Below are 57,671 nucleotides of genomic sequence, written 5' to 3'. Positions count from 1 at the left end.
TCTGGTTGGACAGCTCGGTGCTGAAGTTGCCCAGCATGCAGCCAAAGTTGTATTCATTGGCGGCGTTGCCCGCGATCATGCCTTCGAAATACTGTTGCAGCCTTTGCAGCGGCGCCAGCTTGCGGTCGCGCAGCACGCCAGCCAGCACGCCCACGCCATCGACGTAACGTTGCAATACTTCCAATCCCAGCGCTTCCTTGCTGGAGAAGTGGTTGTAGAACGAGCCTTTCGGCACCCCCGCAGCGTCGGTGATGTCCTGGACGCTGGTGGCGTTGAACCCCTTGCTGTGCAGCAGGTTCGCGCTGGTGGTGAGGATTTGCTCTTTAACGTTTGCTTTAGCCATGGGTTCAATATGACCGGTCGTCTTGAATAAGTCAAGGAGTTTTTTAAACTCCTTGAAAAATTAGCGCAATTCGCGGTACACCGGATACAGCCAGCGGGCGCGCGGGGCGTAGTCGGAACGGGCTTCCCACCATGCCAGCCGGGCTGCCGGATTGGCGGCCAGCGCGGCATCTTTGCCGACGGCGTCCAGGAACTCGGCGCGCAGCGTCGGATTGCTTGCCATCATCTGGTCAGCCAGCGGCGCCAGCAGGTGCTTCGGCATGCGCCATTCGGACGCCAGCGCCTGGTCGAACAAGCCGTGCGCCAGGAAGGAGTCGTCGCTTTCCGCTTCCAGCAGCGCGGCCGCCAGCAGGTGATACGGTTGCGCGGCCGGAATGCGCACCGAGCCGGCCGGCAGGGTGATCTGCTGCAATGAGCGGGCGCCGCCGCGTTCCTTGCCGGACGCCATGCGCGTGGTTTCCAGCGCCACCGTGCGCGGCGTTTGCGTGGTTTCCATCGCGATGCCGTGCGCGCGCAGCGCGGCGATCAGCGACTGCTGCCCGGCGCTGATCCACCAGGCTTGCGGCAAGCTCACGTCCAGCGTGGAGCGCACGCCGTATACCGGCAGGCTGACATCCTGTGGCTCGCCGGCCCAGCGCAGTTCGCGCGCGCCGGATGCCAGCGACTGGTAGGCCTCGTAGCGATAGCCTTTGAAGGTGCTGGTGCGCAGCGGCAGCGGGTCGCGCTCCCAGCGCACCATCAATTGCGCCGGCCGCGCAGCGCGGTCCTCGGCCTTGGCGGCGGCGATGCGCGCCCGCTCGCGGCCCACGGTGAGGATGGATTGCTCCAGCAGCACATAAGTACCAAGCACGCGCCGCTTGTACGGCTTCATGGTGTGGTTCTCCACAAGCACCGTGGGCACGCCGATAAAGTCGCCGTAGCCGGTCGAGTAGCGCGGCCCTTCGGCGCTGATGCGCAAGCCCTGGTCCGGCGCGCTTTCGTTGATCCAGCTCGGATAGATCGCCGGCAGGTGGCCCTGCTGGCTGAGCGCCGCGCTGACCTCGTCGCTGTAGGTGCCCATCAGCCACTGCGCGGTGGCTTGCGAGCGCGCATATGTGCCCCAGCCGGCGAAGGTGTAGGTCACGTCGTATTGGTAGTCGGTGCCATCGCTGACGTGCACGTCGATGTACAGCGCTGGATCGTAGCGTTGCAGCAGCTTCACCACGGCGGCGATCTCCGGCGATTGCAGACGCGCGTAATCGCGGTTCAGGTCCAGCCCCTGCGCGTTGGTGCGGCTGCCTTTGATCTGCGGGCCGCGCTGGCTGGGCCGGCCCAGCGGGCTGGCGTCCTCGTGGCCGTCCACATTCAGGATCGGGATGAACACCAGGTCGACCTGATCGAGCAAGTCATCGCGGCCGCCGAAGGCGATATCGCGCAGCAGCATCAGTCCGGCATCCTTGCCGTCGATTTCGCCGGAATGGATGCCGGCCTGGATCATCACCACCGGCTTGTTGCCGCCGGGCTTGCGCACCAGTGCGTAGACCAGGTCACGCCCTTGGTAGGACTTGCCGAAGATATGCACGGAAATCTTGTCGCTGGCGCCTGCCAGTGCCCGCAAGTATTGCAGCGTGGCCGCGTAGTCTGGCGAGGTGGTGAAGCCGGAGCGCTCGGCGGGCGTGATCCAGCGGGAGCCGGCTTCCGCCACCAGCTTCTCGCTGGCGCCGTGCCAGGCGGCTGGCGGAGGCAGGACTTCAAGCGCGGCGACGCTGGCGCTCAACAGCGTTAAACACAAGGCAGGGATAATCTTCATACGCAACAGTGTTGCATTAATAGGGCGGTTTGCGCAAGCCTAAAGTAGCGTAAAGTAACAATTTCCTGCCAACATGCCGCTGCGCCTCGCGCTCTTGGTATGATCTGCGATGCCCGGCCACAAGCCGGTATATTTCTTATAAATCGGAGAGATCGAATGAGATTCCCCTTGCTGCTGCTGAGTACCGCGATTGCGGCCAGCGCAACGGCCGCGCCGCGCGGCTTTACCGTAGAAGACCTGGTCAAGATGGAGCGCGTGGGCAACCCGGTGCTGTCGCCGGACGCAAGCCGCGTGGTGTACACCGTGCGCACCACCGACATGGACAAAAACCGTGGCAACGTTCAGCTGTATCTGCTGGATTTGCGCCATCCGCAAGCCGCGCCGGTACGCCTGACCCAGGCCGCTGCCAGCAGCAGCGATCCGGCCTGGTCGCCGAATGGCGATGCGGTGTATTTCCTGTCGGGCCGTTCCGGCTCATCGCAGGTATGGCGCCTGCCGCTGAGCGGCGGCGAGGCCAGCAAGGTGACCGATCTGCCGCTGGACGTGGACAACTTCCGCCTGTCGCCGCAGGGCGACCGCCTGCTGTTCAGCATGTCCGTCTACCGCGATTGCGCCGATCTGGCGTGCAGCAAGCAGCGCCTCGATGAGCAGGCCAAGGTCAAGGCCAGCGGCAAGGTGTACGACAAGCTGTTCGTGCGTCACTGGGATACCTGGGCCGATGGCCGCAACAATGTGCTGTACTCGGCGCCGATCGACGCCAGCGGCAAGGTCAGCGCGCAGCCGGTCAGCCTGAGCGGCGCGCTGGATGGCGATGCGCCGTCCAAGCCGTTTGGCGACAACGGCGAGTACCAGTTCAGCCCGGACGGCAAGACCGTGGCCTTCTCGCTGCGCGTTGCCGGCCGCACCGAGGCATGGTCGACCAACTTCGATGTCTACACCGTGCCCGCCACCGGCGGCACGCCCAAAAACCTGACCGCCGACAACCAGGCGTGGGACACCAAGGCCACTTATTCGCCGGACGGCAAAACGCTGGCCTATGTGGCCATGGACAAGCCGACCTTTGAGGCCGACCGCTTCCACCTGGTGCTGATCGATGTCGCCAGCGGCAAAAAGCGCACTGTCGCCGATAGCTGGGACCGCTCGATCGCCGATTTCCGCTGGACGCCTGACAGCAAGGCCATCCTGGCTGTCGCCGACGACATCGGCCAGCACCGCCTGTTCTCGATCGATGCTGCCAGCGGCAAGGTCAATGCGCTGACCGGCAAGGGCTATGTGGGCGGCTTCGACGTGGCCAAGGACACCATCGTCATGGCGCAAGCCAGCCTGACCTCGGGCGCGCAGCTGTTCAAGTTCAAGCTGGGTACGCCGGGCGAGAAGGCTGAGCAACTGACCAAGCTGAATGAGGCAGCGCTGGCCGACGTCAAGTTCGGCGAGTATGAACAGTTCTCCTTCACCGGCGCCAATGGCGACACCGTCTATGGCCACGTCATGAAGCCATGGAACGCGCAGCCTGGCCAGAAATATCCGGTGGCCTTCCTGGTACATGGCGGCCCGCAGGGCAGCTTCGGCAATTCCTGGAGCTATCGCTGGAATCCGCAGGTGTACGCCGGCGCTGGCTATGCGACCGTGTTCATCGACTTCCATGGTTCGACCGGCTATGGCCAGAAGTTCACTGATTCGATCAGCGGCGACTGGGGTGGCAAGCCACTGGAAGACTTGCAGAAAGGCCTGGCGGCTGCGGTGCAGAAGTTCCCATGGCTGGACCGTGAGAACAGCTGCGCGCTGGGCGCCTCGTACGGCGGCTTCATGATGAACTGGATACAGGGTAACTGGTCCGACGGCTTCAAATGCATCGTCAATCACGACGGCGTATTCGACACGCGCGGCATGGCTTACTCGACCGAAGAAATCTGGTTCACCGAGTGGGAAAGCGGTGGCCCTTATTACGACGTTCCGCAGCAGCACGAGAAGTTCAATCCGGCGCTGACCGTCAAGAACTGGAAGACGCCGATGCTGGTGGTGCAGGGTGACCTGGACTTCCGTATCCCAACCGCGCAAGGCCTGGGCACGTTTACTGCGTTGCAGCGTCGCGGCATTCCAAGCAAATTCCTGTTCTTCCCCGACGAGAACCACTGGGTGCTGAAGCCTGCCAACTCGGTGCTGTGGCATCACACCGTGATCGATTGGCTGGACACCTATACCAAGAAAAAATAACCCCGTCATTCCCGCCTGCGCGGGAATGACGATGAATTCAGGAGAGAACATGAAAAAATACATTATCGCCACTGCCGTCACGCTGGCCTTTGCCGGCGCCCATGCCGCCGCTGCCACGCCTGCGCCGCGCGCTGAAAACGCCTTCCTGTCGCAAACCGACGCCGCCGCCCGTTCGGAGCGCGTCAGCAATGTCGACTACACGCTGGAATTCACGCTGACCGGCAAGGAAAGCTTTAGCGGCGCCACCACGCTCAGCTTCGACCTGAAAGACGCGTCGCAGCCGCTGACCATCGATCTGGACAAGGCCACCATCGCCAGCCTGACCGTCAACGGCAAAAACGTCACGCCGCAGTACAACAACTGGTTCATCACGCTGGCTGCCGCCGACCTGAAGGCCGGCCGCAACACCGTCACCATCGCCTACAGCCGCCTGCACAGCACCAACGGCGAAGGCCTGCACCGCATGGTCGATCCGGTCGATGGCCGCGTCTACACCTATTCGCACTTCGAACCGGCCGCCGCGCACCAGATGTTCCCGGTGTTTGATCAACCCGACCTGAAGGGCACTTACCAGGTCACCGTCACCACGCCGGCTGACTGGGTGGCGGTGTCCACCATGCGCGAGAGCGGTGTGCAGGATGTCGAAGGCGGCAAGAAGTGGACCTTCCCACGTTCGAAGAAACTGAGCCCGTACAACTTCTCGATGCACGCCGGCCCGTACAAGGTATGGGAAGACAATAGCGGAAAATATCCGATGCGCCTGTTCGCGCGCCAATCGGTGGCGTCGCAAGTGTCGCCGCAAGACTGGTTCCGCTACACCAAGCAGGGCCTGACCTTCTTCGATGAATACTTCGGCATCCCTTATCAGTTCGAGAAGTATGACCAGCTGCTGGTGCCGGACTTCCTGTACGGCGCGATGGAAAACGCCGCCGCCATCACCTTTGGCGAAGGCAGCTTCCTGCACAAGGAAGAGATGACCACGGCGCAGAAGCAGTCGCTGGCTGGCGTCATCATGCACGAGATGGCGCACCAGTGGTTTGGCGACCTGGTCACCATGAAGTGGTGGAATGGCCTGTGGCTGAACGAGAGCTTCGCGTCCTTCATGGGCACGCTGGCGACTGCCGAGGCAACCGAGTTCACCAACACCTGGCAGAGCTTCTACTCGGGCGGCAAGCAAGCTGCCTACACCCAGGACCAGCGCGTGACCACGCACGCGATTGAAACGCCGGTGCCATCGACCGCCAACGCCTTCGATAACATCGACGCCATCACCTACTCGAAAGGCGCATCGACGCTGAAACAGCTGCGCCACCTGCTGGGCGAAGAAGTGTTCCGCAAGGGCGTGCACAACTACCTGGTCAAATACCAGTACCAGAACGCCACGCTGGACAACTTCATCGGCAGCCTGGGCGAAGCCGCCAACCGCGACCTGAGCGGCTGGACCAAGGAGTGGCTGTATGAAGCCGGCGTCAACACCATCGCCGCCGATTACAGCTGCTCCGCCGGCAAGGTGAATAGCTTCACGCTGCGCCAGACCGCGCAAAGCCAGGAACTGCCGACGCTGCGCGAACAGCGCGTGCAGATCGGCCTGTTCCAGCTGGGCGCACAAGGCCTGACGCTGAGCAAAAACGTCGCCGTCACCTACAAGGGCGCGGCAACGGTGGTGCCGGAACTGAAGGGCGCGGCTTGCCCGGACCTGGTGTATCCAAACTATCAGGACTGGGGTTTTGTGCAGGTGCAGCTGGATAAGAAATCCTTCGCCACCGCGCAGTCCAGTCTGAGCAAGGTGGACGATCCGCTGCTGCGTTCGATGCTGTGGCAAAGCCTGTGGGATGGCGTGCGCAACGCCAAGCTGCCGCTGAACGAGTACCTGAAAACTGCGCTGGCCAACGCGCCGTCCGAGAAGAACTACACGCTGCTCGGCGATATCCTTGAGAAGGTGCACGCGTCGGACAACTACCTGCGCCTGATGGGCCCATCGGCCTACCGCAGCAAGGTCGGCGCGCAGCTTGAGAAAATGGCGTTTGACGCCGCCAATGCCGCCACCGACAAGAACTTCCAGCGCCGCTGGTTCTCGTCCTTTGTGGGACTGGCCAGCAGCCCGGCAGCGCTCAAGCAACTGGCCGATATCCTCGATGGCAAGCTGGTGGTGCCGGGCCTGAACGTCAGCCAGGACGTGCGCTGGGACATCATCCGCCGCCTGAACCGCTTTGCCTATCCGGGCAGCGAAGCCTTGCTGGCGGCGGAACAGGAGCGCGACAAGTCGGACAGCGGCCAGCAGGCAGCCATCGCCGCCACGGTGATCCGTCCGGACGCCAAGGTCAAAGCTGAGTGGGCGGCCACCATTGCCGACCTGAAGACCAAGCTGCCGTTCTCCAAAGTGCGCACCGCGATGGGCAGCATGTTCCCGGCCGAGCAGGGCGCGCTGAACGAGAAAACCGCAGCGCAGCGCCTGGCGACCTTGGGTGAGGTCGACAAGGCCGCAGGTCCGGTGTACATGCGTGCTTATGGCGCGTCGCACATTCCGGCCGCCTGCACGCCTGCCAGCGTGAAGCGCCTGGACGATGCTGTCGCCAAGCTGACTGATTTGTCGACCAATACGCGCCGTTGGCTGCTGGTCGCCAAGCAGGAAGATGAACGCTGCGTCGCTATCAAGAAGGCCATGACCGCGCACTGATCCACGCGCCGGTCAGCTTGCGAAAGCCAGTCCGTCAGGGCTGGCTTTTTTTATGCGCCGGCGGCGGTTCGCGTAAGCGGGCCTTGCGCGCCAAGCCGTCCGGGCCGAACAGGATGGTGAATTCGGCTGGCGGCGCATCGCTGCGGCTAGCGGGATAAGTGTAGCGCCACATCTGGTAGCCGCTGTCGAACTTGACCTCATCTGCGGTGCCCAGCCTGGCCTGCATGTGCGCGGTGCTGGCGTAGCCGGCGGCGATGGGGCTGTCGTTTGCGCCGGGAGGACTGTCCATGTCCTCGAAAGAAAGCAGCGTATCGTCGGACCAGCTGCGGTCCCAGATCGGCGCATAGTAGCTGCGGTCGAGCAGCACCTGGCAATCGCAATAGGGCAGGGTGGACGGCGTTTGCGTGCCACCCGCGTATAGCGCCTTGAACGGCAGCGTCGCCTGGCGTGCACCGTCGCGCAGCGTGATCGCGTACACCGGGCGCTCGGCAAAGAACAGGTAGTTCCCATCGGCGTGATTGCAGACCCGCTCCGGACTGGTGAACAGCTCGCCCAGCCAGGCAAACATCTGCGCGTTATTGGACAGCAGGCCGGCTTCCACGCCGACCATGCATTCAAGGCGCAGATCGCCTAGCCGCCGCATGCCCTCGGGCACACCGGGGCTGCGCACCTGCGCGCGCCAGGTCAGTGTGCTGGTCTTGCTGCTGGCGATCAGCGCGGCGTCCTCTTTGGCGGCTTGCTGATTGCGCTCCAGCGTGAAGCTATGGTCCGGCGCCACCGTGACCGGCAGCGAGACAGTGTCGCCCGCCACCCTCAGCGTCAGGCCTGCCAGTTGCGTGGTGGGCAGGCGTGGCAGCAGCTGGAAGCGTAGCGTCGCCTGCGGCGCCAGCGCTTGCCGGCGTGCGAAGGTATCCATCCCCGCCAGCATCTTGCGGTAGGATTTATCAACCGGATCGCGGGTCGCCGCCACCGTGATGCTGGGTGCGTCCTGGGCTGCCGCGCTGGCCGCCACCATCAGCGAGAATATCAATGTGCGCATGACGCGCTAGCGTAACGCAATGCCGCATCAGGCGGCGCACTGGTGCGCGATCCAGCGCAGCAGCTCGCGGCCGAACACCCGCGTGCGCGCGGTGTCGACCTGGCGCTGCTTGTAGGCTTCGTGGCTGGCCGGGCCACTCAGGCTGCGCTGGTAGCTGGCCTCGTCCATCAGCTGGATTTCGTATTCAAAGAAAAAGCCGACGTCGTAATCCTGCTCAGGCGCCGCATCCAGCTGCTGTACGTGGATCATTTTTCGTACCGTTACCTGCAGGCTGTTGAAGCCATTGCCGCTGTGCGGATTGTCGCAGCGTGTCTGCGGCTGCGAGATCTCGGCCAGCTCGCTGTCCATCTGCCGCAGCAGGTCCAGCGGATAGGCTGCGCTGTGCTCCAGCTGCGCGCGGTACTTGTCGAATACCTGTTGCGCCGCGTCGAGGTCCAGCAGGGTGTTGCGGGTACGTGCGGCATCCACATTGGTGACCGACAGCAGATGCACGCGCTGCAGGGCGCGCAAGGCCAGCACGCATTCGCAGCGGGTGGCGAATACCAGCCGCACGCCCAGGTGGTCGAAGATATCGGCCGCCAGGTAGGCAGCTTTTTGCAGCAGCTTGAGCAGAATGCTGTTGCGGCCTTTGTTGTCCTTGCGGTCGTAGCGCAGCAGCGGCAGGCAGCTTGTGCCGTCGGTCAGGAAGTAGTGCTCGCCGTCGCGGCGTATCACCTCATCCAGCGTGCCGAACACCTGCGCGCGGATGGCGTGGAAGTGGCGCAGCTTCAGGTTGTTGTCGATGTAGAAGATGCCGTGCATGACCTTCAGCACCGCGCACGCCCACATGCGCCGCGCGTCGTCGTGCTGGCTGCTATCCGACGCGTATAGCAGGAGCTGGAGCGGATCGTCCGGCTCCGCCACCTCGGCCGGAATCAGCCCGGCCTGTGCCGGCGTCAGGAAGGTCGCGCGGATGAACGCCACCGCCTCCCGGTGCGCGTTGCGGATCAGCGCCGGGGCGGCCGGCTGGTCCAGGTCGAAGCCATATTCGCGTACGAATTGCTGGGCGTCGTCCAGATTGCGCAGCGCCAGCGCATCCAGGTCGATCGCCGAAACGCCGTTGGCGATCGCGTTCAGATAAGTCCAGTTCAGTGACAGCTTGTCTCCACCCTTGAGGGAGGCGTGCAGTTGAGCCATGCGCAGGGTCTCCTGGTCAGTTGGAACTATAATAACGCCTTTGCCTGCCGACATCAGCATTATGACCATCCCAAGCAATACGCGCATTGCCATTTTGGTGCCTTGCTACAACGAAGCACTGACCATCGCCGCCATCGTGCGCGATTTCCAGGTTTGCCTGCCGCAGGCGCAGGTTTATGTATTCGATAACAATTCCACCGATGGCACGGCCGATGTGGCGCGTGCCGCCGGTGCCATCGTGCGCAATGTGCCGGCCCAGGGCAAGGGCAGCGTGGTACGCCGCATGTTTGCCGACATCGAGGCGGACGCGTATGTCATGGTCGACGGCGACGATACTTACGACGCCAGCGTGGCGCCGCAGCTGGTCGAGCGCATGCTGGACGAAGGCCTGGACATGGTGGTCGGCAACCGCGTCAGCACCGAGCAGGCAGCCTACCGGCCCGGCCATCGCTTCGGCAACGCCATGCTGACCGGTTGCGTGTCGTTCATCTTCGGCCGCACCTTCACCGACATTTTGTCGGGCTACCGCGTGTTCTCGCGCCGCTACGTCAAATCGTTTGCCGCCCACTCGGCCGGCTTCGAGATCGAAACCGAACTGACGGTGCACTCGCTGGCGCTACGCATGCCGGTGGCGGAAGTGGCCACCGTGTACAAATCGCGTCCGGAGGGTTCGGTCAGCAAGCTGAATACCTACCGCGACGGCTTCCGCATCCTCGGCACCATCTTCCGGCTGTTCAAGTCGGAGCGTCCGCTGGCCTTCTTCACCATCTTTGCCGCGCTGAGCGCGATGCTGTCGGTGATCCTGGCCGAACCAGTGGTTGCCACCTACCTGCAAACCGGCCTGGTGCCGCGCCTGCCAACCGCCGTCCTATGTGCCTCGCTGATGCTGTTTGGCGTGATCCTGCTGGTATGTGGCATCGTGCTGGACGCGGTCACCAAGGGCCGCATCGAGCAGAAGCGGTTTACCTACCTCGCTCATCCAGGTCCGGCTACGCATGATCACGCTGCCTGACGCCTGGTTGGCGCGGCGCAGCGCTTTTCTCAACCATCCGCGCGCCGGACGCTGGGCGCTGCTGCTGGTGCCTGTCCTGCTTGGCCTGCTTTCCGTGCTGGCTGGCCAGGACGATGGCTGGGACATGCGCAACTACCATCTGTACAACGTCCATGCGCTGCTGGGCAACCGCATCGGCTTCGACCTGGCGCCGGCTGGCTTCCAAAGCTATTTCAATCCAACGCTGGACCTGCCTTACTATTATCTGAACCAGTGGCTGCCGCCGCGCGCGGTTGGCTTCGTGCTGGGCGCGCTGCACGGCCTGAGCTTTGTGCTGCTGTTCGGCATCGCCCGCCAGTTGCTGGGACCTGGGCAGCCGCGCCGGCTGGCGCTGTTGCTGGCGTTCGCTGGCGTGGCCGCACCCGGTTTCCTCAGTGAGCTGGGCAACACCATGGGCGACAATCTCAGCGCGCTGCCGGTGCTGCTGTCGCTGTATCTGGTATTGCGCCGCTGGGACACGCTGCTGCACTGGAGCGGCCGCGCCGCGCTGGCCGGCCTGGGCGCCGGTGTGGCAATGGGCGTGGCGGCCGGTCTCAAACTGACCAATGCGATTTACGCGGTGGCGCTGTGCGCAGCCTTGCTGACGGTACCGCTGGCCTGGTGGGAACGGCTGCGGCTGTCCTTCGTGTTCGGTGTGGGCGTGCTGGCTGGCGTGGCTGCCAGCGGCGGCTGGTGGATGGCACGCATGTGGCAGACCTTCGGTAATCCGCTGTTCCCGCAATTTAACAACTTCTTCCACAGCCCGCTGGCGCCGGACCAGGGCGTGATCGATGTCTTCTTCCGTCCGCAGGGCTGGATGGAAAACCTGCTGTGGCCATTCATCTTCACTTTCCATACCCGGCGCGTATCGGAGATTCCGCTCAAGCTGGCGGTGTGGCCGCTGCTGTACGTGACGCTGATCGTGCTGGCTGCCGTGTGGCTGTGGCGCCGCCGCAGCGCGGTCCAATCGGCGCTGACGCTGGCCCCGCGCAGCGTACTGTTGCTGGCGTTTGTGGCGGTGGGCTATCTGGTGTGGATGCGCATGTTCAGCATCTACCGCTACCTGGTGCCGCTGGAGCTGTTGGCGCCACTGGCGATCTGGCTGGCGTGGCAGTATGTGTCGCCGCGTGCCTTGCGGCTGGCCGGCTGGGCGCTGGCGCTGCTGGTGATTACCGCACTGCCGGCTGCCAACTGGGGCCATGCCGACTGGGCCGACAGCGCCTTCAGTGCCCGTATGCCGGTGATCGAGCGTCCAGCCGATAGCATCGTCTTCTTCGTTCAGCCGGATCCGCCGTCGGGCTGGATGGCTACCTTCCTGCCACCAGCCACCCAGGTCATCGCGCTGGATACCGGCATGCTGGAAACGCCGGCCTGGCGGGCGCGCCAGCAGGCCGCCATCGCTGCCCGTCCTGGTCCGCACTATCTGCTGCTGAGCGCTGCCCGCAATGACCGCGACGGTACCCGCCTGCGCAAGCTGGCGGCGGCGCGCGCGCTGGGCCTGACCGATGACGCTGCCGGCTGCGACAAGCTGGAACGCCTGATGGGCAAGGTGCGGCTACAGGTTGAGCTGCGCCGCCTGCCAGCAGGCGGCTGCACTTTCGACCTGCTGCCGCAGCATCGCATCGACCTTGCGGCGCAGGATCGTGCCGCCATCGCACTGGCCGGCGAACGGGTAGGCCGTTACGGCCTGACGCTGGAAGCTGCCAGCTGCGCCAGCCATCCGGCGGCGGTGGGTGGCGAGCCGCGTCCCTTCCTGTGGTGCCGAGTCGCTGCGCACGATTGAAATGTCATAAAACGGTCATATTGGGCGCGTATGCTGGTGCGCTTGCGCGCCCCGTGCGCGTCCCGCCATTTTCAGGATCTGCCCAATATGACCATTGCATACACCGACGTCAACGACACCCTGCGCCGCGTCTCCCTATCGGGCCGCCTTGATATCGCCGGCACTGACGCGATCTCGCTGCAATTCACCGCGCTCACCGCTTCGGCCAAGCAGCGCGCCGTGGTCGATCTGAGCGCGGTCGATTTCCTGGCGTCGATCGGCATCCGCGCCATCGTCGCCAATGCGCGTGCGATGCAACAGCGCGGTTCGCGCATGGTGCTGTTCGTCGGCGAGAACGGTCCGGTGGCCAAAACCCTGTCGACCACCGGCATCGACGCCGTAATCCCGATGTTCAACGACCTGGCCAAGGCGGAAGAGGCGGCGCAGGCTTGAGCACGACCCCGCACAGCGCCGGCTTGACGGTGACGGCGCAGGCGTCCGAGCTGCGCCGCGCCGCCGCCTGGCTGCACGCCGAAGCCGGCGCACGCGCCGTGCCGGACAGTGACATCGCCCGGCTCGACATGTGCCTGCACGAAGCGCTGGCCAATATCATCGACCACGGCGACCTGGCCGCCGCCGCACCGGTGCAACTGCGCTTGCAGGTGCAGCCGGGCAGCGCCACGCTGACGCTGGAAGACGGCGGCGTGGCGTACGACCCGACGCAGGCGGTAGCGCCGCCACGTCCGCTGATGCTGGAAGACACGCTGCCCGGTGGCCTTGGCGTGGTCATGCTGCGCAGCCATTCGGACCAGCTGGATTACGCCTGGCGCGATGGCCGCAACCAGCTGACCGTCACCGTGCGCTGGAGCGCCGCATGAATAATTCCGCCATCACGCGGCGGCCGTTCCGCCGCAGCGGCGAACGCCGTCATGGCCTCGATCACTTGCTGGGCCATCGTCACGATCACCGCCATGAGGAGCGTGACGTGGAGCGGCGCCGTCAGGGCATGGACTGGATCGGCCTGTTCCGCCAGGCCAGCGCCGACGCGGTGGACGCCGCGCTGGCGGAAGCTGAAGTGCTCAATCTGCCGGCCGGCGCGCCGCTGCTGAACTACGGCGAAGTCAATCACAGTGTGTATATTCTGCTCTCCGGCCTGCTGCATGTGCACCTGGACGGCAAGGCCGGTTCGTCCGGCGCGATTGCGGTTTCGCCGGGAGAGTTGATCGGCGAACTGTCGGCCATCGATGGCGAGCCGGTATCGGCGCTGGTGGTGGCGCACGAGCCGTCGCAAGTGCTGCAATTGTCGCGCGACCTGTTCTGGCAGAAGCTGATGGCGCTGCCCGGCGTCGCCAGTAACTTGATGACCACGCTGACCGGCCGCATGCGCCGTTCCAATGAGGCGGCGCTGAAAGCACAACGCTCGGCGCTGGAGCTGGAGCATCTGCGCAAGGAGCTGGACATCGCGCGCCAGCTGCAAGTCAGCATGCTGCCGCTGCAACGCCCATTGTTCCCGGAGCGCAGCGACTTGCATGCCTGCGGCCTGATGGAGCCGGCCTCGCACGTCGGCGGCGATTTGTTCGACGCCTTTTTCATCGACGACCATCTGCTGTTTATTTGCATAGGCGACGTGTCCGGCCACGGTGTGGCGGCAGCGCTGTTCATGGCGCGGGCGATAGGCCTGCTGCGCGTGCTGGCGATGAGCATCACCGAGCCGGATCAGCTGCTGGCCACGCTCAACGACCGCCTGTGCGCCGGCAACGACACCAATCTGTTCGTCACGCTGTTCTGCGGTTTTCTGGAGGTCGACACCGGCCTGCTGCGCTACTCGAACGGCGGCCATTGCCCGCCAATGCTGCTGTCGGGCGGTATCGCCAGCCTGCTGCCGATACCGAAAGGCGTGCTGGTCGGTGCCTTCCCTGGCCTGATTTTCGGCGCGATGCAAACCGTGCTGGCGCCCGGCGATACGCTGCTGTGCTACACCGATGGCGTGACCGAGGCGGCCAATGAGGACGGCGTCGAATTCTCCGAGGAGCGCTGCCTGGAACTGCTGGCGCAGTGGGATCATCCATCGCTGCCGGAAGCGCTGGACCTGCTGCGGCTGGCGGTCAGCACCTACACCGGCCAGCCGGTGCTGGACGACGACTGTACCATGCTGGCGATTCGCCGTCCTCTTGCTTCCGGCTTGATCTAACGCCGCAGCACAAGGTTGCAATAAGTTCTACAATGTCCGGAAGAATAACCATCTTCCGGAGTCCGCATGTCGTTCCTGATCGTTCTTGCCGCACTGGTGTTCCTGATGCTGGCCGCGTATCGCGGCTACAGCGTGATTCTGTTCGCGCCGATTGCCGCGCTGGGTGCGGTACTGCTGACCGATCCGGGCGCGGTGGCGCCGGTCTTCAGCGGCATCTTCATGGACAAGATGGTGGGCTTCATCAAGCTGTACTTCCCGGTTTTCCTGCTCGGTGCGGTGTTCGGCAAGCTGATCGAGCTGTCCGGCTTTTCCGAATCGATTGTGGTGGCGGCGATCAAGTACATCGGCCGCACGCGCGCCAACGCGGTCATTGTGCTGGTGTGTGCGCTGCTGACCTATGGCGGGGTGTCGCTGTTTGTGGTGGTGTTTGCCGTGTATCCGTTTGCGGCTGAGCTTTACCGCCAGAGTAATATCCCCAAGCGGCTGATGCCGGGCGCGATTGCGCTGGGTGCGTTTTCCTTCACCATGGATACGCTGCCGGGCACGCCGCAGATCCAGAACATTATCCCGACCACCTTCTTCAAGACCACCGGCTGGGCCGCGCCTTACCTCGGCGTGATCGGTTCCATTGCCACACTGGCGGCCGGCCTGGCTTTTCTCGAATGGCGCCGCCGAAGCGTGATGGCGACCGGCGAGGGCTATGAGGCTGTACCAGCCGCTGCCACCGCCACCGCCCCTGCCGCGCAAACGCCGGTGGCTGCGCCTGTCCGCGCCGGCTTGCCGCATCCGCTGCTGTCGCTGGCGCCGCTGGTCATGGTCGGCGTGGCCAACTTCGCGCTGACCAAGCTGATTCCCGGCTGGTACGGCGACAGCTACGCGCTGACCGCCGACGCCTTGCCCGGCCTGCACGCACCGGTCAGCCTGACCATCAAGCCGGTGATCGGCATCTGGGCGGTGGAAGGCGCGCTGTTGCTGGGCATCCTGCTGACCATCGTCACCGCCTTCACGCGCATCAAAAACGCTTTTGCCGACGGCACCAAGGCGGCAGTGGGCGGTGCACTGCTGGCCGCGATGAACACCGCCTCCGAGTACGGCTTCGGTGGCGTGATCGCCGCGCTGCCTGGCTTCCTGTCGGTCAGCAACGCGCTGCGCAGCGTGCCCGATCCGCTGGTGAACGCAGCGGTGTCGGTCACCTCGCTGGCTGGTATTACCGGCTCGGCATCGGGCGGCATGAGTATCGCGCTGGCGGCCATGTCGGATCAGTTCATCAAGGCGGCCGAAGCGGCACACATCCCGCTGGAAGTGATGCACCGGGTAGTGGCCATGGCCAGCGGTGGCATGGACACGCTGCCGCACAATGGCGCCGTCATCACGCTGCTGGCGGTTACCGGGCTGACGCACCGCCAGTCGTATCGCGACATCTTCGGCGTCACGGTGATCAAGACGCTGGCGGTGTTCTTTGTGATCGCGGTCTACTATCTGACCGGACTGGTGTAAGCGCAGGTGGATACTGCTTCTGGCAGTTGACGCAGAAGAAGCTGCGCCGCTTGGTCTTGCCCAGGTGCGCCTTGTGGAAGGGGATATCGCAGCGCGGGCAGATGCGTTTGGTGTGCGCCAGCCAGTGCTGCTTCAGTACGAAGGCTTTTTTCCAGCGCAGGAAATCGAAGGCGTACGCGCGCATCTGCTCAACCAGCTCGCGCTGCTTGGCGGCCGATAGCGCGCCAATCCTGGACAGCGGATGCACGCGGATGCGGAACAGCACCTCGTTCTTGAAGATATTGCCGGCGCCGGAGAAAATTTCCTGATCCAGCGTGGCGTCGCAGACCAGCATTTCCGGCTGGGCGCGCAGCTTCTTCAGCGCCAGCCTGGCGTCCCACTGATCCGACATGACATCGGAGCGCCAGTCGTATTGCGCATCCAGATCGGGCGGCAGGGTCTTGACCGAGCAGGTGTAGAAGTTGAATTCCTCGCCATCGTCAAAACCGAGGCTCAGGCGCGGTTCGGCGTCCGGCTTGCGCTCGTTGATGCGGTAGCTGCCGAACATCAGCAAATGAATGCGCAGTGCGCGGTCCGGCAGCTGTATCAGGAAATGCTTGCCCCAGCTGCGCAGGGCCAGCACCTTCTGCTCCACCAGGCCGTCGAAATCCACCGCCTTGGCGTTGCCGCTGGCCCGCTTGATGGTGCGGCCGGCAAAGCCCTCCGCCTGTTCGCGCAAGATAACGATGGATGGTCCTTCCGGCATGGCGCTGCTCCGCTGAGATACAGACTCTCAGTGTGGGCGCGCGGCACCGGCCGGACTGTACGCTGGCTCACCGAGACGGCAGCATCTCGTGGATGCTGTAGCTCATCATGGCGAGGAAGGCCACCAGTACCAGATACATCACGCCGTAATTGATACGCGCTTCACGCGACACCACGTAGTAGTCGGCGGGCTTGGCAGGATCGCCCCAGATTGCTTCCTTGATCTGCGGATAGGCCAGTACCGCCACCAGGATCAGCATCGGGCTGGGGTGATAGAAGAACAGTGCTGCCAGCAACGGTACACCTGCCAGCCATACCTTGGGCGAAATGATGGCGGTGATGCGGCCACCGTCCAGTGGCGACACCGGGATCAGGTTGAACAGATTGATCATGCAACCGGAGTAGGCCACCGCCAGCATCAGGTTGCTGTCGTTATTCCGTGCAAAATAGTAGCAGGCAAGCGATGCCAGGGTGCCCGCCAGTGGTCCCGCGAAGCCGATGTAGGCCTCGGTCTCGACATCGTGCGGCAGCTCCTTCAGCGCGATCCAGGCGCCAACGAAGGGGATAAAGGTCGGCGCGCCGACATTCAGCCCGCGCTGGCGCGCCGCCACGTAGTGCCCCAGTTCGTGCACCAGGATCAGCGCCACGAAACCTAGCGCATAGCGCCAACCATACACCCAGCTGTAGACCACAATGGATAGCAGCATGGTGCCGCAGGTCAGCAGCAGCTTGCCCATTTTTCCGGCCGCCAGCAGCCATATGATCAGCTTGGCCACGTTTATTCCGGTTTGCTCAGGTCAACGCCGGCGGCTTGCTGCTGTTTTTTGCGGCCCATCAGTTTCCACACCCAGCCACCCAGCGCGGCCACGCCCAGCAGGATGAATTTCTTGAGTGCCAGCAGCACGGCAAAGAGCTTGCCGAAGAAGCCCAGCTTGGCGGCGACGCCGCCGGCGACCAGTGCTGCAATGCCATATTCAGCCACCTTGTCGGTGCTGGCGTTGAAATCAGCGTAGCGGTTGCCTGGCGTGAAGTCGGTGAAGGCGGTGACCTTTTTCATCTCCTGTTTGACCTGGGCGATCTGGTCCATGCCTGCTACGGCGTTCAGTACCAATACGCCCTCGCGGCCCAGCACGCGGATGTTGTAGTTGAGGCCGTTACCGTTGCTGCCGTCGGTATGCAGCTCCTTCGCCCAGTACAGCTTGTGCTGCGCCTTGTCGTAGCTTGGCTGCTCGGCCCAGCCGACCAGCGACATTGCAGAATAACCTTGCTCCTTGCGCGCTTTATTATTTTCTGCCATCCCCTCCTGCATGTCCTTCAGCAGATCGGCATAGTTGATGTGGTCGGCGTCATCGTCCTTGACGTGGCCGTCCTTGTCGTAGGTGACCACCACGCCCCAGCCAGCCTGGCTGAGCGGGTTGACGCCGGCGGGCACGATCATGCCCAGGGTCTTTGCGCCGGGTGGATTGCCCCAGCCGTCGGTGATGAGTTTCTCGGCGTCGGCCGGATCGAGGTAGCGGAAGCTGGCCGGCAGGTCGAGCGTGGCGATATCTCCCGGCAGTTTGACTTTGCCTTCGTGGAAGGTCAGCGACGCGAGGAATTGCTGTGCGGTCATCTGCGGCGCGGGATCGGCGGCAACGGCCGGCAGCGTGGCGGTCAGGCTCAGGCAAAGCAGGGCGGTAAGAAGATGGCGCATACGGACTCCTTGTAAGAAAGGCTATATCCTACAGGAAACTATTGCGCATTTGGTAATCATTTATGACATTGTCGTCAAGATTGATTCGTGGCAGTATGGTTTTTTCACGTATTTGTTGAGGGAGATCAGATTGAAAAAAACCATGCTCGCGCTTTCGCTGATGGCCGCTTTTGCCACGCACGGCGCTCATGCCGCCGCTCCGGAATTTGACGCCAAGCGTTTGTCGCAGGACGTCAAAGTGCTGTCCTCGGACGAGTTTGAAGGCCGCGGCCCGAATACTGCCGGTGAAACCAAGACCGTCAACTACCTGATCGAACAATTCAAGGCTGCCGGCCTGCAACCGGGCGGCGATGTGGTCAAGGGCCAGCGCAGCTGGACCCAGGATGTGCCGCTGGGCCGTTTTGAAATCAAGGGGCCGGTGACGCTGAGCGTCAGCGACGGCAAGACCGTGCAGCCGCTCAAGCAGGGCGATGACCTGGCGGTGCGCGCCGCCATGACCGGCGCCAAGCTGATCGATTTCAAGAACGCGCCGCTGGTGTTCGTCGGCTACGGCGTGACCGCGCCGGAACGCAACTGGGACGATTTCAAGGGCCAGGATCTGAAGGGCAAGCTGGCGGTGGTGCTGATCAACGACCCGGACTTCGAGACTGGCGAGGGCGAGTTCGGCGGCAAGGCCATGACTTATTACGGCCGCTGGACCTACAAATATGAAGAGATGGCGCGCCGTGGCGCGCTGGGCACCATCATCGTGCATGAAACCGCGCCGGCGTCGTACGGCTGGAACACGGTGAAGAACTCCAACACCAACGTCATGTACGACATCGTGCGCAAAAAACCAGCGGAAGCGCACGCGCCGATGGAAGCCTGGATACAGCGCGACCTGGCGGTAGACCTGTTCAAGCGCGGCGGCCTGGATTTCGAGGCACTGAAGAAGCAGGCGCAAACGCGTGACTTCAAACCGGCCGAACTGAAAGGCATTACGCTGTCGGCCAACTACGCGGTGGACGCGCAGGTGATCGTGTCGAAGAACGTGGCCGCGCGCGTGGCCGGTGCCAAGTCGCCCAAGGAAACCGTGATCTATAGCGGCCACTGGGACCACCTGGGTGTAGGCCTGCCGGACGCCAAGGGCGACAAGATCTACAACGGCGCGGTCGACAACGGCACCGGCATCGCCGCGCTGCTGGAACTGGCGCGCGCCTACGGCAAGGCGCCGAAGCCGGCGCGCAGCGTGGTGTTCCTGGCGGTGACCGCGGAAGAGAAAGGCCTGCTGGGCTCAGAGTACTATTCCGCCAATCCACTGTACCCGCTGGCCACCACGGTTGGCGTGATCAATATGGATGCCCTGAGTCCGAACGGCGTGGCGCGCAATTTCACCATCTCCGGCAGTGCCAAGCTCGATCTGCTCGACCAGCTGATCGCCAAGGCCAAGCAGTGGAACCTGGTGTACTCGCCTGATCCGAAACCGGAGGCTGGCCACTTCTTCCGTTCTGACCACTTCCCGTTCGCCAAACGCGGTGTGCCGGCCATCTCGTATGGATCGGGCAACGACCTGCTTGATGGCGGCTCGGAAGCTGGCCGCAAAATCGAAGCGGCCTATGTGACCAACAACTACCACCAGCCGTCGGACGAGTGGAGCGCCGAGTGGAGCTTCGCCGGCATGGCGCACGATCTCGGCATGCTGTACTCGCTGGGCCGCGACCTGGCGGACTCGAAAACCTGGCCGAACTGGTCCAAGGATGCCGAGTTCCGTGCGGCGCGCGACGCATCTGCTGCTCAACGGAAATAAAAATTCGCAAAATTGCTTAATTCTTAATAGAATGGTGAGGCGCCGGCAGCAATGCCCGGCGCCTTTTTTGCAGGTTGAAACTTCTTTTTTGGAGATACCGCATGACCATATCTATCCGCCGTAGCGCGATCGCGCTGGCGATTGCAGTGCTGTCCACCGGCGCGCTGCATGCCGCCGAAGCGGTGAAAACGGCCGCCAAGGCCGACATCGCCATTCCCGATATCCCGTACACCAAGTTTGTGCTGAAAAACGGCCTGACCCTGCTGGTCCACGAGGACCACAAGACGCCGGTGGTGGCGGTGAACACCTGGTATCACGTCGGCTCCAAAAACGAAAAGCCGGGCAAGACCGGCTTCGCCCACCTGTTTGAACACCTGATGTTCAGCGGCAGCGACAACTTCAACCAGACCTATATCAATGCGCTGGAGCGCATCGGCGCGACGGATCTCAACGGCACCACCAACACTGACCGCACCAACTACTTCCAAAACGTGCCGACCTCGATGCTGGACTATGTGCTGTTCGCCGAGAGCGACCGCATGGGCCACCTGCTGGGCGTGCTGGATCAGAAAAAACTCGATTTGCAACGCGGCGTGGTGCAGAACGAAAAACGCCAGGGCGAAAACCGTCCGTATGGCGTGACCCGCACGCTGCTGAGCGAGAATACCTGGCCGGCCGGCCACCCGTATTCGTGGACCACGATCGGCTCGATGGCCGACCTGGACGCGGCTTCCATGACGGACGTGCAGGAATGGTTCAAGACCAACTACGGTCCGAATAATGTGACGCTGGTGCTGGCTGGCGACATCACGCCGGAACAGGCGCGCGCCAAGGTGGAGAAATACTACGGTGATATTCCACCGGGGCCGCCGCTGGCCAAACAGCAGCAATGGATCGCCAAGCGTATCGGCACCCATCGCAGCACGGTGCAGGACCGCGTGCCGCAGGCGCGCGTCTACCGCGTATGGAATGTGCCCGGCGCGCATACGGCCACCGAGCCGCTGCTGGACCTGGCGGCGCAAGTGCTGGGCGGTGGCCGGACCTCGCGCTATTACAAGCGTCTGGTGGTCAAGGACCAATTGGCGACCGACGCCAGCGCCAGCAACTACAGCTCGGAAATCGCCGGCCAGTTCTATTCGATCGTGACTGCACGTCCAGGCGGCGATGTCGCCAAGCTGGAACGCGCGGCGGATGAAGAACTGCAGGCGCTGGTCAAGTCCGGCCCGACCGCAGCGGAGCTGGAGCTGGCCAAGACCACCATCCTGGCGCGCTACACCCGCATCGTTGAGCGCATCGGCGGCTTTGGCGGCAAGAGCGATCTGCTGGCGAGCTGCACCACCTTCACCGGCAATCCGGACTGCTACAAGGACTATCTGAAAGCCGTCAAGGCGGCGACGCCGGCCCAGGTCAAACAGGCGCTGCAAGCCTGGCTGACCGATGGCGACTATGTGCTGGAAGTGCAGCCGTATCCGACCAACCTGGCCGCCAGCGGCAAGCTGGATCGCAGCCAGCCGCCAGCACTGGGCAAGCCGGAGGCGCTGAACCTGCCGCCGATGCAGAAAGCCACGCTGTCCAACGGCCTGAAGGTCGTGCTGGCAGAGCGCCGCGCCGCGCCGCTGGTGAATTTCTCGCTGATCGTCGATGCTGGCTATGCTTCGGACAGCGCTAAAACCGAAGGCCTGGCCAGCCTGACCGGCAGCATGCTGGACGAGGGCACCACCAGCCGCAGTGCGGCTGCCATCAGCGAGGCGTTTGCATCGCTGGGTGCGGAGTTCTCCGTCGGTACCTCGCTCGACAGCGTTACCGTCAGCCTCAACACGCTCAAGGCCACCCTGCCGAAAGCGCTGGACGTGTACGCCGACGTGGTGCAGCATCCGGCCTTCGCGCAGAATGAACTGGAGCGGCTGAAGAAAAACCGCCTGGCCGCCATCGCGCGCGAGAAAAATTCGCCGACCGAAATGGGCATGCGCGTGCTGCCTAAGCTGGTATATGGCGAGGGACACGCTTACTCCTTGCCGCTCAGCGGCAGCGGTAGCGAGGCGGCCGTCGGCAGCCTGCGACGCGAAGATCTGGTCAACTACCACCAGGCCTGGTTCAAACCGAATAACGCCACGCTGCTGGTGGTGGGCGACACCACGCTGGCCGAAGTGGTGCCGCTGCTGGAGAAAGCCTTCGCCGGCTGGAAGCCGGGCGCCGCGCCGCAGAAAAACATCGCGACCGTCGCGGCCGGTGAAAAACCGCTGGTCTACCTGCTGGACAAGCCGGGCGCGCAGCAGAGCGTGATCTATGCGGCGCAGCTGGCGTCGCCGCGCAATGCGCCGGATGAGGTGGAACTGGGCGTGGTGAACAATGTCTTCGGCGGCAATTTCAGCTCGCGCATCAATATGAATCTGCGCGAAGACAAGCACTGGTCGTACGGCGTCAGCGCCTTCCTGCTGCCGTCGGTGGGCCAGCGCCTGTACATGAGCACTTCGCCAGTGCAGACCGACAAGACCAAGGAAGCGCTGCAGGAGCTGGTGAAGGAGTACGGCAATATCGCTGGCGCCAAGCCGATCAGCGCGACCGAACTGTCGGACGCCAAGACCAACCAGACCCTGCGCCTGCCAGGCTCGTTTGAAACCGCGTCGCAGCTGTCCGGCTACTACGGCAACATCATCCGCTACAAGCTGCCGGAAGACTACTACAACACCTTCACCGGCAAGGTGCTGGCGCTGACGCCGGAACAGGCCAATGCGCTGGCCGCACGCAGCATCACGCCTAACCGTCTGGTATGGCTGGTGGTGGGTGATATGGGCAAGGTGGAAGCCGGTGTGCGTTCGCTGAACCTGGGCGAAGTGCGCAAGATCGACGCCGACGGCAAACTGCTGCCGTAACTGTTGTGTTGAAGGGCCGGGCGATGCCCGGCCTTTTTCTTATTTGCCGATCTGCTTGCCGAGAAACGCCTCGATGCGGCGCCACAGGTCGATGCGGTTCTTCTGGGTCTTCTCGTCTTCCACATCCGGCGCGTATTCCAGCCACTCCACCTGCGGATTGCCGGCGGCCAGCGCCGTGTAGAACTTGCGTCCATCGCTGAAGGGCACGCGGCCGTCTTGCTTGCCATACGCCAGCAGCACCGGCTGCTTGATGCGCGCCACGTTGTACAGCGGTGAGGCCTCTTTTAGCTGCGCCGCATCGGTCTTGGGATCACCAATGGCAGCGCGCAGCTGTGGCAATGCGCGCTGGTCGGCGATGCCATCCCAATTGCGCTCGAACATCGCGCCCAGGTCGGTGATGCCGGACCAGCTGGCGCCGCACTTGAACAATGCCGGATCACGCGCCAGTCCCATCATGGCCGCATAGCCGCCATAACCTCCGCCGATGATGCAGACACGCGACGGATCGGTATAGCCGTTCTGTGCCGACCATTTGACGGCATCGGCAATATCGTCCTGGATGGCGCGTCCCCATTGCCTGGCGCCTGCCGCCACATGCGCACGGCCGAAACCATCCGTTCCGCGCGGTTGCGGTTGCAGCACCACGTAGCCGCGCGAAGCCAGGAACTGCACCTCGGCGCTCCACTCCCAGAAGCCGGTGCGCTGCCATGGCCTGTCGCTGACCAGCACCACCGTTGGCCCCGGCTTTTTGCCATGCAGGTTGGGGAAGGTGACGTAGACCGGTATCTTCATGCCGTCGCGCGCCGGATAGCGTTCCATCGCCATTTGCCCCATGCGATCGGGGTCCATGTCGGGACGCGACGTGCCCAGGCGCAGCAGCTTCTTGCTACTGCGGTTATACAGGAAGTAGATGTGATCCTGAATGTCGCGATGAGCGTCGATCAGCACATACGATGTTTCGGTGTGGCCGCCGGTGCCCAAGGTGTTCAGCGTGCCGGGCAACAGGTCGTCGACTTCTTTCTGCAATAGCTTCATGTCCGCATCGAACCACACCGTGGTTTCGGTATCGGTGTTGACACGGTAGCCCAGCATTTTTTTGTCGTCCACCACGAAGTAGCCATCGGCGTCGAATTCCGGCACGGAGATCATCGGCGTGTCGGCCAGCGCATTTTTTTGCAGGTCGTAGCGATAGATGGCGGCTTCGTTCTTGCCCTGGTAGGCGCGCACGTACAGCGTGCCGTCCAGGTAGAGCACCGGCTGGAAGGCCTCAGGCGCCAGCGGATCGAAGGAGGCCAGCTCGCGCCAGCTGTTTTCCTGTTTGATGAACACCACTTCCTTGCCGCTGCGGCGCGCCACGGCGACGCGCACCTCGCCCGCAGGATCTGTCAGCCATTTGTAAGTGCCGCCTGGCGCGCGGATGTCGGTCAGCATGCCGTTGCGGGTGTTGATACGGCTCAGTGTTTGCTCCTCATCGGGGTGACGAACGATGACGAGCATCCCGTCCTCCTTACGGGTGGGGAAGCCGTTGATGGTCGCCTTGGCCAGGTAGGTATTGCTGGCGTAGTCGCTGTCGGCAAAGGCACGCGGCTGGTTGATGGTGTAGGACAGACCGGCGACATCCTTGCCGTCGCGGTCCACCGCATATAGACCGGGCTTGCCGATGTCGCCACCGTCATCGACATTGTGGACCGTGAAGGCCAGCCGCTTATCGTTCAGCCAGTAGAAGTAGCTGACGTCGGCATTGCGGTAATTGGCGATGACCTTTTTCTCGCGCGTGTCGGCATCCATCACCACCAGCATGCTGCGTCCTGCCGGCGACATCATGCGCAGCGCGACATGGCGGCCGTCGGGGGAGATGCTGGCGCCAGTGGTGGCCGGCTTCTGGAAGAATTTTTCAAGCGCGATTGGCGCCTCATCGGCGGCGTGCAGCGTGCAGCTTGCAAGCAAGCCGGCGAGCGAAGTGAAGGTCAGTTTCATGGGCGTGGAAACAATGCGTAAAAACTAACGATACCGCAGTTCTTAGGCACTGCCCAGCAAAGTTTTTCGTTTGATGCTAATATTTAGCATCCTAAGTATATTTGAATGAGCCCGAGATGAGCTACGACAAAACGCTGATGACCTTGACCCACACGCTGATCCACGTGGCGCGCTCCTATAAAGGCGCGGCTGACGCGCTGACGGCCGACTTCGAGCTGTCGCACGCCAGCGCCTGGCCGGTGCTGATGATCTCGCGCCTCGGCGATGGCGTGCGTCCTGGCCAGGTGGCGGACGCGGTGGGCATCGAGCCGCCGTCGCTGGTGCGCATCATCGATCAGTTAGTGGCGGCCGGCCTGGTGCTGCGCCAGGACGATCCGAGCGACCGGCGCGCCAAGACGCTGTCGCTGACCGCCTCCGGCAAAAAGATCGCCGAACGGCTGGAAAAAGCACTGGCGCCGTTCCGCCGCGACCTGTTCAAGGGCATGCCGCAGGCCGATGTGGAAGCTACCGTACGCGTGCTGACCCGGCTGGATCAGGTGCTGGCGGAGCGCAGCGCATCATGAACGCGCCCAAAATGAGCGAGATGCTGTTCTCGCTCAAATGTTTTATGGCGTCGATGCTGGCGCTGTATGTATCGCTGGCGGCCGGTCTGCCGCGCCCCTTCTGGGCGATGATGACCGCGTATATCGTCGCCAGCCCGTTTTCCGGCGCGGTGCGTTCCAAGGCGCTGTTCCGCGTCTGCGGCACGCTGATCGGCAGCGCCGCCACCATCGTCATGGTGCCGCGCATGGCGAATGCGCCAGAGTTGTTGTCGCTGGCGCTGGCCTGCTGGGTGGGCCTGTGCCTGTATATCTCGCTGCTGGACCGCACGCCGCGTTCCTATATCTTCATGCTGGCCGGTTACACGGCGGGCCTGATCGGCTTCCCGGCCGTGACCGATCCGGGCGCCATCTTCGACACCGGCCTGGCGCGGGTGGAGGAAATCACCATCGGCATTTTGTCCGCCACGGTGGTGCATTCGCTGTTCTTCCCGCAGGGCGTGGGGCCGGTGCTGCTGGGGCGCCTGGACCGCGCCATCGCCGACGCGCAGCGCTGGATGAGCGATGTGCTCAAGCCCGGCGCGGCCAAGCCGCACAATACCCACACGCGGCTGGCGCTGGCCGGCGAGATCAGCGAGCTGCGGGTGATGTCGACCCATCTGCCGTTCGATACCTCGCAACTGCGCTGGACCGCCGGCATGGTGCACGGCCTGCACGACCGCCTGAGTGTGATGGTGCCGCTGCTGCTGGCGGTGGAAGACCGCCTGAATACGCTGCGCGAAGTCGATCCGGACAGCCTGGCGCCTTGGACCCGGCTGCTGGCCGACGTTGCCGGCTGGGTGGCCGCCGGGCGTGACGCCGATCCCGCCCGTGCCGCGCAACTGCGCGCCGAACTGGCGCAGTTGCAGCCGGCGCTGGCCGCCAACGCCAGCTGGAGCGAGATCCTGCGCCTGAACCTGGCGCAGCGGCTGGATGCGCTGATCGAAGCCTGCGAGGACGGCCTGGAACTGCGCAGCAACGTCAGCGCGGTCATGCAAGGCGGCGCGGCAGCTTACACGCCGCATCTGACGGCGACCGTGCTGCACCGCGACCACGGCATGGCGCTGCGCTCCGCGCTGGCGACGGTGATCACCATCCTGGTGTGCTGCGCGTTCTGGATATTGAGCGGCTGGCAGTCAGGCGCCGCCGCACCGATGATGGCCGGTGTTGCATGCTGTTTCTTCGCCACCCAGGACAACCCGGTACCGCTGATACGCATGTTCGTCAAATGGACGGTGATCTCGATGCCGGTGGCGGCGTTCTACATCCTGTTCGTGCTGCCGGCTGTGCATAGCTATGAAATGCTGGTGCTGACGCTGGCGCCGGTATTCCTGACCGGCGGCGTGTTCATGCCGCGCCCCGCCACGGCCGGCAGTTCGCTGGCCTTTTTGATCGGCGTGGCCGGCACCTTGTCCCTGCAGGACACCGGCACGCTGGACATTCCCAGCTTCCTGAACAGCATGGTGGCGCAGCTGTTCGGCTTTATCGCCGCCGCCGTCATCACCAGCCTGATACGCACCGTGGGCGGCGACTGGATGGCGCGCCGTATGCTGCGCACCGCACGCCGCGAGGTTGCGCAGATGGCGAATGCGGTTTCCCGCGAGCCGCTGCTGAAAATCTCGGCGCGCATGGTGGACCGCATAGGCCTGCTGATGCCGCGCCTGGCCACCGCCCATCCGACGCCGGAAGCGCGTGCGGTGGCGGTGGACGGCTTGCGCGAGCTGCGCGTTGGGCTGCATGTGGCGCAGCTGTGCGGCATGCAGCAGCCGCTGGAGCAGGGCGGCGTGACGCTGCGTCCGTTGCTGGCAAAGCTGGGCAGCTATTTCGGCAGCGGTGGCCACACCCATGGCCTTGCGCCAGCCAGCTTGCTGGATGGGCTGGACAGCACGCTACGCGCCGTATGCGCGGCACCCGCCGGCGTCACCGGCGCTGCGCGGGCACAAGCCGCTGCTGCATTGGCCAGCATGCGGCGCGACCTGTTCCCGCGTGCCGCCGCTTATCAACCGGAGACTGCATCATGACCGCTGAATTAAGTTTATACGGGCTTTATGTCCCCACTTTGCTACTGCTGTCCATTTTCGCGCTGATCTGCACGCGCGTGCTGGGCAGGCTGCTGATGCGGGTTGGCTTTTACCGTCTGGTATGGCACCCCGCGCTGTTTGAATTTGCGCTGTTCTTCATTTTGCTGGGCAGCTTCTCAACACTCTTGACCCAACGAGGCTAAACATGAACCTCAAAAATATACTGATGGCCACTGGCCGTTTTGCCGTCACCATGCTGGCGGTGGTTGTCGCCGCCGCATTGGCCTGGCGCCTGTGGCAGCACTACGAAGTCGAGCCTTGGACGCGCGACGGCCGCGTCAAGGCGGACGTGGTGCAGGTGGCGCCGGATGTCACCGGCCAGGTTACCGCCGTGCTGGTACACGACAACCAGCAGGTAAAAGCAGGCCAGGTGCTGTTTGAAGTCGACCGCGCACGCTTCGAGTTGGCCTTGCGCCAGGCCGAAGCGGCATTGCAGGCGCAACGCGCCACGCTGGAACAGGCGCAGAAGGAAGCGCGCCGCAATAACGATCTGCGCGACCTGGTGTCGATGGAAACGCGCGAGCAGGGTTCGTCGCGCGTCGATCAACTGCGCGCTGCGCTGGCACAAGCGGTGGTGGCACGCGATGTGGCCAAGCTGAATCTGGACCGTACGCGCATCGTCTCGCCGGTCAACGGCACGATCTCCAACCTGGACTTGCGCATGGGTTCCTATGTCAGTGCCGGCCATGCAGTGATGGCGCTGATCGACAGTGACTCGTATTACGTCGAAGGCTATTTCGAGGAAACCAAGCTGCCCGCGATTCAGGTTGGCGATGCGGTCGTGGTGCTGCCGATGGGTGAGTCGCTGCGCCTCGGCGGCCATGTGGAAAGCCTGTCTGGGGGCGTCGCGGACCGCGACCGTACCACCTCGTCGAATCTGCTCTCCAGCGTCAACCCGACCTTCAACTGGGTACGCCTGGCGCAACGCATCCCGGTCCGCATCAAGCTGGACGCGTTGCCGTCCGGCGCACGCCTGGTCGCCGGTCAGACTGTGACGGTGGATGTGCAGGCTAAGCATTCCTGAACGGAGCAGACCATGAACTCACTAAAATTCCTCAGCGGGCTGGCGCTTGCCGCCGCGCTGGCGGCGTGCAGTACCGTCGGCCCCAATTACAAAATACCTGAACAGGCTGCGGTCAAGCGTCCTGCAGCTGCTGCGCCCTTCCTCGGTGTGCAGGAAGCGGCCTATCAGCAGGCTCCATTGCCTGCGCACTGGTGGCGCCTGTACGACGACCCGGTGCTCGACCAGCTGATCCAGAAGGCGCTGGCCGCCAACACCGATTTGCGCGTGGCCGCCGCCAACCTGGCGCGTACCAGAGCCGTGCTGGATCAGGCGGAGGAAGAACGCAGGCCGGAGGTCAGCTTCAGCGCCGCGCCGGGCGTCGGCCGTTCGTCTGGTGTTCCGGTTGGTTCCAAGACCGCGCTGCCGGACAAGTTCAATTACGACGCAGGCATCCGCGTCTCCTACCAGACCGATATGTTCGGCAAGATAGCGCGCGCCGTGGAAGCAGCCAGCGCAGATACGCAAGCCGCGCAGGCGGCGGTGGATGTGGTGCGTGTGACGGTGGCCGCTGATACCGCACGCGCCTATGCCGACGCCTGTTCCGCAACGCGCCAGATTAGCGTGGCGCAGCAGGCGGTGGATTTGCAGCAAAAGTTTGTCAGCCTCACCGACCAGCGCACCCACGCTGGCCGTGGTACTGCCATCGACGGCGCGCGCGCGCGCAGCCAGCTGGCGCAACTCCAGGCCGCGCTGCCACCGCTGCAAGCGCAGCACCGCACCGCGCACTATCGCCTGGCCGCGTTGACTGGCCAGACGCCGGCTGAAATGAATATGCATCTGCTGCAATGCGAGGCCGCGCCGCGCCTGACCACGCAGATTCCGGTTGGCGATGGCGCCGCGCTGCTGCGCCGCCGCCCCGATATCCGCCAGGCGGAGCGCAACCTGGCCGCCGCCACCGCGCGCATCGGCGTGGCGACGGCTGATCTGTATCCGAACATCAGTCTCGGCGCATCGGTTGGCAGTACCGGCCTGCTGGATCACTTCGGCGCCGGCAACGCATTCCGCTGGAGCCTGGGACCGTTGATATCGTGGACGCTTCCCGACACCGGCGCCGCACGCAGCCGTATCGCCCAGGCCGAAGCCGGCACCGAAGGCGCACTGGCCAGATTTGATGGCACGGTGCTTAACGCGCTGAAGGAAGTGGAAAGCGCGATGACCATTTATGCTCGTGAGCTGGACCGCAACGCCGCACTGAAAACCGCGCGCGACGAAAGTGCGCTGGCGTCGCAGCAGTCGCACCAGCTGTACGATTACGGCCGTATCGATTTCCTGTCGGTGCTGGACGCCGACCGCACGCTGGCGGCGACCGACGCCGCCTGGGCTGCCTCCGACGCTGCGCTGGCTTCCGATCAGATCGCGCTGTTCCTGGCGCTGGGCGGCGGCTGGGAGCGGCCATAAGAGTGGTATGCTACTGCCTTCGTTGAAAAGGAGTGAGCATCATGGGACTGGCAGACCAGTTGTTAAAGGCCGGTTTGGTCGACAAGAAAAAAGTCAAAGTCGTCCATCAGACCAAGGGCAAGCAGGAAAAGGATAATCGCCGCACGGGCGTGGAAACGGTGGACGAGGTCAAACTGGCGGCGCAGGAGCAGCAGCGCCAGAACGCTGAAAAAGCCCGTCAGGCCAACGCCCAGCGTGACGCCGCTGCGCAGCAGAAAGCCATCGCCGCGCAGATCACGCAGATGGTGCAGCAGAATAAGCAGAGCAAGGGAAATAACGGCGACGTCGCCTATAACTTCACCTTCGGCACCAAGATCGAACGCATCTACATTACCGCCGCAGTACGCGAACACCTGGTCGCTGGCCGACTGGTAATTGTGGGCGAGGGCGGTGGTTACGAGCTGGTGCCGCGCGTGATCGCCGACAAGATCGCCGAGCGTAATCCGGAAATCGTGGTGCGCGTCAAGCAGGCCAGCACCGAGGTGGACGAGGACGATCCATACGCCGCCTTCCAGATCCCTGACGATTTGATGTGGTAAGACCTTATTGGCGCGGCTTGCCGAAAGCCTGCGTCCAGTAAATCACGCCGCTGCGCTGCTCCGGCGTGACCGCATAGGCTGCGCCCATTTCGGTGAAGTCACGGTTCATGATGTTGCTGCAATGTCCGGGGCTGGCAAGCCAGCCTTCCAACACTTCCTGCGGCGTGTATGAGCCAAAGGCGATGTTTTCGCCGATGCGCGTCCAGCTATAGCCGGCGCGGCGCGCGCGATCGCCGACAACGCTGCCGTCTTTTCCCACGTGGTTGAAATAGCGCTTGGCCGCCATGTTGCTGCTGTGCGCCAGTGCAGCTTCGCCCAGTTGTTCATTCCAGCGTAGCGGTGGGGCAGGTGGAAACGCCTGGCTGCCGCATACCTGGCCCGCCGCGCGCGCCGCGTTCACGCCTTCCAGTATCAGCTTGCCTGCATCCTGCCAGGCCGGAAAAGTGGTGGAGGGCAGGGGCGGTGCAGGATGCGCCAGCACCACCGTCCACTCGGCGCCGGTGCGCGAGACGCCGATGTCGCTGTAGTCCTCGCTCAGCAGCGTGCGGCAAAAGCGTGGCTGGATGGCGGCCATCACATCCTTGGGCGTTTGCACACCGCTGATCGAAATTGCATTTGACTTGCTGTTGGCGTAGCCAGCGTTTTCCAGCGCCGCCGAGAGAATGGTGCCAGGCCTGATGCGTATCGACGCCAGCGCCGGCTGGGATGTCAGTTGCGGCGCCGCTGGTGCAGCTTCGCCCTGGCATTCGCCGGGGGCGGCGCGGAAGGCGTTGATCATCGCCGTCAGCTCTTCCGTATCTGACGGCGCGGCGGCGATGGCCGCACCAGCCAGGCATGGCGCGGCCATCAACAATAATAATTTGGACAAGTTTGCTCCGCTGGGGCGACGACGTGATCGTTCATCTTGTCACATCGCCGCCTGCGCCGCAACGCTGGCGTTACAGGTAGCGCGCCAGCAGCGCACGGTCCAGCGACGCATCGAGCGCGATGCGCACAATGTGGCCGCTGCCCGGCGCCACGCTGATCTCTGCGCCGTCATCGTTCAGCATGCGCGTCAGTTCGATATCGCGGTTGCCTTGCGGGTGAATGACTTCCAGCTTGTCGCCGACAGCGAAACGGTTTTTCACCTCCACGCGCGCCCAGCCGTCGCTGACGCTCAGCACATCGCCGATGTACTGGCTGCGGTTGGCCTCCGACGCACCGCGCATATAGTTCTGGTAGCTCTGCGTGTGGTGGCGCTGGTAGAAGCCATCGGTATAGCCGCGATTGGCCAGCCCTTGCAACTGGCCCAGCAGGTCGACATTGAATGCGCGGCCAGCCACCGCATCGTCTATCGCCTGGCGATAGACCTGCGCCGTGCGCGCTGCGTAGTACAGCGACTTGGTGCGGCCCTCCACCTTCAGCGAATTGACGCCGATTTTCACCAGCCGTTCGATATGCTCGACCGCGCGCAAATCCTTGGAGTTCATGATGTAGGTGCCGTGTTCATCTTCCATGATCGGCATCAGCTGGCCCGGACGCTCGGCTTCCTCGATCAGATAGGCCTGATCTGCCAGCGGATGGCGCGGCTGCTGGTGCAGCGACGAGAACGGACGTTGTTCGGCTTCCTGCAGGGCTTTCTGGAATTGCAGCGGAATGACTTTGGCGAAGTCGCCGGTCGCATCTTCCTCGGCGTTCTGTACCTTGTAGTCCCAGCGGCAGGAGTTGGTGCAAGTACCCTGATTGGGATCGCGGTGGTTGAAGTAGCCGGACAACAGGCAGCGGCCCGAATAGGCGATGCACAGTGCGCCGTGCACAAACACTTCCAGTTCCATTTCCGGACACTGCTGGCGGATCTCTTCGATTTCATCCAGCGACAGTTCGCGCGACAGGATCACCCGCGTCAGTCCCATGCGGTGCCAGAATTTGACGTCCGCCCAGTTGACCGCGTTGGCCTGCACCGACAGGTGCACCGGCACCTCCGGCCATTTGTCGCGCACCATCATGATCAGGCCGGGATCGGCCATGATCAGCGCATCCGGTTTCATATTGATCACCGGTTCCATGTCGCGCAGATAGGTTTTCAGCTTGGCGTTGTGGGCGAAGATATTACTGGCGACGAAAAACAGCTTGCCGCGCGCGTGCGCGCCCTCGATGCCTTCTTGCAGCGCTTGCAGGGTGGAGAAGTCGTTGTTACGCACGCGCAGGCTATAGCGTGGCTGGCCGGCGTAGACGGCGTCGGCGCCAAAGTCGAAGGCGGCGTGCATTTTGTCGAGCGAACCGGCGGGCAGGAGGAGTTCGGGAGCTTTAAGCATACTTTGCGGGCAAAGTGGTGGATTCTAGGGAGCTTGTCGAGTCCAGGCTTTGCGCCAGATCAAAAATCCCCGCATATTGTGCTGATAAAAATGTCATAAACAAGCGCGAAAGGATTCGTTTTCTCCCTCTGCCTGAGTGGTTATTCTGGCCGAAACAAGGGGAGAACCAGTCATGAACGCAGCAAAACAAGCACCCGAAGCAGAACTCAACGATCAGGAATGGGCTGACTTGCTGTCGCCCGCACGGCGCGGCGTCCTGGCGGCGGCGCTGGCCGCCGGCGGCTTAAGCGCCAACGCGCTGGCGCAGCAAGCAACGCCGTCCGCCGCTACGCCCGGCCCGGCGCCGACACCGCGCCGCCGGCCCAATGGCGAAAGCCCATGGGGCTATGAGACCTATAGGGAAGCGACGCCGCGCCCGGCCAGCGTGCGGCCCGGCGAGCAGCACCTGCCTAGGGAGCCGCGTCCCTACACCGACATCGAGAGCTATCACGCCCACATCTACTTCGACGAAGACACGTACGAAAAAGCCGCGCTGCTGCGCAAGTGGACGGCCGAGCGTTTCAAGGTTGAACTGGGCAACTGGAACCACGAGCCGCGTGGGCCGCACGTCACGCCGTCGTTCTACTTCGGCTTCAGCAACGACCTGCTGCCGGTGATCGTGCCCTGGCTACAGCTGAACAGCCTGGGGCTGACCATCCTGCTGCATCCGAACACCGACGATCCACGCGCCGACCACCTGTATTACACGCTGTGGGTCAATCGCTCGCAGCCGGTGAACGCCTATGCGATGAAGAAACCGGGGCCGGGCGAGGACCGCGTTGAGCAGATTTATCCGAACACGCGGCCGTCGGTGAAGATAGAGACAGGCCGGGCCTGAGGCTGGACCCGGCAAGTGCTGCCTTAAGCCTTCTTCTGCGTTGCGATCCAGCGGTTGACCGCAGCGTCGAGCACGTCGAGCGGCACCGAGCCGTGCGACAGCACTTCGTTGTGGAAGGCGCGCAAATCAAACGCCGGGCCGAGCGCCTTTTCAGCGCGGGCGCGCAGCTCACGCAATTTTAGTTCGCCGATCTTGTAGCTCAGCGCCTGGCCTGGCACGGCGATATAGCGTTCGACTTCCTGGACTGCCGTCACTTCATCCTGCGGCACATTGTCCTTGAAGTAGGCGATCGCCTGTTCGCGGGTCCAGCCTTTGGCGTGGATGCCGGTATCCACCACCAGGCGCACGCCGCGCCAGACTTCCGCCGTCAGGCGACCAACCCATTGCCACGGATCGTCATACATGCCGATTTCCTGGCCCAGCATTTCGCTGTACAGGCCCCAGCCTTCGGAAAAAGCGGTGCTGCTGCCGAAGCGGCGGAAGGCCGGCAGGCCGGTGGTTTCCTGCGCCAGGCTGCGCTCGAAGTGGTGGCCGGGGATCGCCTCGTGCAGGAAGAAGGCGTTGGAGGTGAAGCGGGTACGCGTCTCCGGCTTGTAGGCGTTGTAATAGAAGATGCCGGGGCGCTTGCCGTCGACCGAGCCGCGCTGATAGGAGGCCGGTGCGGCGCTCACTTCGCGGAATGCCTCGACCGGGCGGATCTCGAACGGCGCCTTCGGCACTTGCGCAAACAGCTGATCGACCTTGGCTTCCACGCGCGGACGCAGCGCCTCGTAGGCGGCCTGGATTTCTTCGCGCGTCTTGAAGCGCAATTCCGGGGCGGTGTTCAGGTAATCGAAGAATTCGCGCAGCGTGCCTTTGAAGCCGACGCGTACCTTGGCTTCCTCAAACTGGGCGCGGATGCGCGCCACTTCGCGCAGGCCGATGTCGTGAATCTCCGCCGGCGTCAGCTCGGTGGTAGTCGAGCGGCGCGCCTGGAAGGCGTACCAGTCCTGACCGCCGGGCAGAGCGCCGATGCCGGCGGTGTCGCGGCCGGCTGGCAGATAGGCGTCGCGCATGAAGGCCAGCAGCTTGCGGTTGGCCGGCGCAAGTTGCTCGCGCACCAGTTTGCCGTAGGCATCGGTCAGGCGCGCCTTGTCGGCGTCGCTGAACGAGGATGGGAATTTCCGCACCGGCTGCATATAGCTGCTTTTCGCCAGATCGTCAGTGCCGACGTTTTCCAGCTGCGGCAGCACGCGGCTGATCAGCGCCTTGGGCATGACGATGCCTTGCTGGATGCCGGTGCGCATATCGGCAATCATGTCATCCACTGCCGGCGCATAGCCGGCTGCGCGTTTCAGCCAGTTGTCGTAGTCCTGCACCGTCTGGAACGGTTGCGCCGAGGTGCCGGAGCCGAGCTGGGTCATGGTCAGATGCAGGCCGGAGAACTGGTCGGCGGGCATCAGGTTGGATGGGAAGCGCAAGCCGTCCAGCACCTGTTGCAAACGATAGCGCAGCAGGTCATAGCTGATGCGGTCTTCCGGCGGCAGTGGCGACGGATCGAATGCGGCGCTACGCGCCAGGTATTTTTCCGCCAGCGCGCGGCTTTGCGCACGGTCTTCGGCCGAGGTGACGGCGCCGAAGCGGTCGTTGTAGCGCTGGTCGCCGTTGAAGGTCGCGGCGATCGGGTTTTCCCGCAAATAGTCTTCCCAGTAATCAGCGTACAGCTGGTTCATTTTTTCCGGTGTGGCAGGCACTTTCACTTGAGCGAAGGCGGGCAGGGCGGCGCACAGCAGGGTGCACAGCAGCAGCGGCAGAGGGCGGGTCATGTGTTCCTTTCGTGATCGACAACCTTGAAAGGATAGCATGCGGTGGCGGGGGAATATGCCTCCTCACAATGAAACTTGAATCATGTTTCTTTACTGATATTTACATTCGCGCGGTAAAATTGTCATTTTTGGAATTCTCAAGGGAATATATTGTTTACGTACAAAATCAGTCAGCTGCGGTATCTTGCGGCGATAGGATTGTCATCGCTGCTGGTGGCATGTGGTGGTGGCGGTGGCGGCGCATCTGGTTCTGGCGGATCAACCTCCGACCCGGCGCCTGGCTTTTCAGTCAGCATAGACCGTACCCAGCTGCGGTTCACCGGCGATGAAGGCAGTGTGATCCAGCCGCAGATCATTTCGGGGACCGGCAGCGGTAGCAATGTGCCGAATTCGGCCTACTTTGGCGGCCAGGATATGGGCACCGCCATCGACCGCGTCGAAGCCCGTATCAATGGTGCGCAGGCGCAGTTTTATGTGTATCCGAAAACGCAGCTCGCGGCAGGGGAATACTCCGGCACGCTGAAGCTGTCGATGTGCGCCGATACACAGTGCGCACAACACTTCAAAGGTTCGCCGGTTGACGTAGCCTATACCGTCAGCATCGCCAAGGGCTTGAAAGCCTCGCCGTCCAGCATCGACTTGCGCGCTGCAGGCGGAGCCAAGGCATCCGCCTCGGTGAATGTACAACTGCCGGGCGGCGTGAGCAGTTTTTCCGCCACGTCCAATGCCAGCTGGCTGCAGGTGTCGAGTATCACGTCCGGCAGCATGACGGTGACCGCTTCGGCGAAGGCGCCAGGCACGTATAGCGCGCAGTTGACGGTCAGCGCGGGCAGTCGCCAAGTCTTCTTGCCAGTCACGTACACCGTCACCACAGATCCTTCGGCAGTCAACAGCATCACGCCGGACCGCGCCAGCCTCGACTTTTCCGCGCCCACCGGCTACGCCAGCGGCGGCCAGCAATTAACAGTGGCGCTGCCGGCGTGGACCCAGGCGCTGACCACCAGCGTGCAATACCGTAGCAACGAAAACGGCTGGCTGTCCGTGACGTCCGGCGCGAATGGCGCCGTCAGCGTGACTGCTTCGGCCGCGAATCTGCGCCCCGGCGTGTATCAGGCCAATCTGGTGCTGAGTGGCGGCGCCGACGTTCTACCGGTGACTGTTCCTGTCACGCTGAATGTGCTGGCGGCAGACTGGAATGTTTCCGGCACGTCGACCATCACGGTTGACGCGGCCAGTACCTCCAGCGTGTTGACCGGCCAGATCAGCATCGACGTACCGAACCTGCCGGTGCAAGCCTGGCAGGCCAGCAGTAATGCCGGCTGGTTGCAGCTGTCGCGTACCAGCGGTTCGCTGCGCACCGATAAACTGGGCGTGACGGTGAACGTCGCGGAAATGCTGAAGCTGGCCAACTACCGCACCCACACGGCCTACATCACCTTGAGCCTGGCCAGCGGCAAAATTGCCGTCACCAAGTTCAGCGTCACGCTGAACAAAAAGCTGCCTGAACTGAGCTACATCAGTCCGCATACCCGCCTGGCTGGCGAGGCTGGCAACTACATCGTGCGTGGCCGCGGCTTTGACGCGATTACCAATCTGAGCCAGGTGCTGCGCGCGACCGGCGTCACGCCTGCCAGCATTGTGCGCGTCAACGACACGCAATTGGAACTGAGCCTGCCGGCGACGCAGAGCGACACTAGCTTCACGCTGTCCAGCAATCTGGGCGACACGGCAGGCACGGTGACGCTGAAGACGGTAACGCAGCCAGCCATTGCTTACGCTGCGGTGGCGGCGCAGGGCAGCAAAGGCGGCCTGGTATTTGATCCCGAACACCAGGCAGTGTTTACGGTGAATAAAACCCTGGGTTCACTGATGCGCTTTAGCCGAAGCGGCAGCAGCTGGGCTGTCAGCAGCGTGCCGGTGACCGGCGCCGATGCGGTAGCGATCTCCCCGGACGGCAAGAGCCTGATCGTCACCGTTACCACCGGTTTGATCAAGCTGTTCGATCCAGCCACGCTGGCCGAAAAAGGCAGCTTCAAAGCTGGTGGCGTCTATGGCGAAACATTGAACAGTCTGCCGCGCATCGCGGTGCGCAATGACGGAAAAGTGCTGTTTGCCGGCTCATCGGGCACGGAAGAGGGCAGCGGCTATATGGCGTATTTTGACCTGGTCAGCCAAAGCTTCGGGAATATCGGTGGCGCCTATGCTTTTGGCTGGGCGGTGGCGTCCGGTGATGGGGCGCACATTAATATCGTGCAATCGTCAAGTTACTCTCCGCAGCCTCCGATGGTGTCCATGGACAGCAGTGACCTGGTGGCGAAAGTGGCTCCCGGTGGCTTGAACTTCTGGTACGAGGGCGCGCAAAGCCTGCGCGGCGAGCGCTTTGCGGAAGGCACTTATCGCGTGTGGGACCGCGATTTCAATATCGTCGGCAAGGTGGTGATTCCAGACACCGCGTACTTCGGACGCACGCCAGTCTTCTCGCCGGATGGCAAGCGGCTGTATGTGATGGCGTATGACAGTAGTGGACTGTATGAGGGAACGACCAGCAAGCCGCGCGTCTATGTATTTGACAGCAGCACGCGCATGGTGACCAGCACCGACCTGCCGCTATTGGGCTTCTTTGAGCTGCAGGATTACCCGACCTGCACCAGCAGCGCTTACGGATGCGAAACGCGTGCACTGGGTACGATTAGCCCGGATGGCAAGACCTTGTTCTTCCTCGGTGACGCCGGCCTGATTTCGGCGCCGATTCCGGCGTTGTCGGGACGTGCGGCCGCCGCCATGCGTCGACTGGCTTTGCCGCCATCTCGCTAAGCCAGCGATAAAAATAAAACCCCGGAAGCCAAGGAAACTTCCGGGGTTTTATTTTGGGGCAACCATAAAAAACGCCACCCGAAGGTGGCGTTTTCTGAATTCTTGGTGGCCCGGGGCGGAATCGAACCACCGACACAAGGATTTTCAATCCTCTGCTCTACCAACTGAGCTACCAGGCCAAGGAGCAGAATTATAGCATGTGGATGAGAAAGCGCAAGGGGCAATTTCTATTTCATACAAACGCTATAATGGACGGATGAATAAGCCCACCTCTCCCGCGGCGCTGCGCGTGATCGAAAGTGATATTTGCATAGTTGGCAATGGCGCGATTGCCAAGACCGCTGCGCTGGGCCTGGCCCAGGCCGGCCTGAGTGTGACTTTGCTGGGACCGCCAACGCCGCCGGCCAAGCCTGCGGCCGCCGATCAGGGATGGGACGCGCGCGTTTACGCGCTGAATCACACGGCTTACCATCTGCTGTCCTCTTATAAAGTGTGGGATGCGCTGGACCACAGCCGCGTGGCCCCGGTCGATGCGATGCTGGTTCATGGCGACGGCCCGCATGCCGGCGGTCTGGCGTTCGACGCTTATGGCGCCCATACCAATACCCTGACCTGGATACTCGAAGACCGCAACCTGAATCAGGCGCTGGACGCCGCGCTGCGCTTCGCCCAGAACGTGAAGACGGTCGCCGGCCGCGCCATTGGCCTGCTGCGCGACGCCGACAGCGCCACTGTGCAGCTGGATGATGGCGGCAGTATCAAGGCGGCGCTGGTGGTCGGTGCCGACGGCGCCCAGTCGTGGGTGCGCGGCCAGTGCGACATCGGCCTGGATTACCGCAGCTATAACCAGCGCGCCGTAGTGTCGAATTTTGCATGTGAATTGCCGCATCACGGCGCGGCACACCAGTGGTTCACCGGTGCCGAAGGCATCGTCGCCTTGCTGCCGCTGCCGGGGAATAAGGTGTCGCTGGTATGGTCGGCGCCGGAACAGCTGGCCGATACGCTGCGTGCCGAGTCGGCGCAGCAGATCGCCGACCGGCTGGCCGTGTTCGCGCAGGAGAAGCTGGGCGCACTGACGCCATTGCAGCCGGAACTGGTGCGCGACTTCCCGCTGCGCCTGATCCGCCCGCACGCGATGGTCGCACAGCGCGTGGCGCTGATCGGCGACGCCGCCCACGTGGTGCATCCGCTGGCCGGCCACGGTATGAACCTCGGCTTTGGCGATGTGGCGCAGCTGATCAAGACGCTGTCTGAACGCGAGCCGCAGCGCGCCATCGGCGACGACCGCGTGCTGGCCCGCTATGCGCGCGCGCGCAAGGAAGATGTGCTGCTGATGCAGGTCACCACCGACGGCCTGGCGCGCCTGTTCGAGACCGATATCGAGCCGCTGCGCGTGGTGCGCAATTTGGGATTAAACTTGTTGGATAAATTACCTGTGCTGAAGCGCCGCCTCATCTCACACGCGATGGGCAAGTAATCAGTATTTACCGGAGAAGTTATGAGAAAGACCAAGATCGCTTTACTGTCGTTGTCCGTGCTGATGGCATCCTGCGTGGGTGCGCAAAACCCGCCTAGCCCGGAGGCGATCAAGAAGCTGATCGAGCCGCGCCTCGGCGAGAACGTCAAGGTGGATTCGGTGACCGAGACCCCGTACAGCGGCCTGTATGAAGTGCGCATCGGCAGTGACATTCTGTATACCGATAAAACCGCAACCTATCTGGTGAATGGCCATATCTTCAATCTGAAAACCGGCGCCGATCTGACCCGCGAACGCATTGAAGAACTCACCAAGATCAAATTCTCCGATCTGCCGCTGGACAAGGCGATCAAGTCAGTCAAGGGCGATGGTTCGCGTGTGATCGCGGTGTTTGAAGATCCTAACTGCGGCTACTGCAAGCGCCTGCGCCAGACCACGCTGAAGGAAACCGACAACGTCACCATCTATACCTTCATGTACAACATCCTGTCGGATGATTCGTTCACCAAATCGAAGAACGTGTGGTGCGCGCCGGACCGCCAGAAGGCCTGGGACGACTGGATGTTGAACGGCAAAGTGCCTGCCACCGCTGCCGCATCGTGCGAATCGCCGAATGATGAAATACTGGCGCTGGGCCGCAAGCTGGGCATCCAGGGCACGCCGGCGATCTTCTTCGCAGACGGCTCGCGCATTCCGGGCGCCATCGATAGCAAGTCGCTGGAAGAGAAGTTCAGCAAGCTCAAAAAATAAAAGCTCCGTAGCCAACCACAGTAGCCAAAACAGGGAGACTTGAATGATTACCTTGAACGTCAATGGTAAAGATGTACAGGTGGACGCTGATCCGTCGACGCCCATCCTGTGGGCATTGCGCGATAACCTGAACATGACCGGCACCAAGTTCGGTTGCGGCATGGCGCTGTGCGGCGCCTGCACGGTGCACCTGGGCGGCCAGCCGATCCGCTCCTGCGTGACGCCGATTTCGGCGGCTGAAGGACAGAAGATCACCACCATCGAAGCGATGGAAACCGATAAGGTGGGCAAGGCCGTGCAGGACGCGTGGGTGAAGATCGACGTGCCGCAATGCGGCTACTGCCAGAGCGGCCAGATCATGAGCGCCACCGCGCTGCTGCGCACTAACAAGAATCCATCGGACGCCGATATAGACAACGCCATGGCCGGCAATATCTGCCGCTGCGGCACGTATCAGCGCATTCGCTCCGCCATCAAAGACGCTGCCAAAGCGATCGCCTGAGGAGAAGACCATTATGCGTATCGAATGGCTGAATCAGGGCACGATTGCCAGTGCTTCGGTGTCGGGCATGTCCCGTCGTGGTTTCATGAAAGCTGGCGCGGTCGCCGGCGGTGGCCTGGTGCTGGGATTTGTCATGCCGGGCGCAGGCCGCTGGGCCAATGCACAGCAATCCGCCGCCAAAGTTTATGAACCCAACGCCTTCCTGCATATCGCGCCGGACAACACGGTCACGGTGCAGGTCAACCGGCTGGAGTTTGGCCAGGGCGTTCAGACTTCGCTGCCGATGCTGATCGCGGAAGAACTGGAAGCGGATTGGTCGCAGGTGCGTGGCGCGCTGGCGCCAGCGGGTGACCAATACAAGGACCCGGCCTTCGGCATCCAGATCACCGGCGGCTCGGGCAGTGTGGCGCACTCTTATATTCAGTACCGCGAAATCGGCGCCAAGGCGCGTGCGATGCTGATCGCGGCGGCAGCCGAACAATGGAAGGTGCCGGCGGAACAGATCAAGACCGTCAAGGGCACGCTGATTGGTCCGGCCGGCCAGAAAGCCACTTATGGCGCGATGGCCGATGCGGCGATGAAGCTGCCGGTGCCCGCCACCGTCAAGCTGAAAGACCCGAAAGACTTCACGCTGATCGGCAAGCCGGTCAAGCGCCTCGACGCACGCGCCAAGTCCAGCGGCAAGCAGCAGTTTGGCATGGACTTCAAGGCGCCGGACAGCAAGGTCGCCGTGGTGGCGCGTCCACCGGTGTTTGGCGCCAAGGTGGCCAAGCTGGACGCCAGCAAGGCCAAGGCCATCAAGGGCGTGATCGATGTGCTGGAAGTGAAGACCGACCGTGGCGGCAGCGGCGTGGTGGTGATCGCCGACGGCTACTGGCCAGCCAAGACCGGCCGCGAAGCGCTGGCGATTGAGTGGGACAGCAGCGGCGTCGAGAAAGTCAGCAGCGACAGGCAGCTGGCGGAATTCAAGGCCTTGTCGCAGAAGCCAGGCAATCCGGTGCGCACCGCCGATACCTCCAAGCTGGCTGGCGCGGCAAAGAAAATCTCCGCCGTCTACGAATTCCCGTATCTGGCGCATGCGCCGATGGAGCCGCTGAATTGCGTGATTGATCTGCGCAAGGATGGCTGCACCGTGTGGGCAGGCTCGCAGTTCCAGACTGTTGACCAGGGCGCGATTGCCGCCACGGCTGGCCTGAAGCCGGAGCAGGTGGTGCTGAATACGATGATGGCAGGCGGCGGTTTTGGCCGCCGCGCGGTGCCGACTTCCGATTATCTGGTGGAAGCGGTCAACATTGCCAAGGTGTGGCAGGCCGCCGGCCACAAGGAGCCAGTCAAGGTGATCTGGAGCCGCGAGGATGACATCAAGGGCGGCTACTATCGTCCTTCGCATGTGCACCGCGCGCAGATCGGCATCGACGCCAAGGGCGAGATCGTCGGCTGGGACCACGTTATCGTCGGCCAGTCGATCACCAGCGGCACGCCGTTTGAGCCGATGATGGTGAAGAATGGCGTTGACGCGACCATGGTCGAAGGCATGGGCGAACCCTATGAAGTGCCGCTGAACCTGAGCGCCCACACGGTCAAGGCCAATGTGCCGGTGCTGTGGTGGCGTTCGGTCGGTTCCACCCACACCGCATTTGTGATGGAGACGCTGATTGACGAAGCCGCGCACGCTGCGAAAGCCGATCCGGTCGCTTACCGCAAGAAGCTGATGGGCGAGAAGGGCAAGCGCCATATCGCCGCGCTGGAACTGGCGGTCGCCAAATCCGGTTACGGCAAGAAGGCGCTGCCGAAAGGCCAGGCCTATGGTGTGGCCGTGCACGAATCGTTCAACACCGTGATCGCCTATGTGGTGGTGGCCTCGGTGAAAGATGGCACGCCGAAGCTGCACAAGGTCACGGCCGGCGTTCACTGCAACACGGCGGTCAATCCATTGACCATCGAAGCGCAGATTCAGGGTGCGGCGCTGATGGGCCTCGGCATGACCTTGCCGGGCGCCGCCATCACGCTGAAGGATGGCGTGGTCGAGCAGCAGAACTTCAGCGACTATACCGTGGCGCGCCTCACCGACATGCCGAAGATCGAGGTGCACATCGTGCCATCCAACGATCCGCCGACCGGCATGGGCGAACCTGGCCTGCCGCCGCTGGCGCCGGCCTTTGCCAACGCACTGTTCAAGTTGACCGGCAAGCGCCTGCGCAAACTGCCATTCGACCTGGCCAGCGCCTGAGCGGATGGCGATAACCGGCATCCTGCTGGCAGCCGGACGCGGTCGGCGCTTCGACCCGTCCGGCGTACAAAACAAACTGCTGCAAACACTGGCCGACGGTGAAACCGTGGTCGCCGCCAGTGCCAGGAATATGCTGGCCGCGCTGCCGCGCGTGCTGGCCGTGGTGCGTGAAGGCGACGACAAGGTCGCCGCGCTGCTGGGCCGCCTCGGCTGCGAAGTGCGCGTCTGCGCCGACGCCGACCTGGGCATGGCCGCATCCCTCATCACCGCCATCGAACATAGCAAGGCCGCTGAAGGCTGGCTCATAGGACTGGGCGATATGCCTTACGTTCGGCCGGACACCATGCGCGCGTTGGCCGCTACAATAGAACGTGGCGCGCATATTGCCGCGCCAGTGTTTGAAGGAAGGCGCGGCAATCCGGTCGCCTTCAGTGCCTATCACTTGCCGCTGTTGCTGGCGCTGGAGGGCGACCAGGGGGCGCGCGCGATTTTAAAAAGCCATTCAGTAAGCGAAATAGCCATCAATGATGAAGGCGTGGTGCGCGATATCGACACAAGACAGGATTTAAGATGAAAAAACCGAGCAAGAAACTCCCGGCTATCGCCTATACCATCGTTGGCCATGATCTGGCCGCGCACTTGTTCCATGTCTCGGTCACGGTGGCCGCGCCGGCCGAAGCCGGGCAGATTTTCGCGCTGCCGGCCTGGATACCGGGCAGCTATATGATCCGTGAGTTTTCACGCAACATTGTGCGCATCCGCGCCGAATCGCTGGGCCAGCCGGTCGAGCTGACCAAGCTGGATAAGCACTCGTGGCAAGCCGCGCCGCTGGCCGACCGCAGTGCGCCGCTGACGCTGCACTACGAAGTCTACGCCTGGGACCTGTCGGTGCGCGCCGCGCACCTGGACCAGAACCATGGCTTCTTCAACGGCACCAGCGTGTTCCTGCGCGTGCTGGGCCAGGAGGCGCAGCCGCATGTGGTGGACATCCAGCGTCCGGCCGACGAAGCCGCAGCCGATTGGCGCGTGGCCACCTCGCTGCCGGAGCTGAAAGCGAAACGTTATGGTTATGGCACCTACATCGCCTCCAACTACGATGAGCTGATCGACCATCCGGTGGAGCAGGGTGACTTTGCGCTGGCGACTTTCAAGGCGCATGGCGTCCCGCACGACATCGTTATCACCGGCCGCGTGCCGAACCTGGACCTGGCGCGCCTGAGCGCCGACCTGAAGAAAATCTGCGAAACGCAGATCGCCTTCTTCGAGCCGAAGACCAAAAAAGCGCCGATGGACCGCTATGTGTTCATGACCATGGCGGTGGGCGACGGCTACGGCGGCCTGGAGCACCGCGCCTCGACCGCGCTGATCTGCAACCGCAACGACCTGCCGACCACCTCGTCCAAGATCCGCGACATCAGCGATGGCTATCTGCAATACCTGGGCCTGTGCAGCCACGAGTACTTCCATACCTGGAACGTGAAGCGCATCAAGCCGGCGGCGTTCGCGCCTTACAACCTGCAAGTGGAAAACTATTCTCCGCTGCTCTGGCTGTTTGAAGGTTTCACCAGTTATTACGATGATTTGATGCTGGTGCGCGCCGATATTATCGCCGAGCCGGCGTATTTCAAATTGCTGGGTAAAACCGTGGGCAGCGTATTGCGCGGCGCGGGCCGTACCAAACAAAGCGTGGCGGATTCCAGTTTTGACGCGTGGGGTAAATATTATCGCCAGGATGAGAATGCGCCGAATGCCATCGTCAGTTATTACACCAAGGGTTCTTTAATTGGTCTGGCGCTGGATTTGAGTATTCGCGCTAAAACCGGCGGCAAGAAATCGCTGGATGATGTGATGCGCGCATTGTGGACGCGTTATGGCCGTGATTTCTATAGCGGCGGTGGCCGTGGCGTAACGCCGGCCGAAGCGGAAGCCTTATTCGATGAAATCAGCGGCGGCCGCTTTAAACCATTCTTTGATAAATATATACGCGGAACCGAGGATTTACCGCTGGCTAAATTGCTGGCGCCATTTGGCGTTAAATATAATGACGAGCGCAAATCTGCCAAGCCGAGTTTCGATGCGAATCTGGGCAAGGATGGTAATGACTGCAAACTGTCTGCCGTCCATGAAAACGGCGCGGCGCACCATGCGGGCTTGTCGGCTGGCGATATCCTGATCGCTATCGATGGCCTGCGCGTTACCGCCACCAGCCTGGATAATCTGCTGTCCCGCTATGCCGTCGGCGACACGGTGGAGGTGCACGCCTTCCGCCGTGACGAGCTGATGATCTTCGACCTGACACTGCAAGGTGAGCGCGTACCGGGCATCTCGCTGACGCTGGAACCCGCAGCTAGAAAATCCGGCGGCCCGCTGCGGCCAAGCGCAAGCCGCTAAAAACAACGTTCTCAAGGCCGCATCCCCACGATGCGGCCTTTTTTTGCTTGTTTCTATGCCAGTTTTTGGCACGTAAAAGCCAACTTCCGGCGCATGCCGCGATAACTCACCACCGGCTGGTGGATGTAGTTTAGAATCGCCGCAGATATGATCTTGCCCGACCCGAACACCATATTGCTGATGTCGACGTTGATGGCCGGCGCCATGAGCGTTGTCCTGTACTCAGCACACCTGAACTTCCCCAAAGAAATCCGAGGCTTGCGCGAATGGGCGCTGGCGCTGGTATTGCTGGTGGGAGGCGTGCTGCTGTTCGCTGCTCAGGGCAAGTCCAATGTTTTGCTATTGCTCGCCAATGTCATCATGACTTGGGGATTAGCCCTTACCGTTATCGGCACCGAGCGGTTTTATCAACTTAAACCATCCTGGCATTTATTTCACGCCTGTTGGATATTAATTGCCGTGCTGCTGGGATATTGGCTTTGGATTACGCCAAGTTTTATTACCCGGGTTGCCATTTCTTCCGTGGTGGTATTTACACTGCACGTGCGTGTTTTATATGTTATTTGGAAGAATGGCGATCATCATTTTTCCACCTGGTTTTTCGGCACCTTGATGTTGATCGAAGCGATTATGGTGGGGACGCGCGGCACATTGGCGCTGGTGGGTGGCAGCGACGTTAATCTGCTTGGTAGTGGGACATTCGCCGCACTTTATCTGGCGACATCCCACTTTATGATATTGATGATGACTGTCGGTTTCATGACGGTCTGTACACGGCGGTTGCAAATTACACTGGAGCGCCGGTCGACGCTGGATCCATTAACGCTGACATTAAACCGCCGCGGCTTTGCCGATATTTATATAAAAGAGCACGCGCTGATGCGCCGCGAAGGTACATTCATGACGATGCTGAACCTCGACATCGATTACTTCAAAAAGATTAATGACTCGTATGGCCACGCGGTCGGCGACAAGGTGCTGGTCGATGTTGCGGAAATGATCGCCAAGGCCATGCGCGTTTCGGACCATGTGGCCCGTTTCGGCGGCGAAGAGTTCGTCGTACTGCTGCCCGCGACCAACCTGGACCGGGCGTTGCATATTACTCAACGCATCCAGACGGCCTTGCGCACGCCGCGCCCGGAGATTCCGCCTTATACAGTCAGCATCGGCGTAGCATGCCAGAATAGCGCCGACGAGAGCCTGGATAGCATCCTGATCCGCGCTGACCGGGCTTTGTATGCGGCCAAGGAAAAGGGCCGCGACCGCTATGAGGTCGCAACCGAGGTGGTCCAGCCGCTGAGGACGGCGGCCAAGGTTTAAGCGAACAGCCGCGCCAGTTCGGCGCCGGGATCTGGCGCGCGCATGAAGGCTTCGCCGACCAGGAAGGCGTGCACATTGGCGTCGCGCATGATTTTCACGTCGGCCGGCGTCAGGATGCCGGATTCGGTGATGACCATTTTATCGGCCGGCATGCGGTCCAGCAGCACCAAGGTATTTTCCAGCGATACCTCGAAAGTCCGCAGATTGCGGTTGTTGACGCCGACCAGGCGGGTTTTCAGCTTCAGCGCGGCAGTCAGTTCGTCGCCGTCATGGGTTTCGACCAGCACGTCCATGCCCAGTTCATGGGCGACCGCTTCCATTTCCGCCATCAGGCCATGGTCCAGTGCGGAGACGATCAACAGGATCGCATCGGCGCCCATCGCGCGCGCTTCGTAGAGTTGGTAGATGTCGATCATGAAATCCTTGCGCAGCACCGGCAGCGAGCACGCGCCGCGCGCCTGCTGCAAATACGCCACCGAACCCTGGAAGAACTGCTCGTCGGTCAGCACCGACAGGCATGCGGAGCCATTGGCTTCGTAAGCGGCTGCGATTTCGGCCGGGCGGAAGTTGGCGCGGATCACGCCCTTCGACGGCGACGCTTTTTTGATTTCGGTGATGACGCCAGGCTTGCCGGCGTCGATCTTCGCGCGCAGGCTGGCTTCGAAGCCGCGCAGGCCGGCGCGCAGTTCGGCGTTGGATTCGACCTCGTCGCGCAGGCTGGCGAAGCTGCGGTATTTTTTGGCGGCCGCCACTTCATCGGCTTTGACCGCGAGGATTTTGTTCAGGATGTCAGACATTAACGTTGCTCCGAAAGTGCGAGGCGCGCGCCGAGGGCCAGGAACAGGCCGCCCATGGTACGGTTCAGCCACAGCGACACGCGCGGCTTGATGTTCAGGCGCGCGCTGGCGAAGGCGGTGAATATGGCCAGGCCGTGGCAGTACAGCATGCCATTGAAATTAAAAACCGCGCCCAGGATGATGAAGGCCAGCGGCTTGTTACTCGCGTCAGCATGAATAAACTGCGGCACGAACGCCAGGAAGAACAAGGCCACCTTGGGATTCAGCACATTGGTCAGCAAGCCCTGGAAGTAGATTTTGCGCCAGGCCAACGGTTGTACGGATGGCGCTTGCGGCGTTTCATCACGCAGCCTGGCGCGCAGCATGCCGATGCCCATGTAGACAATGTAGGCCGCGCCCACCCATTTCACCACGGCGAACGCGGCGGCGGAAGTCGACAGCACGGCGGACAAGCCTAGCGCCGCTGCCAGCACATGCACCATGGTGCCCGTGCCGATGCCCAGTGCGGCTGCCGAGCCGGCGCGCCACCCCTGGGTCGCGCTGCGGGTCATAATCAGCAGATTATCCGGACCGGGCATGATGTTCAGCAGCAGGCCCGAGATGATGAACAACGTCAGGTCATGGATGCCGAACATATTCAGTTCCCCTTGCCGAGCGTCTGCGTTACTTCGACGAACTGGTCGATCTTGCGCAGCGCTGCGCCGGAGGTGATGGCAAAGCGCGCGCGCTTCAGGCCATCTTCGATCGAGCTGGCGACACCGGCCGCGTACAGCGCGGTGCCCGCGTTCAGCGCCACGATATCAAACGCCGGACCAGGCTCGCCGCGCAGCGCTTCCATCATGCGCAGCTTGGATTCCGCCGCATCCGCCACCTTCAGATTGCGGCTGGCGATCATTTGCAGGCCGAAGTCCTCCGGATGAATCTCATACTCGCGGATCTCGCCGTTCACCAGCTCACCCACCATGGTGGCCGCGCCCAGCGACACTTCATCCATATTGTCGCGGCCATACACCACGATGGCGTGCTGCGCGCCCAAACGCTGCAGCACGCGTACCTGAATACCCACCAGGTCGGCGTGGAACACGCCCATCAGGATGTTCGGCGCACCGGCCGGATTGGTCAGCGGGCCGAGAATGTTGAAGATGGAGCGCACGCCCAGTTCCTTGCGCACCGGCGCGACGTGTTTCATTGCCGCGTGATGGTTGGGGGCGAACATGAAGCCGATGCCGGTCTGCGCGATCGATTGCGCAATCTGCTCCGGCTTCAGGTTGATGTTGGCGCCCAGCGATTCAATCACGTCGGCGCTGCCGGACGACGACGACACGCTGCGGCCGCCGTGCTTGGCCACGCGCGCACCTGCCGCCGCAGCGACAAACATCGCCGTGGTGGAGATATTGAAGGTATGCGCGCCGTCGCCGCCGGTGCCGACGATATCCAGCAGGCCGCTGGTGTCAGCCATCGGCACCTTGGTGGAGAATTCGCGCATCACTTGCGCGGCAGCGGCGATTTCGCCGATGGTTTCTTTTTTCACGCGCAGGCCCATGGTCAGGGCCGCGATCATGGTCGGGGACATTTCGCCGGACATAATCTGGCGGAACAGGTACAGCATCTCGTCGTGGAAAATCTCGCGGTGTTCGATGCAGCGCACCAGCGCTTCTTGATGGGTGATAGGCATGGCGGTTCTTTCTTTAATCAGCGTACGAGGAAGTTCTTCAACAGTTGATGGCCGTGTTCGGACAGGATGGACTCGGGGTGGAACTGCACCCCCTCGATGTCGTATTCCTTGTGCCGCACGCCCATGATTTCGCCATCGTCGGTCCATGCCGTGACTTCCAGGCAGGATGGCAGCGAGCTGCGCTCGATTGCCAGCGAGTGATAGCGAATCACTGTGAAGGGAGACGGGAGGTCCTTGAAGACGCCCACGCCCGTATGCGCGATTAAAGAAGTTTTGCCATGCATGACCTGCTTGGCGCGGATGATCTTGCCGCCGAACGCTTCGCCGATGGCCTGGTGGCCAAGGCACACGCCCAGGATCGGCTTCTTGCCGGCGAAGTGCTTCAGCACTTCAATCGAAATGCCTGCCTGCGACGGATCTTTAGGACCCGGCGAAATGCAGATGTGGTCAGGGTTCAGCGCCTCGATTTCCGCAATCGTGATTTCATCATTGCGGTAGACGCGCACGTCTTCACCCAGCTCGCCGAAATACTGCACGATGTTGTAGGTGAAGGAGTCATAATTGTCGATCATCAGCAGCATATTAGAACTCCCCATCCAGACCATCTTGCACTTGCTCGGCGGCGCGCAGCACAGCGCGCGCCTTGTGTTCAGTTTCCTGCCATTCCATCTCGGCGATGGAGTCGGCGACGATGCCGGCGGCGGCCTGCACGTACAGGTTGCCGTCCTTGATCACGCCGGTGCGGATGGCAATCGCCACGTCCATCTCGCCGCCAAACGACAGGTAGCCGCAGGCGCCGCCGTAGATGCCGCGCTTGGAGATTTCCAGTTCGTCGATGACTTCCATTGCACGCACTTTCGGCGCGCCGGTCAGCGTACCGGCCGGGAAGGTGGCGCGCAGCACGTCCAGGTTGGACAGGCCGTCCTTCAGCTTGCCTTCGACGTTGGAAACGATGTGCTGCACATGCGAGTATTTTTCGATGACCAGGCGGTCGGTTACTTTGACGCTGCCAATTTCCGAGATGCGGCCCAGGTCATTGCGCGCCAGGTCGATCAGCATCACGTGTTCGGCGATTTCTTTTTGGTCGGCCAGCAGTTCCTTGGCCAGTTCGGCGTCGCGCTCCGGCGTGGCGCCGCGCGGGCGGGTGCCGGCGATAGGACGCAGCGTGACTTTCTTTTCGCCGTCCGGCGCGGTTTCGTTACGCACCAAAATCTCCGGCGACGCGCCAACAATCTGCATGTCGCCGAAATTGTAGAAGTACATATATGGCGACGGGTTCAACGAACGCAGCGCGCGGTACAGGCTCAAAGGCGAATCGACATAGGGCTTGCGGATGCGCTGACCGATCTGCACCTGCATCAAGTCGCCGGCCAGCACGTATTCGTGGGCGCGGGCGACCGCTTTCAGATAATCCTCTTTGGCGAATTCGCGCACGGCTTCGGTGCGCACCGAAGCGCTGGTCACCGGCGCTTCCACGCCACGGCGCAGCATCACGCGCAGGTCTTTCAGGCGCTGCTTCGCTTTGGAATACGACTCCGGCTGCGTGGTGTCGGCATAGACGATCAAATACAGCTTGCCGCTCAGGTTATCGATGACGGCCAGTTCCTCGGTCACCATCAGCTGGATGTCGGGCAGGCCCAGGTCATCCTTCTGCGCGCTGTTGGCCAGCGTTTTCTCGATGTGGCGCACGGTGTCGTAGCCGAAGTAGCCGGCCAGGCCGCCGCAGAAGCGTGGCATGCCCGGACGAATCGCTACTTTAAAGCGCTGCTGGTAGCGCTCGATGAAATCCAGCGGATTACCTTCGTGGGTTTCGATGACCGCGCCGTTCTTGACGATCTCGGTGCGGTTGCCGAAGGTGCGCAGCAGCGTGCTGGCCGGCAGGCCGATGAAGGAGTAGCGGCCGAAGCGTTCGCCGCCCACCACCGACTCCAGCAGGAAGGTGTTCTTGCCGGCGTTCTGGGTCTGCGCCAGTTTCAGGTACAGCGTGAGCGGGGTTTCGAGATCGGCGAAGGCTTCCGCGATCAGGGGAATACGGTTGTAGCCATTCGTGGCCAACGATTTGAATTCGAGTTCGGTCATGTCTGCTCTCCATGCCGCCGCAAAGAGGGAGGTGCGGCGGTGGTGTGTTCAAAAAACCTGTCGCGCATGGAAATGCGGACGACAGCAATCAATTCGGCTTAGTTTTGCCAGGATTGCCAGCGTCGCCAAAGCCAGGCCTCAATCGAGCCTGTTTGGTTGACGGTGTGTTTTTTGGTGAGAGACATTTCGGTCAGGTTGGTTCAGCTAATGGTTAATTACGCGAACGGATCAGGCTAGCCGCTTCTAGCAGCGTGGCTACTATACCATCGGAATCCGTGTCGTGTATAGACTCTCCGTGGTTATAACCATATGGTACGGTCAACACCGGGCAACCGGCTGCCCGTGCCGCCTGCGCGTCATTCGAGGAATCGCCGATGGCCACTACCTGCGCCGCTGGCAGGCCGAAGTCGGCGCACACGGTTTGCAGCGGCAGCGGGTCCGGCTTCTTGCGCGGCAGCGAGTCGCCGCCGTAGACCACTTCAAAGAACTGGTCCAGGCCTTTCAGCTTTAATAAAGGCGTGGTGAAGCTGATCGGCTTGTTGGTCACGCAGGCCAGGCGCAGGCCGTTGGCCTTCATCGCGCTCAGGCCGGCGATCACGTCCGGGAACAGCGTGCTGTGATTGCCGTTGATGGCCAGGTAGTTGCGCTGGTAGGACTGCATCGCCGCCTCGAACGCCGCCTCGACGCGCCCGGCGTCCCAATCCAGCGCCAGGACGGAGCGGATCAGGTTTTCCGAGCCTTTGCCGACCATCAGCGCAATCTGCTGCTGGGTGATCGGGCCGAGGCCGAGTTCAGCACGCATGGCGTTGATCGCGACGTGGAAGTCGGGGATCGTATCCAGCATGGTGCCGTCGAGGTCGATGATTGCGGCGCGCACGCCTGCCAGCACGCTCATGCTCTTATACCTTGGCCAGGTTGGCGCGCATGGCGTCGATCACGGCCTTGTAGTCCGGCTGGCCGAAGATGGCCGAGCCGGCGACGAAGGTGTCCGCGCCCGCAGCGGCGGCGGCAGCGATGTTGTCGATCTTGATGCCGCCATCCACTTCCAGCAGGATGTCGCGGCCGGATTCGTCGATCAGGCGGCGCGCTTCAGCGATTTTCTTCAGTGCCTGCGGAATGAAGGACTGGCCGCCGAAGCCTGGGTTGACCGACATGATCAGGATCATGTCGATCTTGTCCATGACGTGTTCCAGATAGCTCAGCGGGGTGGCCGGGTTGAACACCAGGCCGGCCTTGCAGCCGTGGTCGCGGATCAGCTGCAGCGAACGGTCGATGTGGTCCGAGGCTTCCGGGTGGAAGGTGATGATGTTGGCGCCGGCCTTGGCGAAGTCCGGAATGATGCGGTCCACCGGTTTGACCATCAGGTGCACATCGATAGGCACATCCACATGCGGACGGATCGCCTGGCACACCAGCGGGCCGATGGTCAGGTTGGGCACGTAATGGTTGTCCATCACGTCAAAGTGGATGATGTCGGCGCCGGCGGTAACGACGTTGCGTACCTCTTCACCCAGGCGGGCGAAATCGGCGGACAGGATGCTGGGAGCGATGCGGAAAGTGGTCATGGCTTGGGCTGGCCCTTGGGCTTGCATTAAAAAAGATGCGTTATTTTACGCTGGTCGCGGCGCTTGTGCCTGTTTTCAGCCGCGCCGTCCTTGCACAGAGCGCCGATTTAAGGTGCAATGGATGCTTGGCGATATCTGATCGCCAAGCTTGCTATATAGAGGAATGTTGATGTCGACTTATGAATTTACCGTGTCGGTCAGGACCCAGTACCTGCCGGATCAGTCAGACCCGGAGCGCACGAATTTTGTGTTTACGTACTCGATCACGATCAAGAATACCGGCACGGTGGCGGCGCAGCTGATCTCGCGCCATTGGATCATCACGGACGCCAACAACCATATTGAAGAAGTGCGCGGCCTGGGCGTGGTCGGCCACCAGCCGCTGCTGCAGCCGGGCGAGCAGTTCGAGTACACCAGCGGCGCCGCGCTGCAAACGCCGCAAGGCTCGATGGTCGGCGAATATTTCTGCGTGGCCGAGGACGGCCATCAGTTTGAAGCAAACATCCCTGAATTCGTGCTGTCGTTGCCGCGCACGCTGCACTAAGTTACTTCTTGCCCTTCATGGTCCACCAGACGATGAACACCAGCAGAAAGAACGCCACGCCCGCTTCCACCATTAATAGCCACATAGTTATCCTTTATGTTATCTCCACGCCGTAGTCTACTCGTTCCGGTCAGTCTGGTCGCGCTTGCGCTGGCCGCCTGTACTTCCACGCCGCTGCCGCCCGAGCAGCCGAATGTGCCACCGGTACAGCCGCAGCCGCCGGTTCAGCCCACGCCACCCACGCCACCCACGCCGCCAGCCCAGCCAGCGCCACCGCCGAAGCCGGGCGCGCTGCAAATGGTGCCGGCCACCTATGCTGCGCTGCCCGGCTGGGAAAAGGATGATCTGCGCGCGGCCTGGCCGGCGTTCACCGCGTCATGCTCGGTGCTGATCAGGCAGGCGGCGTGGAAGGAAGTTTGCACCATCGCCCGCAGCGTCAGCGCCAGCGATGAAAAAGCCATCCGCAATTTCTTCCAGACCTTCCTGGAGCCGAATCAGGTGATCGCGCCGGATGGCGCCAGCGATGGCCTGGTGACCGGTTACTACGAACCACTGCTGCATGGTTCGCGCAAAAAAGGTGGTCCGTATCAGACGCCGCTGTACAAAGTCCCCGATGATATGGTCACCATCGATCTGGCCAGCGTCTATCCGGAACTGAAAGGCATGCGCCTGCGCGGCAAAGTGGTCGGCAAGAAGGTGGTGCCTTATTCGACCCGCGCCGATATTGAATCTTCCAGCTTCGCTGGCAAGGAACTGCTGTGGGTTGATGATCCGGTCGAATCCTTCTTCCTGCAAGTGCAGGGTTCGGGCCGCGTGCAGCTGAGCGAAACCGGCGAGACGGTGCGGGTGGCCTATGCGGACCAGAACGGCCATCCGTACAAATCGATCGGCAAATACCTGGTGGAGAAGGGCGAGCTGACCGTGGAGCAGGCGTCGGCGCAGGGCATCAAGGCGTGGATCGCCGGCCATCCTACCCGCATGCAGGAGCTGTTCAATGCGAATCCGAGCTATGTGTTCTTTAAAGAGGAGCGCTTGCCGGATCCGAAAGTGGGGCCGAAAGGTTCGCTGGGCGTGCCGCTGACGCCGCAGCGCTCGATCGCCATCGACGCCACCCAGCTGCCGCAAGGCGCGCCGGTCTTCCTGTCCACCACCCAGCCGAACAGCGATATTCCGCTGCAGCGGCTGGTGATGGCGCAGGACACGGGCGGCGCGATACGCGGCGCCATCCGTGTCGATTACTTCTTTGGCTTCGGCGCGGATGCGGCCGAGAATGCCGGCCGCATGAAACAGCGCGGCAATGTCTGGGTGCTGCTGCCCAAGAAGTTCTAACGCAGTACCAGCACGGGCAGCGAAGTGTGCGACAGCACGCTTTGCGTCTCGCTGCCCATCAACAGCTTGCTCAGGCCACTGCGTCCGTGCGACGCCATCATGATCAGGTCGCAGCCGTACTTCTTGGCGGCTTCGACAATCTCTTCATAGGGATTGGGCGAGGCCGCAATAATCCCCTCAAACGGAATGCCGCCCGCGCTGGCGGCGGCCGCCACCTTGTCGATATGGTGGCGGGCGGCATTTTTCATGTCGGTTTCGTATTGGTCGATGCTGATCATTGCGCCGCTATCGCCGAGCGATGGCATCAGCAGTGGCTGGATGACGGTGATCGCGGTAATCCGCGCGCCGTGCAGCTTGGCGAATTCCACCGCCGTCGCAGTGGCTTTTTCGGACAGGTCGGAACCGTCCGTGGGCAACAGTATGGATTTGAACATGGCTGACTCCTTCGTTGAACACCGGAGTCAGCCTACTGTCTACTCAGCTTTTTTGGCGCACGGATGGCGATAGGGCCAGCATCAGCATCAATGCGATCCCGCCGACCGCCACGCAGGCCAGGCCGGTGCGCACGCTGAAATGCTCGCCCAGGTAGCCGGCGCTCAGTGCGCCCAGCGGCGCCACCGACACGGTCAGGAAGCGCATGGTGGACACCATGCGGCCCAGGTATTCGTCCGGCGTGACTTTCTGGCGCAGCGTGGTGTAGGGCATCAGGAACAGCATCACGCCGCAGTCGAGGAAGAAGGACATGGTAGCGCAGGCTACCGCGCTGGCCAGTGGATAGCCGAACAGATTGGCGGGAATCAGCGGCGTCACCGTGTACGCAAACGCACACAGGCCCATGCCGATCAACATCGCGCCGGTCGGGCCGTAGCGCCTGGTCAGCGGCTTGAGCAGCAGCGAACTGGCCAGCACGCCGACGCCGCCGATCATCTGCGCCACGCCCAGCATGCCGGCGCTCATGCCCAGCTCGCGGGTGGCAAAAATCACATGCAGCGCCGCGAAGCCGTAGAACAGCATATGCCAACAGCCCGACACCCAGGCCAGCGTGCGCAACAGCGGATGACGCCAGATGAACAGGATGCCGTCATGGATATCGCGTAGCGGGTGCTTGTTGGACGGCGGCGGTTTGGGATCGCTGGCCTTCACATTGCGCAGCAGGGCGATCGACACCAGAAAACCGAAGGCGTTCAGCAGCACCGCATACGGTGCGGTCAGCCATTGGATCAGCACGCCGGCAAAGCCCGGCGCCAGCAGGCGTGAGGCGGAATCGGTGGCGGTGAACTTGGACTGGGCGTCGGTCAGCTTGTCGCGGCCGATCATATTGGTCAGGAATACCACCTCGGCGCCGCCGCCGATCACGCCGCAGGCGCCGGAAATGAAGGAGGTGACGTAGAGCCACTGCACAGTCAGCACGCCCAGCCACCAGGCCAGCGGTACGCTGGCCAAGGTCGCGGCTTGCACGGCCTTGCTCGTCAATAGGATAGGCAGCTTGCGGTTGCGGTCGAGGAAAACGCCGGCAGGCAGGGCCAGCAGCGCAAAGGGCAGGGCTGCGGCCGCACCCATCATGCCCATCTGCGCTGGCGACGCCTTTAACAGCAGCACCGCGCATAGCGGCATCGCCAGCGCGCTGACGTAGCTGCCAAAGCCGTTGATGATGGCGCTGGACCAATAGCGGCGGAAATCGCCGTTGCGCAGTAGCTCGTCGCTGCGAAACGCGTTGCGGAAGGCGGTAAAAATGGGAGGCTCTTTAGTGCGGGTTGCCAAATTTCAATCATACCAGCGCAAGGGATAGGCGCTACAATCAATCGGTAAATATTCCACCTGGAGGAACACATGCCGTATGAAGACCTGATCGTTGAAGTCCACGATAAAGTAGCGCTGATCCGTCTGAACCGTCCGAAAGCGCTGAACGCGCTGAACGACAATATGATGAACGAGCTGGGCGAGGCCTTATATCAGTTCGATGCCGACCCGGCCATCGGCTGCATCGTGCTGACCGGCAGCGAGAAGGCCTTTGCGGCGGGGGCGGACATCGCCGCCATGGCGGACTACACCTACCCTGACACTTATCGCGACAACTATATCGGCCGCAACTGGGAACATATCCTGCGCGTCCGCAAACCGGTGATTGGCGCAGTGGCCGGCTATGCGCTGGGCGGCGGCTGCGAGCTGGCGATGATGTGCGACTTCCTGATTGCGGCGGATAGCGCCAAGTTCGGCCAGCCGGAAATCAAGGTTGGCGTGACGCCTGGCGCCGGCGGCACGCAACGCTTGCCGCGCGCGATCGGCAAGGCCAAGGCCATGGACATGCTGCTGACCGCCCGCACCATCGATGCGGCGGAAGCTGAACGTATTGGCCTGGTATCGCGCGTGATCGCGGCGGACAAGCTGATCGAGGAAACGCTGGCGGTGGCCAAACAGATCGCTGCGATGCCGGTTTCGGTGGCGATGCAGATCAAGGATGCGGTCAACCGCGCCTTTGAAACCACGCTGACGGAAGGTGTGACTTATGAGCGCCGCCTGTTCCATTCCGCCTTCGGCACGCCTGCCCAAAAAGAAGGCATGAAAGCTTTTCTCGAAAAGCGCTTGCCAAACTTCGAGGGGCTTTGATATAGTTCGGTCCCTCGCGAAACGACGCATACGCTGCAAAGCGAAAACGAAGTAGAAACGAGGGGTTGACGAGATAAATCAAGTGCTTCATAATCTCGCTTCTGTGCTGCTGAACACAACGCTTCAG

At 62.5% G+C, this 57,671-nt stretch carries 48 protein-coding genes and 1 tRNA gene (1 of these 49 running past the window's edge); 28 read left to right on the top strand and 21 right to left on the bottom strand.

Annotated elements, in window-relative coordinates; translation table 11 throughout:
- Together KW842_RS21300 and KW842_RS21295 are read right to left on the bottom strand one after the other, a co-directional pair.
- Positions 1 to 343 carry the 5' portion of a TetR/AcrR family transcriptional regulator gene (locus tag KW842_RS21300; protein WP_218306136.1) on the bottom strand. It extends 236 nt beyond the left edge of the window, so only the first 343 of its 579 coding nucleotides appear in the window; it begins with the start codon at positions 341 to 343; its stop codon lies off the left edge, out of view.
- Positions 344 to 403: 60 nt separating this feature from the next.
- A complete protein-coding gene (locus tag KW842_RS21295) occupies positions 404 to 2,131 on the bottom strand; it encodes a M14 family metallopeptidase (protein ID WP_218306135.1) in 1,728 nt (575 codons plus the stop codon).
- 156 nt (positions 2,132 to 2,287) lie between these two features.
- On the opposite strand from KW842_RS21295, the gene KW842_RS21290 reads away from it, so the two are divergent.
- Positions 2,288 to 4,345, top strand: coding sequence for a S9 family peptidase (locus tag KW842_RS21290; RefSeq protein ID WP_218306134.1), 2,058 nt, complete (start codon positions 2,288 to 2,290; stop codon positions 4,343 to 4,345).
- A gap of 49 nt (positions 4,346 to 4,394) precedes the next feature.
- On the top strand, positions 4,395 to 7,022 hold the full coding sequence (gene pepN / locus KW842_RS21285; protein WP_218306133.1) for an aminopeptidase N: 2,628 nt from the start codon (positions 4,395 to 4,397) through the stop codon (positions 7,020 to 7,022).
- Between the two features lie 34 nt (positions 7,023 to 7,056).
- Here the strand turns inward: pepN and KW842_RS21280 are convergent, their stop codons facing one another.
- Both KW842_RS21280 and KW842_RS21275 read right to left on the bottom strand, forming a co-directional pair.
- Entirely contained in the window at positions 7,057 to 8,061 is a 1,005-nt protein-coding gene (locus KW842_RS21280; RefSeq protein ID WP_218306132.1) for a hypothetical protein, read from the bottom strand.
- Positions 8,062 to 8,088: 27 nt separating this feature from the next.
- Positions 8,089 to 9,237: a TIGR04552 family protein gene (locus KW842_RS21275; protein WP_218306131.1), complete on the bottom strand. Its 1,149-nt coding sequence runs from the start codon at positions 9,235 to 9,237 to the stop codon at positions 8,089 to 8,091.
- 61 nt (positions 9,238 to 9,298) lie between these two features.
- On the opposite strand from KW842_RS21275, the gene KW842_RS21270 reads away from it, so the two are divergent.
- From KW842_RS21270 to KW842_RS21245, 6 genes are all read left to right on the top strand, one after another.
- Positions 9,299 to 10,249: a glycosyltransferase gene (locus KW842_RS21270; RefSeq protein WP_218306130.1), complete on the top strand. Its 951-nt coding sequence runs from the start codon at positions 9,299 to 9,301 to the stop codon at positions 10,247 to 10,249.
- A complete protein-coding gene (locus KW842_RS21265; RefSeq protein WP_218306129.1) occupies positions 10,233 to 12,050 on the top strand; it encodes a glycosyltransferase 87 family protein in 1,818 nt (605 codons plus the stop codon). Before KW842_RS21270 ends, KW842_RS21265 begins: the two co-directional genes overlap by 17 nt.
- Positions 12,051 to 12,137: 87 nt before the next feature.
- Positions 12,138 to 12,482, top strand: coding sequence for an STAS domain-containing protein (locus KW842_RS21260; protein WP_218306128.1), 345 nt, complete (start codon positions 12,138 to 12,140; stop codon positions 12,480 to 12,482).
- Positions 12,479 to 12,907, top strand: coding sequence for an ATP-binding protein (locus tag KW842_RS21255; protein ID WP_218306127.1), 429 nt, complete (start codon positions 12,479 to 12,481; stop codon positions 12,905 to 12,907). The genes KW842_RS21260 and KW842_RS21255 overlap by 4 nt, the downstream gene beginning before the upstream one ends.
- The gene (locus KW842_RS21250) at positions 12,904 to 14,220 is read left to right on the top strand and encodes a PP2C family protein-serine/threonine phosphatase (protein WP_218306126.1); all 1,317 of its coding nucleotides are present in this window, start codon (positions 12,904 to 12,906) and stop codon (positions 14,218 to 14,220) included. Before KW842_RS21255 ends, KW842_RS21250 begins: the two co-directional genes overlap by 4 nt.
- A gap of 66 nt (positions 14,221 to 14,286) precedes the next feature.
- Positions 14,287 to 15,717, top strand: coding sequence for a GntP family permease (locus KW842_RS21245; protein ID WP_218306125.1), 1,431 nt, complete (start codon positions 14,287 to 14,289; stop codon positions 15,715 to 15,717).
- Here the strand turns inward: KW842_RS21245 and KW842_RS21240 are convergent.
- The 3 genes from KW842_RS21240 to KW842_RS21230 all read right to left on the bottom strand — a co-directional run bounded on the left by KW842_RS21240 (position 15,659) and on the right by KW842_RS21230 (position 18,154).
- Positions 15,659 to 16,462 (bottom strand): DNA-formamidopyrimidine glycosylase family protein, encoded by an 804-nt coding sequence (locus KW842_RS21240; RefSeq protein WP_218306124.1) that lies wholly within the window; start codon positions 16,460 to 16,462, stop codon positions 15,659 to 15,661. The two genes, KW842_RS21245 and KW842_RS21240, sit on opposite strands and share 59 nt — an antisense overlap.
- 67 nt (positions 16,463 to 16,529) lie before the next feature.
- Entirely contained in the window at positions 16,530 to 17,237 is a 708-nt protein-coding gene (locus tag KW842_RS21235; RefSeq protein ID WP_218306123.1) for a site-2 protease family protein, read from the bottom strand.
- 2 nt (positions 17,238 to 17,239) lie between these two features.
- Complete coding sequence (locus KW842_RS21230) at positions 17,240 to 18,154, bottom strand: DUF2167 domain-containing protein (protein ID WP_218306122.1); 915 nt, start codon at positions 18,152 to 18,154, stop codon at positions 17,240 to 17,242.
- A 142-nt stretch (positions 18,155 to 18,296) separates the two neighbouring features.
- On the opposite strand from KW842_RS21230, the gene KW842_RS21225 reads away from it, so the two are divergent.
- The gene (locus KW842_RS21225) at positions 18,297 to 19,940 is read left to right on the top strand and encodes a M28 family metallopeptidase (RefSeq protein ID WP_218306121.1); all 1,644 of its coding nucleotides are present in this window, start codon (positions 18,297 to 18,299) and stop codon (positions 19,938 to 19,940) included.
- A 101-nt stretch (positions 19,941 to 20,041) separates the two neighbouring features.
- Entirely contained in the window at positions 20,042 to 22,813 is a 2,772-nt protein-coding gene (locus KW842_RS21220) for a pitrilysin family protein (RefSeq protein WP_218306120.1), read from the top strand.
- A gap of 39 nt (positions 22,814 to 22,852) precedes the next feature.
- Here KW842_RS21220 and KW842_RS21215 read toward each other — a convergent pair whose 3' ends face one another.
- On the bottom strand, positions 22,853 to 24,790 hold the full coding sequence (locus tag KW842_RS21215) for a prolyl oligopeptidase family serine peptidase (RefSeq protein WP_218306119.1): 1,938 nt from the start codon (positions 24,788 to 24,790) through the stop codon (positions 22,853 to 22,855).
- 116 nt (positions 24,791 to 24,906) lie between these two features.
- Between KW842_RS21215 and KW842_RS21210 the strand changes: the two genes are divergently transcribed.
- The 6 genes from KW842_RS21210 to KW842_RS21185 are packed head-to-tail and all read left to right on the top strand — an operon-like array spanning position 24,907 to position 30,488.
- On the top strand, positions 24,907 to 25,353 hold the full coding sequence (locus KW842_RS21210) for a MarR family winged helix-turn-helix transcriptional regulator (protein WP_229223830.1): 447 nt from the start codon (positions 24,907 to 24,909) through the stop codon (positions 25,351 to 25,353).
- Positions 25,350 to 27,389 (top strand): FUSC family protein, encoded by a 2,040-nt coding sequence (locus KW842_RS21205; RefSeq protein WP_218306118.1) that lies wholly within the window; start codon positions 25,350 to 25,352, stop codon positions 27,387 to 27,389. The genes KW842_RS21210 and KW842_RS21205 overlap by 4 nt, the downstream gene beginning before the upstream one ends.
- The gene (locus KW842_RS21200; RefSeq protein ID WP_218306117.1) at positions 27,386 to 27,592 is read left to right on the top strand and encodes a DUF1656 domain-containing protein; all 207 of its coding nucleotides are present in this window, start codon (positions 27,386 to 27,388) and stop codon (positions 27,590 to 27,592) included. Before KW842_RS21205 ends, KW842_RS21200 begins: the two co-directional genes overlap by 4 nt.
- 2 nt (positions 27,593 to 27,594) lie before the next feature.
- Positions 27,595 to 28,473: an HlyD family secretion protein gene (locus tag KW842_RS21195; RefSeq protein WP_218306116.1), complete on the top strand. Its 879-nt coding sequence runs from the start codon at positions 27,595 to 27,597 to the stop codon at positions 28,471 to 28,473.
- A gap of 12 nt (positions 28,474 to 28,485) precedes the next feature.
- Complete coding sequence (locus tag KW842_RS21190; protein WP_218306115.1) at positions 28,486 to 29,910, top strand: efflux transporter outer membrane subunit; 1,425 nt, start codon at positions 28,486 to 28,488, stop codon at positions 29,908 to 29,910.
- A gap of 41 nt (positions 29,911 to 29,951) precedes the next feature.
- Entirely contained in the window at positions 29,952 to 30,488 is a 537-nt protein-coding gene (locus tag KW842_RS21185; RefSeq protein ID WP_229223829.1) for a DUF2058 domain-containing protein, read from the top strand.
- A 4-nt stretch (positions 30,489 to 30,492) separates the two neighbouring features.
- Here KW842_RS21185 and KW842_RS21180 read toward each other — a convergent pair whose 3' ends face one another.
- Positions 30,493 to 31,356 carry a CAP domain-containing protein gene (locus tag KW842_RS21180; protein ID WP_218306114.1) on the bottom strand — a complete coding sequence of 288 codons (864 nt, stop codon included), beginning with the start codon at positions 31,354 to 31,356 and terminating at the stop codon, positions 30,493 to 30,495.
- A gap of 70 nt (positions 31,357 to 31,426) precedes the next feature.
- The gene (gene yegQ / locus KW842_RS21175; protein ID WP_218306113.1) at positions 31,427 to 32,782 is read right to left on the bottom strand and encodes a tRNA 5-hydroxyuridine modification protein YegQ; all 1,356 of its coding nucleotides are present in this window, start codon (positions 32,780 to 32,782) and stop codon (positions 31,427 to 31,429) included.
- Positions 32,783 to 32,954: 172 nt separating this feature from the next.
- Between yegQ and KW842_RS21170 the strand changes: the two genes are divergently transcribed.
- A complete protein-coding gene (locus KW842_RS21170) occupies positions 32,955 to 33,659 on the top strand; it encodes a DOPA 4,5-dioxygenase family protein (protein WP_218306112.1) in 705 nt (234 codons plus the stop codon).
- Between the two features lie 23 nt (positions 33,660 to 33,682).
- On the opposite strand, the gene KW842_RS21165 is transcribed toward KW842_RS21170, so the two are convergent.
- Positions 33,683 to 35,464 carry a DUF885 family protein gene (locus KW842_RS21165; protein WP_218306111.1) on the bottom strand — a complete coding sequence of 594 codons (1,782 nt, stop codon included), beginning with the start codon at positions 35,462 to 35,464 and terminating at the stop codon, positions 33,683 to 33,685.
- A gap of 198 nt (positions 35,465 to 35,662) precedes the next feature.
- Here KW842_RS21165 and KW842_RS21160 point away from each other — a divergent pair, with 198 nt between their 5' ends.
- On the top strand, positions 35,663 to 38,278 hold the full coding sequence (locus KW842_RS21160) for a BACON domain-containing protein (protein ID WP_218306110.1): 2,616 nt from the start codon (positions 35,663 to 35,665) through the stop codon (positions 38,276 to 38,278).
- 103 nt (positions 38,279 to 38,381) lie between these two features.
- Here the strand turns inward: KW842_RS21160 and KW842_RS21155 are convergent.
- Positions 38,382 to 38,457: transfer RNA gene (locus KW842_RS21155), tRNA-Phe, on the bottom strand.
- 77 nt (positions 38,458 to 38,534) lie between these two features.
- On the opposite strand from KW842_RS21155, the gene KW842_RS21150 reads away from it, so the two are divergent.
- From KW842_RS21150 to KW842_RS21120, 7 genes are all read left to right on the top strand, one after another.
- Positions 38,535 to 39,755: an FAD-dependent monooxygenase gene (locus KW842_RS21150; protein ID WP_218306109.1), complete on the top strand. Its 1,221-nt coding sequence runs from the start codon at positions 38,535 to 38,537 to the stop codon at positions 39,753 to 39,755.
- Positions 39,756 to 39,776: 21 nt separating this feature from the next.
- Positions 39,777 to 40,505 carry a DsbC family protein gene (locus tag KW842_RS21145; protein ID WP_218306108.1) on the top strand — a complete coding sequence of 243 codons (729 nt, stop codon included), beginning with the start codon at positions 39,777 to 39,779 and terminating at the stop codon, positions 40,503 to 40,505.
- A gap of 43 nt (positions 40,506 to 40,548) precedes the next feature.
- Positions 40,549 to 41,007 carry a (2Fe-2S)-binding protein gene (locus KW842_RS21140; RefSeq protein WP_218306107.1) on the top strand — a complete coding sequence of 153 codons (459 nt, stop codon included), beginning with the start codon at positions 40,549 to 40,551 and terminating at the stop codon, positions 41,005 to 41,007.
- Between the two features lie 13 nt (positions 41,008 to 41,020).
- The gene (locus tag KW842_RS21135) at positions 41,021 to 43,237 is read left to right on the top strand and encodes a xanthine dehydrogenase family protein molybdopterin-binding subunit (protein WP_218306106.1); all 2,217 of its coding nucleotides are present in this window, start codon (positions 41,021 to 41,023) and stop codon (positions 43,235 to 43,237) included.
- A gap of 4 nt (positions 43,238 to 43,241) precedes the next feature.
- Positions 43,242 to 43,811 carry an NTP transferase domain-containing protein gene (locus KW842_RS21130; protein WP_218306105.1) on the top strand — a complete coding sequence of 190 codons (570 nt, stop codon included), beginning with the start codon at positions 43,242 to 43,244 and terminating at the stop codon, positions 43,809 to 43,811.
- Positions 43,808 to 45,628, top strand: coding sequence for a M61 family metallopeptidase (locus KW842_RS21125; RefSeq protein WP_218306104.1), 1,821 nt, complete (start codon positions 43,808 to 43,810; stop codon positions 45,626 to 45,628). The genes KW842_RS21130 and KW842_RS21125 overlap by 4 nt, the downstream gene beginning before the upstream one ends.
- A gap of 147 nt (positions 45,629 to 45,775) precedes the next feature.
- Positions 45,776 to 46,948: a GGDEF domain-containing protein gene (locus tag KW842_RS21120; RefSeq protein WP_229223828.1), complete on the top strand. Its 1,173-nt coding sequence runs from the start codon at positions 45,776 to 45,778 to the stop codon at positions 46,946 to 46,948.
- Here the strand turns inward: KW842_RS21120 and trpC are convergent.
- From trpC to rpe, 7 genes are all read right to left on the bottom strand, one after another.
- The gene (gene trpC / locus KW842_RS21115; protein ID WP_218306103.1) at positions 46,945 to 47,745 is read right to left on the bottom strand and encodes an indole-3-glycerol phosphate synthase TrpC; all 801 of its coding nucleotides are present in this window, start codon (positions 47,743 to 47,745) and stop codon (positions 46,945 to 46,947) included. The two genes, KW842_RS21120 and trpC, sit on opposite strands and share 4 nt — an antisense overlap.
- Complete coding sequence (locus KW842_RS21110) at positions 47,745 to 48,380, bottom strand: LysE family translocator (RefSeq protein WP_218306102.1); 636 nt, start codon at positions 48,378 to 48,380, stop codon at positions 47,745 to 47,747. The genes trpC and KW842_RS21110 overlap by 1 nt, the downstream gene beginning before the upstream one ends.
- A gap of 2 nt (positions 48,381 to 48,382) precedes the next feature.
- Positions 48,383 to 49,420, bottom strand: a complete 1,038-nt coding sequence (gene trpD / locus KW842_RS21105; protein WP_218306101.1) for an anthranilate phosphoribosyltransferase — start codon at positions 49,418 to 49,420, stop codon at positions 48,383 to 48,385.
- Between the two features lie 17 nt (positions 49,421 to 49,437).
- On the bottom strand, positions 49,438 to 50,001 hold the full coding sequence (locus KW842_RS21100; protein ID WP_160992381.1) for an aminodeoxychorismate/anthranilate synthase component II: 564 nt from the start codon (positions 49,999 to 50,001) through the stop codon (positions 49,438 to 49,440).
- A gap of 1 nt (position 50,002) precedes the next feature.
- Positions 50,003 to 51,499 (bottom strand): anthranilate synthase component I, encoded by a 1,497-nt coding sequence (trpE, locus tag KW842_RS21095; RefSeq protein WP_218306100.1) that lies wholly within the window; start codon positions 51,497 to 51,499, stop codon positions 50,003 to 50,005.
- Between the two features lie 211 nt (positions 51,500 to 51,710).
- Positions 51,711 to 52,394, bottom strand: a complete 684-nt coding sequence (locus tag KW842_RS21090; RefSeq protein ID WP_218306099.1) for a phosphoglycolate phosphatase — start codon at positions 52,392 to 52,394, stop codon at positions 51,711 to 51,713.
- A 4-nt stretch (positions 52,395 to 52,398) separates the two neighbouring features.
- Positions 52,399 to 53,064, bottom strand: coding sequence for a ribulose-phosphate 3-epimerase (rpe, locus tag KW842_RS21085; protein ID WP_218306098.1), 666 nt, complete (start codon positions 53,062 to 53,064; stop codon positions 52,399 to 52,401).
- Positions 53,065 to 53,233: 169 nt separating this feature from the next.
- On the opposite strand from rpe, the gene apaG reads away from it, so the two are divergent.
- Both apaG and KW842_RS21075 read left to right on the top strand, forming a co-directional pair.
- Positions 53,234 to 53,608, top strand: coding sequence for a Co2+/Mg2+ efflux protein ApaG (gene apaG / locus KW842_RS21080; RefSeq protein ID WP_218306097.1), 375 nt, complete (start codon positions 53,234 to 53,236; stop codon positions 53,606 to 53,608).
- Positions 53,609 to 53,704: 96 nt separating this feature from the next.
- Positions 53,705 to 54,937 carry a murein transglycosylase A gene (locus KW842_RS21075; RefSeq protein ID WP_218306096.1) on the top strand — a complete coding sequence of 411 codons (1,233 nt, stop codon included), beginning with the start codon at positions 53,705 to 53,707 and terminating at the stop codon, positions 54,935 to 54,937.
- Here the strand turns inward: KW842_RS21075 and KW842_RS21070 are convergent.
- Together KW842_RS21070 and KW842_RS21065 are read right to left on the bottom strand one after the other, a co-directional pair.
- Complete coding sequence (locus KW842_RS21070) at positions 54,934 to 55,371, bottom strand: universal stress protein (protein WP_218306095.1); 438 nt, start codon at positions 55,369 to 55,371, stop codon at positions 54,934 to 54,936. The two genes, KW842_RS21075 and KW842_RS21070, sit on opposite strands and share 4 nt — an antisense overlap.
- A gap of 43 nt (positions 55,372 to 55,414) precedes the next feature.
- Positions 55,415 to 56,698 carry an MFS transporter gene (locus KW842_RS21065; RefSeq protein ID WP_218306094.1) on the bottom strand — a complete coding sequence of 428 codons (1,284 nt, stop codon included), beginning with the start codon at positions 56,696 to 56,698 and terminating at the stop codon, positions 55,415 to 55,417.
- A gap of 69 nt (positions 56,699 to 56,767) precedes the next feature.
- Between KW842_RS21065 and KW842_RS21060 the strand changes: the two genes are divergently transcribed.
- The gene (locus KW842_RS21060) at positions 56,768 to 57,544 is read left to right on the top strand and encodes an enoyl-CoA hydratase (RefSeq protein ID WP_218306093.1); all 777 of its coding nucleotides are present in this window, start codon (positions 56,768 to 56,770) and stop codon (positions 57,542 to 57,544) included.
- Positions 57,545 to 57,671: the final 127 nt, after the last annotated feature.

This window comes from Duganella sp. sic0402 (assembly GCF_019219065.1).
Classification (GTDB): domain Bacteria; phylum Pseudomonadota; class Gammaproteobacteria; order Burkholderiales; family Burkholderiaceae_D; genus Rugamonas.
The sequence above is the reverse complement of the archived record's forward strand: the minus strand, read 5'-3'. Positions and strand labels throughout refer to the sequence as shown.

Excerpts from the sequence above, each read along its gene's own strand:
- KW842_RS21295 (WP_218306135.1), bottom strand. The coding sequence starts at position 2,131 with ATGAAGATTATCCCTGCCTTGTGTTTAACGCTGTTGAGCGCCAGCGTC.
- KW842_RS21290 (WP_218306134.1), top strand. The coding sequence starts at position 2,288 with ATGAGATTCCCCTTGCTGCTGCTGAGTACCGCGATTGCGGCCAGCGCA.
- pepN (WP_218306133.1), top strand. The coding sequence starts at position 4,395 with ATGAAAAAATACATTATCGCCACTGCCGTCACGCTGGCCTTTGCCGGC.
- KW842_RS21280 (WP_218306132.1), bottom strand. The coding sequence starts at position 8,061 with ATGCGCACATTGATATTCTCGCTGATGGTGGCGGCCAGCGCGGCAGCC.
- KW842_RS21275 (WP_218306131.1), bottom strand. The coding sequence starts at position 9,237 with ATGGCTCAACTGCACGCCTCCCTCAAGGGTGGAGACAAGCTGTCACTG.
- KW842_RS21270 (WP_218306130.1), top strand. The coding sequence starts at position 9,299 with ATGACCATCCCAAGCAATACGCGCATTGCCATTTTGGTGCCTTGCTAC.
- KW842_RS21265 (WP_218306129.1), top strand. The coding sequence starts at position 10,233 with ATGATCACGCTGCCTGACGCCTGGTTGGCGCGGCGCAGCGCTTTTCTC.
- KW842_RS21260 (WP_218306128.1), top strand. The coding sequence starts at position 12,138 with ATGACCATTGCATACACCGACGTCAACGACACCCTGCGCCGCGTCTCC.
- KW842_RS21250 (WP_218306126.1), top strand. The coding sequence starts at position 12,904 with ATGAATAATTCCGCCATCACGCGGCGGCCGTTCCGCCGCAGCGGCGAA.
- KW842_RS21245 (WP_218306125.1), top strand. The coding sequence starts at position 14,287 with ATGTCGTTCCTGATCGTTCTTGCCGCACTGGTGTTCCTGATGCTGGCC.
- KW842_RS21240 (WP_218306124.1), bottom strand. The coding sequence starts at position 16,462 with ATGCCGGAAGGACCATCCATCGTTATCTTGCGCGAACAGGCGGAGGGC.
- KW842_RS21230 (WP_218306122.1), bottom strand. The coding sequence starts at position 18,154 with ATGCGCCATCTTCTTACCGCCCTGCTTTGCCTGAGCCTGACCGCCACG.
- KW842_RS21225 (WP_218306121.1), top strand. The coding sequence starts at position 18,297 with ATGCTCGCGCTTTCGCTGATGGCCGCTTTTGCCACGCACGGCGCTCAT.
- KW842_RS21220 (WP_218306120.1), top strand. The coding sequence starts at position 20,042 with ATGACCATATCTATCCGCCGTAGCGCGATCGCGCTGGCGATTGCAGTG.
- KW842_RS21215 (WP_218306119.1), bottom strand. The coding sequence starts at position 24,790 with ATGAAACTGACCTTCACTTCGCTCGCCGGCTTGCTTGCAAGCTGCACG.
- KW842_RS21210 (WP_229223830.1), top strand. The coding sequence starts at position 24,907 with ATGAGCTACGACAAAACGCTGATGACCTTGACCCACACGCTGATCCAC.
- KW842_RS21205 (WP_218306118.1), top strand. The coding sequence starts at position 25,350 with ATGAACGCGCCCAAAATGAGCGAGATGCTGTTCTCGCTCAAATGTTTT.
- KW842_RS21200 (WP_218306117.1), top strand. The coding sequence starts at position 27,386 with ATGACCGCTGAATTAAGTTTATACGGGCTTTATGTCCCCACTTTGCTA.
- KW842_RS21195 (WP_218306116.1), top strand. The coding sequence starts at position 27,595 with ATGAACCTCAAAAATATACTGATGGCCACTGGCCGTTTTGCCGTCACC.
- KW842_RS21190 (WP_218306115.1), top strand. The coding sequence starts at position 28,486 with ATGAACTCACTAAAATTCCTCAGCGGGCTGGCGCTTGCCGCCGCGCTG.
- KW842_RS21185 (WP_229223829.1), top strand. The coding sequence starts at position 29,952 with ATGGGACTGGCAGACCAGTTGTTAAAGGCCGGTTTGGTCGACAAGAAA.
- yegQ (WP_218306113.1), bottom strand. The coding sequence starts at position 32,782 with ATGCTTAAAGCTCCCGAACTCCTCCTGCCCGCCGGTTCGCTCGACAAA.
- KW842_RS21170 (WP_218306112.1), top strand. The coding sequence starts at position 32,955 with ATGAACGCAGCAAAACAAGCACCCGAAGCAGAACTCAACGATCAGGAA.
- KW842_RS21165 (WP_218306111.1), bottom strand. The coding sequence starts at position 35,464 with ATGACCCGCCCTCTGCCGCTGCTGCTGTGCACCCTGCTGTGCGCCGCC.
- KW842_RS21150 (WP_218306109.1), top strand. The coding sequence starts at position 38,535 with ATGAATAAGCCCACCTCTCCCGCGGCGCTGCGCGTGATCGAAAGTGAT.
- KW842_RS21145 (WP_218306108.1), top strand. The coding sequence starts at position 39,777 with ATGAGAAAGACCAAGATCGCTTTACTGTCGTTGTCCGTGCTGATGGCA.
- KW842_RS21140 (WP_218306107.1), top strand. The coding sequence starts at position 40,549 with ATGATTACCTTGAACGTCAATGGTAAAGATGTACAGGTGGACGCTGAT.
- KW842_RS21135 (WP_218306106.1), top strand. The coding sequence starts at position 41,021 with ATGCGTATCGAATGGCTGAATCAGGGCACGATTGCCAGTGCTTCGGTG.
- KW842_RS21130 (WP_218306105.1), top strand. The coding sequence starts at position 43,242 with ATGGCGATAACCGGCATCCTGCTGGCAGCCGGACGCGGTCGGCGCTTC.
- KW842_RS21125 (WP_218306104.1), top strand. The coding sequence starts at position 43,808 with ATGAAAAAACCGAGCAAGAAACTCCCGGCTATCGCCTATACCATCGTT.
- KW842_RS21120 (WP_229223828.1), top strand. The coding sequence starts at position 45,776 with ATGATCTTGCCCGACCCGAACACCATATTGCTGATGTCGACGTTGATG.
- trpC (WP_218306103.1), bottom strand. The coding sequence starts at position 47,745 with ATGTCTGACATCCTGAACAAAATCCTCGCGGTCAAAGCCGATGAAGTG.
- KW842_RS21110 (WP_218306102.1), bottom strand. The coding sequence starts at position 48,380 with ATGTTCGGCATCCATGACCTGACGTTGTTCATCATCTCGGGCCTGCTG.
- trpD (WP_218306101.1), bottom strand. The coding sequence starts at position 49,420 with ATGCCTATCACCCATCAAGAAGCGCTGGTGCGCTGCATCGAACACCGC.
- KW842_RS21100 (WP_160992381.1), bottom strand. The coding sequence starts at position 50,001 with ATGCTGCTGATGATCGACAATTATGACTCCTTCACCTACAACATCGTG.
- trpE (WP_218306100.1), bottom strand. The coding sequence starts at position 51,499 with ATGACCGAACTCGAATTCAAATCGTTGGCCACGAATGGCTACAACCGT.
- KW842_RS21090 (WP_218306099.1), bottom strand. The coding sequence starts at position 52,394 with ATGAGCGTGCTGGCAGGCGTGCGCGCCGCAATCATCGACCTCGACGGC.
- rpe (WP_218306098.1), bottom strand. The coding sequence starts at position 53,064 with ATGACCACTTTCCGCATCGCTCCCAGCATCCTGTCCGCCGATTTCGCC.
- apaG (WP_218306097.1), top strand. The coding sequence starts at position 53,234 with ATGTCGACTTATGAATTTACCGTGTCGGTCAGGACCCAGTACCTGCCG.
- KW842_RS21075 (WP_218306096.1), top strand. The coding sequence starts at position 53,705 with ATGTTATCTCCACGCCGTAGTCTACTCGTTCCGGTCAGTCTGGTCGCG.
- KW842_RS21070 (WP_218306095.1), bottom strand. The coding sequence starts at position 55,371 with ATGTTCAAATCCATACTGTTGCCCACGGACGGTTCCGACCTGTCCGAA.
- KW842_RS21060 (WP_218306093.1), top strand. The coding sequence starts at position 56,768 with ATGCCGTATGAAGACCTGATCGTTGAAGTCCACGATAAAGTAGCGCTG.